Source organism: Salinicola sp. V024, from assembly GCF_052645315.1.
Map to the genome: position 1 here is coordinate 1 of NZ_JBQXYB010000017.1, position 57671 is coordinate 57671.

The 57671-nt window shown below is 62.7% G+C and carries 49 protein-coding genes and 1 other RNA gene (1 of these 50 running past the window's edge); 10 read left to right on the forward strand and 40 right to left on the reverse strand.

Going from position 1 to position 57671, the window contains the following annotated elements; genetic code table 11:
- The coding region (locus ACUN9V_RS18105) for a hypothetical protein (RefSeq protein ID WP_445512387.1) at nt 1-279 on the forward strand (279 nt) is incomplete at its 5' end.
- A gap of 83 nt (nt 280-362) precedes the next feature.
- Here the strand turns inward: ACUN9V_RS18105 and prpD are convergent.
- From prpD to ACUN9V_RS18125, 4 genes are all read right to left on the reverse strand, one after another.
- Complete coding sequence (prpD, locus tag ACUN9V_RS18110) at nt 363-1859, reverse strand: 2-methylcitrate dehydratase (RefSeq protein ID WP_445512388.1); 1497 nt, start codon at nt 1857-1859, stop codon at nt 363-365.
- A gap of 147 nt (nt 1860-2006) precedes the next feature.
- Entirely contained in the window at nt 2007-3128 is a 1122-nt protein-coding gene (prpC, locus tag ACUN9V_RS18115) for a bifunctional 2-methylcitrate synthase/citrate synthase (protein WP_445512389.1), read from the reverse strand.
- A 37-nt stretch (nt 3129-3165) separates the two neighbouring features.
- On the reverse strand, nt 3166-4065 hold the full coding sequence (prpB, locus tag ACUN9V_RS18120) for a methylisocitrate lyase (RefSeq protein ID WP_445512390.1): 900 nt from the start codon (nt 4063-4065) through the stop codon (nt 3166-3168).
- The gene (locus tag ACUN9V_RS18125; RefSeq protein WP_445512391.1) at nt 4062-4802 is read right to left on the reverse strand and encodes a GntR family transcriptional regulator; all 741 of its coding nucleotides are present in this window, start codon (nt 4800-4802) and stop codon (nt 4062-4064) included. Before ACUN9V_RS18125 ends, prpB begins: the two co-directional genes overlap by 4 nt.
- A 335-nt stretch (nt 4803-5137) precedes the next feature.
- On the opposite strand from ACUN9V_RS18125, the gene pabB reads away from it, so the two are divergent.
- The 4 genes from pabB (at nt 5138) to ACUN9V_RS18145 (ending at nt 9248) form a co-directional block, all read left to right on the forward strand.
- Nucleotides 5138-6553 (forward strand): aminodeoxychorismate synthase component I, encoded by a 1416-nt coding sequence (gene pabB, locus ACUN9V_RS18130; protein ID WP_445512392.1) that lies wholly within the window; start codon nt 5138-5140, stop codon nt 6551-6553.
- 52 nt (nt 6554-6605) lie between these two features.
- Entirely contained in the window at nt 6606-7685 is a 1080-nt protein-coding gene (locus ACUN9V_RS18135) for a FecCD family ABC transporter permease (RefSeq protein WP_445512393.1), read from the forward strand.
- Nucleotides 7682-8464: an ABC transporter ATP-binding protein gene (locus tag ACUN9V_RS18140; RefSeq protein WP_445512394.1), complete on the forward strand. Its 783-nt coding sequence runs from the start codon at nt 7682-7684 to the stop codon at nt 8462-8464. Before ACUN9V_RS18135 ends, ACUN9V_RS18140 begins: the two co-directional genes overlap by 4 nt.
- Before the next feature lie 163 nt (nt 8465-8627).
- Nucleotides 8628-9248: a phosphoadenosine phosphosulfate reductase domain-containing protein gene (locus ACUN9V_RS18145; RefSeq protein ID WP_075561734.1), complete on the forward strand. Its 621-nt coding sequence runs from the start codon at nt 8628-8630 to the stop codon at nt 9246-9248.
- A gap of 130 nt (nt 9249-9378) precedes the next feature.
- Here the strand turns inward: ACUN9V_RS18145 and cysB are convergent, their stop codons facing one another.
- Entirely contained in the window at nt 9379-10347 is a 969-nt protein-coding gene (gene cysB, locus ACUN9V_RS18150) for an HTH-type transcriptional regulator CysB (RefSeq protein ID WP_075561733.1), read from the reverse strand.
- Nucleotides 10348-10587: 240 nt separating this feature from the next.
- Here cysB and trxA point away from each other — a divergent pair, with 240 nt between their 5' ends.
- A complete protein-coding gene (gene trxA, locus ACUN9V_RS18155) occupies nt 10588-10911 on the forward strand; it encodes a thioredoxin (RefSeq protein ID WP_075561732.1) in 324 nt (107 codons plus the stop codon).
- Nucleotides 10912-11016: 105 nt separating this feature from the next.
- Here the strand turns inward: trxA and ACUN9V_RS18160 are convergent, their stop codons facing one another.
- The 14 genes from ACUN9V_RS18160 to ACUN9V_RS18225 form a co-directional block, all read right to left on the reverse strand.
- Entirely contained in the window at nt 11017-12126 is a 1110-nt protein-coding gene (locus ACUN9V_RS18160; RefSeq protein WP_439285224.1) for an AI-2E family transporter, read from the reverse strand.
- Between the two features lie 239 nt (nt 12127-12365).
- On the reverse strand, nt 12366-13190 hold the full coding sequence (pstB, locus tag ACUN9V_RS18165) for a phosphate ABC transporter ATP-binding protein PstB (RefSeq protein ID WP_445512395.1): 825 nt from the start codon (nt 13188-13190) through the stop codon (nt 12366-12368).
- A 20-nt stretch (nt 13191-13210) separates the two neighbouring features.
- Nucleotides 13211-14062, reverse strand: coding sequence for a phosphate ABC transporter permease PstA (gene pstA, locus ACUN9V_RS18170; RefSeq protein ID WP_110693717.1), 852 nt, complete (start codon nt 14060-14062; stop codon nt 13211-13213).
- Nucleotides 14063-14078: 16 nt separating this feature from the next.
- Complete coding sequence (gene pstC / locus ACUN9V_RS18175; protein WP_083627727.1) at nt 14079-15017, reverse strand: phosphate ABC transporter permease subunit PstC; 939 nt, start codon at nt 15015-15017, stop codon at nt 14079-14081.
- 106 nt (nt 15018-15123) lie between these two features.
- Nucleotides 15124-16167 (reverse strand): phosphate ABC transporter substrate-binding protein PstS, encoded by a 1044-nt coding sequence (gene pstS, locus ACUN9V_RS18180; protein ID WP_110693719.1) that lies wholly within the window; start codon nt 16165-16167, stop codon nt 15124-15126.
- Between the two features lie 321 nt (nt 16168-16488).
- Nucleotides 16489-17703 carry a Bcr/CflA family multidrug efflux MFS transporter gene (locus ACUN9V_RS18185; protein ID WP_445512396.1) on the reverse strand — a complete coding sequence of 405 codons (1215 nt, stop codon included), beginning with the start codon at nt 17701-17703 and terminating at the stop codon, nt 16489-16491.
- Nucleotides 17704-17876: 173 nt separating this feature from the next.
- Nucleotides 17877-18383, reverse strand: coding sequence for an STAS domain-containing protein (locus ACUN9V_RS18190; protein ID WP_110693721.1), 507 nt, complete (start codon nt 18381-18383; stop codon nt 17877-17879).
- Nucleotides 18376-19518 (reverse strand): PP2C family protein-serine/threonine phosphatase, encoded by a 1143-nt coding sequence (locus tag ACUN9V_RS18195; protein WP_445512429.1) that lies wholly within the window; start codon nt 19516-19518, stop codon nt 18376-18378. Before ACUN9V_RS18195 ends, ACUN9V_RS18190 begins: the two co-directional genes overlap by 8 nt.
- 13 nt (nt 19519-19531) lie before the next feature.
- Entirely contained in the window at nt 19532-20278 is a 747-nt protein-coding gene (locus ACUN9V_RS18200) for an MlaA family lipoprotein (RefSeq protein WP_075561726.1), read from the reverse strand.
- The gene (locus ACUN9V_RS18205; RefSeq protein ID WP_075561725.1) at nt 20278-21408 is read right to left on the reverse strand and encodes a beta-ketoacyl-ACP synthase III; all 1131 of its coding nucleotides are present in this window, start codon (nt 21406-21408) and stop codon (nt 20278-20280) included. Before ACUN9V_RS18205 ends, ACUN9V_RS18200 begins: the two co-directional genes overlap by 1 nt.
- 85 nt (nt 21409-21493) lie before the next feature.
- On the reverse strand, nt 21494-25555 hold the full coding sequence (hrpA, locus tag ACUN9V_RS18210; protein ID WP_445512430.1) for an ATP-dependent RNA helicase HrpA: 4062 nt from the start codon (nt 25553-25555) through the stop codon (nt 21494-21496).
- Nucleotides 25556-25652: 97 nt separating this feature from the next.
- Nucleotides 25653-27449, reverse strand: a complete 1797-nt coding sequence (locus tag ACUN9V_RS18215) for an AMP-binding protein (RefSeq protein WP_445512397.1) — start codon at nt 27447-27449, stop codon at nt 25653-25655.
- 175 nt (nt 27450-27624) lie between these two features.
- Entirely contained in the window at nt 27625-29427 is a 1803-nt protein-coding gene (locus ACUN9V_RS18220; RefSeq protein WP_445512398.1) for a VWA domain-containing protein, read from the reverse strand.
- Nucleotides 29428-29501: 74 nt separating this feature from the next.
- Nucleotides 29502-29903 carry a hypothetical protein gene (locus tag ACUN9V_RS18225; protein ID WP_445512399.1) on the reverse strand — a complete coding sequence of 134 codons (402 nt, stop codon included), beginning with the start codon at nt 29901-29903 and terminating at the stop codon, nt 29502-29504.
- A gap of 291 nt (nt 29904-30194) precedes the next feature.
- Here ACUN9V_RS18225 and ACUN9V_RS18230 point away from each other — a divergent pair, with 291 nt between their 5' ends.
- Nucleotides 30195-32282 (forward strand): S9 family peptidase, encoded by a 2088-nt coding sequence (locus ACUN9V_RS18230; protein ID WP_445512400.1) that lies wholly within the window; start codon nt 30195-30197, stop codon nt 32280-32282.
- A 150-nt stretch (nt 32283-32432) separates the two neighbouring features.
- Here ACUN9V_RS18230 and ACUN9V_RS18235 read toward each other — a convergent pair whose 3' ends face one another.
- The 7 genes from ACUN9V_RS18235 to ffs form a co-directional block, all read right to left on the reverse strand.
- On the reverse strand, nt 32433-32888 hold the full coding sequence (locus ACUN9V_RS18235) for a YcgN family cysteine cluster protein (RefSeq protein ID WP_445512401.1): 456 nt from the start codon (nt 32886-32888) through the stop codon (nt 32433-32435).
- Between the two features lie 77 nt (nt 32889-32965).
- Nucleotides 32966-33298: a YcgL domain-containing protein gene (locus tag ACUN9V_RS18240; protein ID WP_445512402.1), complete on the reverse strand. Its 333-nt coding sequence runs from the start codon at nt 33296-33298 to the stop codon at nt 32966-32968.
- Nucleotides 33295-34419 (reverse strand): ribonuclease D, encoded by a 1125-nt coding sequence (locus ACUN9V_RS18245; protein ID WP_445512403.1) that lies wholly within the window; start codon nt 34417-34419, stop codon nt 33295-33297. The genes ACUN9V_RS18240 and ACUN9V_RS18245 overlap by 4 nt, the downstream gene beginning before the upstream one ends.
- A gap of 86 nt (nt 34420-34505) precedes the next feature.
- Nucleotides 34506-35111 carry a recombination mediator RecR gene (gene recR / locus ACUN9V_RS18250; protein ID WP_075561718.1) on the reverse strand — a complete coding sequence of 202 codons (606 nt, stop codon included), beginning with the start codon at nt 35109-35111 and terminating at the stop codon, nt 34506-34508.
- Nucleotides 35111-35437: a YbaB/EbfC family nucleoid-associated protein gene (locus tag ACUN9V_RS18255; protein WP_075561717.1), complete on the reverse strand. Its 327-nt coding sequence runs from the start codon at nt 35435-35437 to the stop codon at nt 35111-35113. Before ACUN9V_RS18255 ends, recR begins: the two co-directional genes overlap by 1 nt.
- 39 nt (nt 35438-35476) lie before the next feature.
- Nucleotides 35477-37804 (reverse strand): DNA polymerase III subunit gamma/tau, encoded by a 2328-nt coding sequence (gene dnaX, locus ACUN9V_RS18260; protein WP_445512404.1) that lies wholly within the window; start codon nt 37802-37804, stop codon nt 35477-35479.
- Between the two features lie 263 nt (nt 37805-38067).
- Nucleotides 38068-38164, reverse strand: an RNA gene (ffs, locus tag ACUN9V_RS18265) — signal recognition particle sRNA small type.
- A gap of 334 nt (nt 38165-38498) precedes the next feature.
- Between ffs and ACUN9V_RS18270 the strand changes: the two genes are divergently transcribed.
- Together ACUN9V_RS18270 and ACUN9V_RS18275 are read left to right on the forward strand one after the other, a co-directional pair.
- Nucleotides 38499-39527 (forward strand): aldo/keto reductase, encoded by a 1029-nt coding sequence (locus ACUN9V_RS18270; protein WP_445512405.1) that lies wholly within the window; start codon nt 38499-38501, stop codon nt 39525-39527.
- A 182-nt stretch (nt 39528-39709) separates the two neighbouring features.
- Complete coding sequence (locus ACUN9V_RS18275; RefSeq protein WP_445512406.1) at nt 39710-40900, forward strand: amino acid aminotransferase; 1191 nt, start codon at nt 39710-39712, stop codon at nt 40898-40900.
- A 133-nt stretch (nt 40901-41033) separates the two neighbouring features.
- Here the strand turns inward: ACUN9V_RS18275 and ACUN9V_RS18280 are convergent, their stop codons facing one another.
- The gene (locus ACUN9V_RS18280; RefSeq protein WP_445512407.1) at nt 41034-41531 is read right to left on the reverse strand and encodes a hypothetical protein; all 498 of its coding nucleotides are present in this window, start codon (nt 41529-41531) and stop codon (nt 41034-41036) included.
- 61 nt (nt 41532-41592) lie between these two features.
- Nucleotides 41593-42405 (reverse strand): 2,5-didehydrogluconate reductase DkgB, encoded by an 813-nt coding sequence (gene dkgB, locus ACUN9V_RS18285; protein ID WP_445512408.1) that lies wholly within the window; start codon nt 42403-42405, stop codon nt 41593-41595.
- Nucleotides 42406-42537: 132 nt separating this feature from the next.
- Here dkgB and ACUN9V_RS18290 point away from each other — a divergent pair, with 132 nt between their 5' ends.
- Complete coding sequence (locus ACUN9V_RS18290; RefSeq protein WP_445512409.1) at nt 42538-43728, forward strand: NAD(P)/FAD-dependent oxidoreductase; 1191 nt, start codon at nt 42538-42540, stop codon at nt 43726-43728.
- A 502-nt stretch (nt 43729-44230) separates the two neighbouring features.
- On the opposite strand, the gene ACUN9V_RS18295 is transcribed toward ACUN9V_RS18290, so the two are convergent.
- From ACUN9V_RS18295 to asd, 12 genes are all read right to left on the reverse strand, one after another.
- Nucleotides 44231-45448, reverse strand: coding sequence for an O-succinylhomoserine sulfhydrylase (locus ACUN9V_RS18295; RefSeq protein WP_445512410.1), 1218 nt, complete (start codon nt 45446-45448; stop codon nt 44231-44233).
- Nucleotides 45449-45518: 70 nt separating this feature from the next.
- Nucleotides 45519-47033: an amidophosphoribosyltransferase gene (gene purF, locus ACUN9V_RS18300; protein ID WP_445512411.1), complete on the reverse strand. Its 1515-nt coding sequence runs from the start codon at nt 47031-47033 to the stop codon at nt 45519-45521.
- A gap of 30 nt (nt 47034-47063) precedes the next feature.
- A complete protein-coding gene (locus tag ACUN9V_RS18305; RefSeq protein WP_439285187.1) occupies nt 47064-47723 on the reverse strand; it encodes a CvpA family protein in 660 nt (219 codons plus the stop codon).
- The gene (locus ACUN9V_RS18310; protein WP_445512412.1) at nt 47723-48484 is read right to left on the reverse strand and encodes an SPOR domain-containing protein; all 762 of its coding nucleotides are present in this window, start codon (nt 48482-48484) and stop codon (nt 47723-47725) included. Before ACUN9V_RS18310 ends, ACUN9V_RS18305 begins: the two co-directional genes overlap by 1 nt.
- A gap of 66 nt (nt 48485-48550) precedes the next feature.
- Complete coding sequence (locus ACUN9V_RS18315; RefSeq protein ID WP_445512413.1) at nt 48551-49837, reverse strand: bifunctional folylpolyglutamate synthase/dihydrofolate synthase; 1287 nt, start codon at nt 49835-49837, stop codon at nt 48551-48553.
- 13 nt (nt 49838-49850) lie between these two features.
- A complete protein-coding gene (accD, locus tag ACUN9V_RS18320; RefSeq protein WP_445512414.1) occupies nt 49851-50786 on the reverse strand; it encodes an acetyl-CoA carboxylase, carboxyltransferase subunit beta in 936 nt (311 codons plus the stop codon).
- Between the two features lie 112 nt (nt 50787-50898).
- Nucleotides 50899-51729, reverse strand: a complete 831-nt coding sequence (trpA, locus tag ACUN9V_RS18325) for a tryptophan synthase subunit alpha (protein ID WP_110693741.1) — start codon at nt 51727-51729, stop codon at nt 50899-50901.
- Nucleotides 51730-51740: 11 nt separating this feature from the next.
- On the reverse strand, nt 51741-52955 hold the full coding sequence (trpB, locus tag ACUN9V_RS18330) for a tryptophan synthase subunit beta (RefSeq protein ID WP_445512415.1): 1215 nt from the start codon (nt 52953-52955) through the stop codon (nt 51741-51743).
- 10 nt (nt 52956-52965) lie between these two features.
- Nucleotides 52966-53718, reverse strand: a complete 753-nt coding sequence (locus ACUN9V_RS18335; RefSeq protein WP_445512416.1) for a phosphoribosylanthranilate isomerase — start codon at nt 53716-53718, stop codon at nt 52966-52968.
- A complete protein-coding gene (truA, locus tag ACUN9V_RS18340) occupies nt 53715-54680 on the reverse strand; it encodes a tRNA pseudouridine(38-40) synthase TruA (RefSeq protein WP_445512417.1) in 966 nt (321 codons plus the stop codon). The genes ACUN9V_RS18335 and truA overlap by 4 nt, the downstream gene beginning before the upstream one ends.
- A 24-nt stretch (nt 54681-54704) precedes the next feature.
- Nucleotides 54705-57086 (reverse strand): type IV pilus assembly protein FimV, encoded by a 2382-nt coding sequence (locus tag ACUN9V_RS18345; protein WP_445512418.1) that lies wholly within the window; start codon nt 57084-57086, stop codon nt 54705-54707.
- Between the two features lie 207 nt (nt 57087-57293).
- A protein-coding gene (gene asd, locus ACUN9V_RS18350) for an aspartate-semialdehyde dehydrogenase (RefSeq protein WP_439303674.1) crosses the window boundary here: on the reverse strand, nt 57294-57671 show its 3' end. It continues 738 nt past the right edge of the window; 378 of the gene's 1116 nt are visible here — the last part of the coding sequence; its start codon lies off the right edge, out of view; it ends in the stop codon at nt 57294-57296.

Here is a 57671-nt window from a genome sequence, read left to right on the forward strand (position 1 = left end):
CGCCGTAAGGAGTGGCGTATTTTAAGGATCTGGGTGAGGATGTCAACGTCTTTCTTGTCGAATCCTGCCTGGCACCGTTGCTGCTTAGCGGTGCCGATCCTTGAAGAACTGGGAAGCAATCTTACCGGCCTCACCGCCTTGCGTCAACCGATTTCTTCAATCAAATCAAACGCTTGGAGTTCTTCTCACTGTCCCCGAAAACCTCTCTCGGCGGCAGCGGATGCGTACTTTACGTTTCTACTCGGCGGTTGGCAACCCCCGAAAGAACAAAAAAACTAAAGACTAGAGTAGATCGCCACTATACCGCCCTCTCGGGAACCGCCCTCTCGGGAACCGCCCTCTCGGGCGGGATTCGTCTCGGGCTATATAGCCCAGAGCTCCATGAAAGCATCGACCGGCATCGATTCGAGCTGGGCCGTGTCTTCATACAGAGCAAAGATCTGCTCACAGCGCTGCGCAGGAAAGCGCGTTGCCAGGTTGGACCGAAACTTTTCCTTGAGCTGCGGCACGCCTTCCTCCCGGCGGCGCCGATGGCCCAGTGGGTACTCTACGGCCACTTGCTCGGTCTGGGTCCCGTCCTTGAAAAAGATCTGAACCGCATTGGCGATGGAGCGCTTGTCCGCTTGATGATATTCCCGGCTATATCGCTCGTCTTCGACGATCTCCATCTTGTCACGCAGGAAATCGATGACCGGATGCGTCAGGTGGAAATCGTCTTCGTAATGCTCAGCGGTCAGACTACCGAATGCCAACGGCACGGCGATCATGTATTGCAGACAGTGATCCCGGTCGGCCGGGTTAGCGAGCGCACCCACCTTGGAAATGATGCGAATGGCCGATTCATGGGTCGTCACCACGATGCGATCGATCTCTTCCAGACGATCGCGCACCTGGGGGTGTAACGTGACCGCGGCTTCCGCTGCAGTCTGAGCATGGAATTCCGCCGGAAAGCTGATCTTGAACAGCACGTTCTCCATCACGTAAGTGCCGTAGGATTGAGAAATCCGAAACCGGCGATCCGCTTCAGGCTTGATCGCCTGATCCTTGTTGGTCTTGCTGAACGACACATCATAGAATCCCCACTGGGGCGCGGAGAGCACGCCGGGAATTCCCATCTCGCCGCGCATGGCAATGTCGGCCAGCCTCACCGCCCGCGAAGTTGCGTCTCCTGCCGCCCAGCTCTTGCGTGACCCCGCATTGGGTGCATGGCGATAGGTACGTAGACTCTGGCCGTCGACGAAGGCATGCGACAGTGCCGAAAGCATCTGGTCGCGATCGGCGCCCATCAACTTCGCGACTACCGCCGTCGATGCCACCTTGACCAGCATGACGTGATCAAGGCCTACCCGGTTGAACGAATTCTCCAGTGCCAGCACGCCTTGAATCTCGTGCGCCATGATCATGGCTTCGAGCACGTCGCGCATGATCAGCGGCTTCTCACCCTTCGACAGGCGTCGTTGCGAGAGATGATCGGCGATTGCCAGAATGCCGCCGAGATTATCCGAGGGGTGTCCCCACTCCGCTGCCAGCCAGGTGTCGTTGTAGTCCAGCCAACGAACGATGCAGCCGATATCCCAGGCGGCCTTCACCGGGTCCAGGCGCAACTGCGTACCGGGTACTCGAGCACCGTGGGGGACCGTCGTGCCTTCCACCAGCGGCCCCAGATGCTTGGTACATTCCGGAAAGCGCAGCGCGAGCAAACCGCAACCCAGCGTATCCATCAGGCAATGACGCGCCGTTTCCAGCGCCTCCTGACTCTCGATTCGATTCTTGAAGGAAAAGCCGAGCACGTAATCCGCGATGGCCTGAAGTTCCGGGTCGTAATCGGGGCGCTGATTGAGATCGACGTTGGCACTCATGAAATGGCGTCCTTGGCTGTGACGGTAAGGCTCCCTCGCCGCTCCCATCAGCGACGGAAAGACGTGGGACTATCGATTGGTGAATTATCGACTGATGAATTATCGACTGATGAATTGTTGTCGATTGGCGAACTGTCATCGTCATGGCTACCGCTGTTCGATCGGTACCCAGTCGCGCTTTTCCGGTCCGACATAATCCGCACTCGGACGAATGATGCGGTTATTGGCACGCTGCTCGAAGACGTGAGCGCACCACCCGGTCAGCCGAGAGCAGACGAAGATCGGGGTGAACAGTTTCGTCGGTATACCCATGAAGTGATAGGCGCTGGCGTGATAGAAGTCGGCGTTGGGGAACAGCCCCTTTTCGCGCGCCATCACCGCATCGACACGTTCGGAGACGGCATAGAGGTGGGTGTCACCCACATCGTCTGCCAGCTGCTTGGCCCAATGCTGAATGATTGCACTGCGCGGATCCGACTCCCGGTAGATCGCATGGCCGAAGCCCATGATCTTGTCCTTGCGCTCGAGCATTTCGAGCAGTCGACGCTCCGCCTCGTCGGGATTCGACCAGTGACTGATCATTTCCATCGCGGCTTCGTTGGCGCCGCCGTGCAGCGGCCCGCGTAACGAACCGATCGCCCCGGTCACGCAGCTGTGCAGGTCCGACAGCGTCGACCCGCAGACACGGGCGGTAAAAGTGGAGGCGTTGAACTCATGCTCCGCATACAGGATCAGCGAGACATTCATCACCCGCGCGTGAAGGTCGGAGGCGGGCTTGCCATGGAGGAGGTGGAGAAAGTGCCCGCCGATGGAGACATCATCCGTTTCGGTCTCGATGCGCTCACCGTAGCGGGAATGCCGATACCAGTAGTTGAGGATGGACGGCATGACCGCCAACAGCCGATCGGCGTGGCGCTGTTGATCCTCCATGCGCTGCTCGGTTTCCAGGTTGCCCAGCATGGAAGTTCCGGTGCGCAGCACGTCCATGGGATGGGCATCGGAGGGAATCTGTTCCAGCACTTTCTTCAGCGGCGCCGGTAGCGAGCGCGAACGCTGGAGCTGCGCGATGTAGTCGTCCAGCTGCTGTTGATTGGGCAACGCTCCCTTCAGCAGCAGATAGGCGACCTCCTCGAAGCGTGCGTTTTCCGCCAGCGCCTGGATATCGTAACCGCGGTAGGTGAGGCCCGAGCCGCTCTTGCCCACCGTGCACAGCTCCGTGGTGCCCGCGCTCTGCCCCCGCAATCCGGTGCCTTGGGTCATTTCCGCCATGATCGTCTCCTCCGATAATCTCGTTGCTGGCAACGACTCAGCCTCGCCCTTTTTCCAAGGACTCACTCTCGAAAAGCGTATCCAGCTTGCGTTCAAAGGCGTGGTAGTCGAGAAATTCGTAAAGCTCGTCTCGCGTCTGCATCAAATCCACCACATCCCGTTGGTGCCCCTTGGCGTGGATGTCCTGATAGACCTTGAGCGCCGCCGCATTCATTGCCCGAAACGCGGAGAGCGGATACAGCACCATGCGGCAACCGACTTCCGCCAGCTCCTGCTGAGTGAACAACGGTGTCGCCCCGAATTCGGTGATATTGGCAAGGATCGGCGCATCGACGCCCTCACAGAACGCCCGGTAATCATCCAGGGTATGTACTGCTTCAGCGAAGATGGCATCCGCACCGGCCTCGACACAGGCGTTGGCGCGTTCGACGGCGGCAGCAAGTCCTTCCTTCTGGAACGCATCGGTGCGCGCGATCAGATAGAACTCCGGGTCGCGGCGAGCGTCGGATGCCGCCTTGATGCGATCGACCATCTCAGACTGGGACACGATCTCCTTGTTGGGACGATGACCGCAGCGCTTCTGCGCCACCTGGTCCTCGAGATGGACTGCCGCGACGCCCGCCCGCTCCATCTCCTTGACCGTGCGCGCAATATTGAAGGCGCCACCCCAGCCGGTGTCTATATCCACCAGCAACGGCAAATCGCAGGCCGCGGTAATCCGGCGCGCATCTTCCGTCACATCGTTGAGCGTGGTCATGCCCAGATCCGGCAGGCCGTAGGACGCATTGGCCACACCGCCGCCGGAAAGGTAGATAGCCTGATGCCCCACCGACTGGGCCATCATCGCGCTGTAGGCGTTGATGGCACCGACGATGGGCAACGGGCGGTGATTGGCGAGTGCGGCGCGAAAACGCGCACCGGGGCTGGACTGCGTCATGATTCGATCCTCGTGATGTCGGAAGCGGGTTGATCGCCCAGCGTGCGCGCATAGTGGGCGGCGACGTTCTCGCGGGAAGCGCTGACGTGACGACGCATCAGCAGCTCCGCCAGTTCGGCATCGCCGGCCTCGATGGCATCGACAATCCGATGGTGCTCGACGAAGGCTCGCTGCGGTCGAGAACCATTGGCACTGAACTGGGTGCGGTAGAGCCGTACCAGGTAATAGAGGTCATCGCACAGCAGCGTCATCAGCATGCGATTGTGGCTGCCCTGCACGATGCGGTAGTGGAAATCGAGATCGCCCTCCCGCTGGTAATACGCCTCACCGCTGGCCAGATCTTCCTGGCGCTCGTGAAAAGCGAGAACGTCACGTAGCCCGGCAATCTCCTCAGCGGTCATCGATTGGGCAGCGAGACGCGCGGCCATGCTTTCGAGCGCCTCGCGAACATCGAACAGCTCCAGCAGTTCATCCATCGACAGCTTGACCACCCGAGCGCCGACGTGAGGAACACGCTCGATTAGCCGATAGGTCTCCAGACGTCGCATGGCTTCCCGCAACGGGCCTCGAGAGATGCCGTAATGGGCGGAGAGTTCCGGCTCGGTGATACGAGTGCCTGGAGGCAATTCGCCGCGAACGATGGCGCGTTGAAGCTGATGGAATACCCGCTCGGCCAACGTGCGAACCACGGGGAGTTCAGTATCGGCGTGCTGCGTGTCTAGAATTGACTGAGGCATGAAGTTGTTAACAATTGGAGAGCGAAGACCTCATCATAGGCGCCACGTTTTTCTCGGGCAATGGGAAAAACGTCGCGGACATCGCACTTTAGTCGAGAGTTGAAAATGCCGTCGCTCGGCATTGTCGACAACATTGTCGTCAACAATGCTTTTTCTGCCAATCAGACAGACGCCAAGCGGCCACTTTGAGCAGGCCGCAGCCATCCTGTCGGCGCTTCAAAGGCCTCGCTCCTTTCCATGACTCTCGATAAACTCGCCCCGGCGTCGAGCGACGAGATCCAATGATGACGATCGTCGCCGCCGCGTTGCCGTTTCATTGGTCAGGGAAAGCATTCATGGCTGACGCGAGAGCGTGGCTCGAGATAACCGACGTCCCCTATGCTCCCGATCCGGCAGCGTCATTCGAGCGCCTGCGTCATCGACCCGGTGCCGTGTTGCTGGATAGCGGCCGACCGGATGCCCCGGGTGGACGCTTCGACATTCTCACCAGCGACCCCTTGGTCACGTTGACCATCGCCGATGGTCACCCGGTCTGCGACCCCGCCCTGCCATTGCCGTCCGAACCCTTCGCCGCTCAGCAGGCGCTGCTCGATCATGCCCAGGCTGCGCTCCTCCCGTCGTTATCGGCAGCATTGGCGGAACGGGCAACGGAACTTCCTTTCCTCGGCGGGCTGCTTGGTTACTGGGGCTATCCGCAGTCGGCGACCCACGATACTCGTCGACCGGCAGATCGCCGGCCGGGGCCAACGCTACCCGATGCCAGACTGGGGCTCTACGACTGGGCACTGATCCAGGATCACCAATGCCAGCGCGCCTTTCTGGTCGCCACCGCACAGCGGCGCCGCCAGGTTCTAGCGTGGCTGCAGGCCGATCCGCCCCGGCGAGAGATCGATTTCCGGCTGACCCGGCCCTTCACCGCGGATATCGACCGCGATGGCTATGCCCGGCGTTTCCAGCAGGTCATGGATTATCTCCACGCCGGCGACTGTTACCAGATCAATCTCGCGCAGCGTTTTACCGCTCATTTCGAGGGCAGCACCTGGCAAGCCTATCGGCGCCTGAGACGTGCCACCCCGACGCCCTTCGGCGGCTATCTCGCGTGGGATGAAAAGGCCATTCTGTCGCTGTCGCCCGAGCGTTTCATTCGCGTGGTCGACTCGCAGGTCGAGACCCGGCCAATCAAGGGCACCCGCCCTCGCGGCTCGACCACCGATGAAGATCGACGACTGGCCACCGAGCTCGAGCAGAGTGCCAAGGACCGCGCCGAGAACATCATGATCGTCGATCTGCTGCGCAACGACCTGGGCCGTGTCTGCCGTTCGGGCAGTGTCACGGTGCCACAGCTCTGCGGACTGGAGAGCTACGCCAATGTCCATCATCTGGTCAGCATCGTGCGTGGCGAACTGGCGGTAAACGCGAGCCCCCTCGACCTGCTGGCCTCGGCATTTCCCGGCGGCTCGATCACCGGCGCGCCCAAGCACCGGGCCATGCAGATCATCGACGAGCTGGAACCCAGCCGACGTAGCGTCTATTGCGGCAGCCTGGGCTATCTGGATCGACGCGGCCGGCTGGACACGTCAATTGCTATACGCACCGTCGTCGCCGACGACGACACCCTGCACATCTGGGGCGGCGGCGGTCTGGTCGCCGATTCGGAAGAAGCGTCCGAGTATCGGGAAACACTCGCCAAGATCGAGCGCCTGATGCAGGCGCTCGAAGCATCCGACGGCTACGAGAACGATTCCCAGTAACATCTCATTGGTTTACGCTGCGTGACGCCATCGCCAAACAACGACCCATGACTTGAAAGCCACGACTTTTTCGCCCTCTTCGGCCGACTCGACGTCTACCGTCGCCCGCTATCATGCGCGCCAGCGCCGCCAGCGCTGGCTGATCGCTGCGACCGCCCTGGCGACTCTGATGTCGCTGCTGCTCGATATCGCCACCGGACCCGGGGCCTACGCCTTGAGCGACGTCACCAAAGCGTTGCTGGCGCCCTCCGAGGTCTCCCGCGTCCTGCAGGTGGTGGTGTGGGATATCCGGCTACCGGTGGCCTTGATGGCCATCGTGGTCGGGGCCAGCCTCGCCATCGCCGGGGCGCAGATGCAGACCTTGCTCAACAACCCGCTCGCCGATCCGTTCACCCTGGGTATTTCCTCCGCTGCCAGCTTCGGTGCCGCCCTGGCGATCGTACTGGGTTTCGGCGTGCTGCCGGTCGCCGGCACTCTGCTGTTGACCGGCAACGCTTTCGTGCTGGCCATGCTCGCCTCATTGATGATCTGGGGACTGAGCCGACTGCGGGGCGTCAGCGTGCAGACCATGGTGCTGGTGGGCATCGCCATCATGTTTTTCTTCAACGCGTTGCTGGGGATGCTGCAGTACGTGGCCTCCGCCGAATCGCTGCAACAACTGGTGTTCTGGTCGCTGGGAAGCCTGAGCAAGGCGAGCTGGGGCAAAATCGGTCTGGCGGGGATGGCACTGGTGGTGACGATCCCCGTCTTCGTCCGCGCCCGCTGGCAGCTGACGTCACTGCGCCTGGGTGACGTTCAGGCCCAGGCGATGGGTATCGATGTCGGCAGGCTTCGGCTTCGCATGCTGCTGTGCTGTGCGCTGCTTTCGGCGACGGCGGTGGCCTTCGTCGGGACCATCGGTTTCGTCGGACTGGTCGGCCCGCACATCGCCCGGCTGCTGGTTGGCGAGGATCAGCGCGCGTTCCTGCCGATGTCGGCGCTGACCGGAGCGCTGATCCTGTCGCTGACCTCGATTCTGTCGAAGACGCTGATTCCCGGCATTCTGTTGCCGATCGGCATCCTGACCGCGTTGATCGGGCTGCCGTTTTTCGTCTCGCTGATTCTGCGCTCGCGCAAGGAAATCTGGCGATGAGCCTGATAATCGACCAACTCAGCTGCTCGCTGGGAAAGCGTCGGGTCCTGCATGACCTGGCAAGGATGGAAGCCCGACCGGGCGAGATCACCGCGTTGATCGGCCCCAACGGGGCCGGCAAATCGACGCTGCTGAGAGCGATTGCCGGAATCACGATGGCCAGCGGCCATATGACACTCGATGGTCTGTCTCTCGAGACTCAGTCTCTCGGACAACGCACCCGCAAGCTCTATTACCTGCCTCAGGACACCAGTACCCAGGCGGCGCTGAGCGTCTTCGAAGCGGTTCTGCTCGCGCGCCGGACGCAGGTCGCCGAACCCAATCGCCATGCGCTGGCCGCCGTCGCGCAGGCACTTCAATCGCTGGAGCTCGATCCGCTGGCCGAGCGCGAACTCGCCGCGCTGTCCGGCGGGCAGCGCCAGCGTGTCGCCATTGCCCAGGCCATCGTACGGCGGCCGAGGCTGTTGATGCTCGACGAACCCACCAGCGCACTGGATCTGCACCATCAGCTGCAAGTGCTCGATTATCTCCACCGCCTGGCACGCCAGGATGACGTGATCATCGTCATCGCGATTCACGACCTCAATCTGGCCGCGCGGTTCGCCGACCACCTGTGGGTGGTCAAGGAGGGGCGGCACATCGTCAGCGGCCGCCCCGGCGACGTGTTGACACCGCAGCGCCTGCGGGAGATCTATGCCATCGAGGCCGACGTGGAATGGCCGCCGGGCTCTTCCCCCCGGATCACGCCGCGGTCGGCAACACGCCAGCTGGGCAGCTGACAATCGCCGCGTCGGTCTTCCAGGCCAGGTAGAGAGCCGGCTCATATAACCATCTAACCAAAGGGTATTGGTCGACGTTCCGAGAGGATTGCTAGAGTGGCCGTCATTCCAAGCCCCGCCGGTTTCCGCCCCTCGCGGCGTGACCGTTCCGAAGGAGTCCGCCATGGCGTTCGATCTCGACGCTCTCAACCGTGACATCGGCCACGATCCGCTGGCCATTACCGAGTTCGCTCTGAGTCTGGATCAGAAGGCGATCTGCACGACCAACTTTCGTCCGTTCGAGGCGGTGATCCTGCACCTGGTCACCCGGGTGCGCCCGGACATCCCGGTCATCTGGATGGACAGCGGCTATAACACCCCGGAAACCTACCGTTTCGCAGAAGAGCTGACGCAGCGGCTCGATCTGAACCTGACGATCTATCATCCCCGACGTTCGCGCGCCCATCGAGAAGCCGTCGAGGGTCCGACGCCGGAAATCAGTGACCCGCGCCACGCCGCGTTCACCGAAGAGGTCAAGCTCGAGCCCTTCCGCCGCGCGCTATCCGAAACGGCGCCGGACGTCTGGTTCACGGCACTTCGCGCCGAAGACACCCCGGAACGCTCGCGCATGCTACCGCTATCCCGCAACGCCGATGGCCTATTGAAGGTAGCCCCGGTTCTGCACTGGAGCGCCAAGCAAATGTATCAGTACCTTCAACAACACGATCTGCCCAACAATTTCGACTACTTCGATCCCACCAAGGTGGAAGACAAGCGAGAATGCGGCCTACATCTGCAACACTGAGCCAGCGCCGGTATTAACCCGGTAGCCCTAACGCATGAGCCCCGCCAATGGCGGGGCTCATGCGTTTACGGATCATCGACGACTGCCACCAAGCACTCGTTCGTCAGCGCGCGGGGCATGCCAAGGCCCGTTACAGCACCGGCAGCTGGATCCCCTTGAACAGCTCGGCTTCGTGCCGCGGCCCGGCCGCCAGTGCCGCTTCGACGGTATCCCGGTCCAGGTGCGGTGCCAGACGTTTGACGAAATCATACATGTAGGTGCGCATGAAGGTGCCGCGGCGGATCCCGATCTTGGTGGTGGAACTCTCGAACAGATGAGAGGCGTCCACCGCCACGAGATCGCTGTCCGCCACCGGATCGACGGCCATATGCGCAACGATGCCAATACCCAGACCTAGCCGGACATAGGTCTTGATCACATCGGAGTCGGCGGCCGTCAGCACCACATTGGGCGTCAGATCGCGGGATTTAAAGGCATCGTCGAGTTGCGAGCGCCCCGTGAAACCGAAGACGTAGGTGACCAGCGGATGCTCGGCGACACGCTCGAGCGTCAGCTCTCCGCTCGCCAGCGGATGCCCCTTGGGAACCAGCACGCAGCGGTTCCAGCGGTAGCACGGCAGCAGCACCAGATCGTTGAACAGTTCGAGCGACTCCGTGCAGATGGCGAAATCCGCCGTGCCGTCGCTGACCATCTGCGCAATCTGCTTGGGGGTTCCCTGCTGCATGTGCAACGCGACATCCGGATACTTCTGACGGAATTCACCGATTACCCCCGGCAGCACGTAGCGCGCCTGGGTGTGGGTCGTGGCAATGGCCAGACTGCCGCGACGCTCGTCGCTGTGTTCCTGCGCCACGTGCTTGATGTCGTCGACCGTTCGCAGCACCTTGCCGGCCAATTCGACGATCGCCTCTCCAGCGGGTGTCACGCGGGTCAGGTGCTTGCCGCTGCGCGCGAATATCTCGACGCCCAGCTCGTCTTCCAGCAGCCGAATCTGCTTGGAGATCCCGGGCTGCGACGTGAACAGACTCTGTGCCGTCGCGGAAACATTGAGCTGATGCCGCGTCACTTCCCATACGTAGCGCAACTGTTGGAGCTTCATAGGCAACCTCGTGACTTCCGGACTCGACAAAAAAGCATAAAAAACGGCGCGCAGATTACTTTACGCAATATGCGGCGGAGCGTGAAGGCAAAAATGCCAATCAACAGATATGAGGAAACGCTCTTTAATAACCTGGGGCTATCGTTGCGATATGCCACGATATTTGCCAGCGCAAGGTGCAAGGGCTAACATCGCGTCCATAAGCTCGATAAGAGCGCAATATCCCCAGGAGTTAACGTCATGTCCAACAATGTCGATGTCACCACTGCCAACTTCGAGCAGGAAGTGCTGAATGCGGACAAGCCCGTGCTGCTGAAATTCTGGGCACCGTGGTGCGGCCCCTGCAAGATGATGGCGCCGGTGGTTGACGAAGTCGCCGACGAGAAAGCCGACGACATCAAGGTCGTCAGTGTCAACGTCGATGACGCGCCGGAAATCGCTTCCGAGCAAGGTGTCCGTGGTGTTCCTACCGTGATGCTGTTCAAGTCCGGCGCCAAGGTGGCCTCGTTGGTCGGTGCGCAATCCAAGTCCCAGTTGACGCAGTTCCTCGAACAGAACGGCTGATTCGCCATTGGTGGAATCGCCCGGCCGCACTCGATAGAGTGCGGCTTTTTTATATGCAACTTTCGCTATCTTGCTGTGCTCGTTCCTTACCGGCCCCATCGTCTCTTACTGCTCGATCTCTTCCTCGAGTTCGTCGAGGGCCTTCTGTGCCTTACGTTGACGCCGCCGGCGACGCTCCGAGGGGCTCAGCATCTTGGCGATCCAGCGCGTCTCGGGATGACTGTCCAGCGCGATCTTAAGCGTCATGGTCAGCGGCACCGAAAGCAGCATTCCCACCGGCCCCAGAATCCAGCCCCAGACGACCAGTGACAGAAACGCCACCAGAGTCGACAGCCCCATCGTCCGGCCCATGATGCGCGGTTCGATGATGTTACCGAGCACGAAGTTGATGGTGAGATAGGCCCCTGCCAGGGTCATTGCCTTGGCCGCCCCGCCATCCGGCATCGCCAGCGTCAGCAATACGGGGGGAACCGCGGCCAGCACTGAGCCGATGTTGGGGATATAGTTGAGAATGAAAGCCAACGCGCCCCATAGCAATGCAAACTGTACCCCGACGAGCCAGGCCGAAATGGTGACCAGAACACCGGTAATGAGACTGATCGCCGTCTTGACCGCCATGTAGCGCTTGAGGTTGTAGCTGAACTCGGTGAACCGCTCCAGACTCGGACCGGGATTGGTCAGCGCTCGGGCCACTTTCTGACGAAAGTCCAGAGTCTCGAATAGCATGAAGTTGACCATCAACAGTATTACCAGGCTCTGGGACAGCACCAGGCCGAGCCCACTGATGAACCCGGAAATCCAGTTCTGATCGCCGGAATCATCGACCATGTCTGACAACTCCTGCGGCGAGACGGAGAATCCTTGATTCGCCAGCCACTGCAACAGGGTGAGATAGTGACCTTCCAGCTGTTTCTGCATCTCCGGCCAGCTGTCCATGAACATCGTGAAGCTGTTGGCCAGCAGCGTGCCGAACAGGGCCAGCAAACCACCCAGGATCAGCAGCGTGATCAATACCGCTGCCAGGGAGCCCATGCCACGCCGGTAGAGCCAGTGGACCGGCGAGGTGCAGATCACGGCGACGAACAGCGATAGCAGTATCGGAATGATGAGACTTTCGGCAGCACGTATCCCGGCAATGACGATGACCAACGACGCAAGGGTCAGAATCAGATTGACGGGGGTGGTCCGAAACGAGGGTTCCTGCCCGGGCGACATAGTGGTAATCCTAGTGACACATCCTGTGAAGCGAGACAGTAGCACGATCCCCGCGCGGGTTCGTTGCTGTCGTGCAAAGTGTCGAAAATATCGTCGCTGAGGGTTATCGAAGGACAAAAACACGGATGCCCCCGAGCCGTGGCTCGGAGGCATCCGGTTGCGACGAATCGATCGGGTTTCGCGAGGTCAGGCCAGCGGCTCGTATATCCCCGCCTCGCCCTTCCGGCCCGGCGACACGGTTAGCCGTAACGACCGGTAATGTAATCCTCGGTCCGCGATTCGCTCGGCTGGGTAAATATCTTGGTCGTGTTGTCACACTCGATCAGGCTACCCAGATACATGAAGGCGGTGATATCCGAAATACGCGCCGCCTGCTGCATGTTGTGGGTCACGATGACGATCGTGTAATCCTGCTTGAGCTCGTTGATCAGGTCTTCAATATAGCCGGTCGAGATCGGATCCAGCGCCGAAGTCGGCTCGTCGAGCAGGATCACCTCCGGTTTCACCGCAATGGTACGCGCGATACACAGGCGTTGCTGCTGACCGCCGGACAGCGCCTGCCCGCTCTGCTTGAGCTTGTCCTTGACCTCGTTCCAGAGTGCCGCCTTTTTCAGCGCCCACTCGACCCGCTCTTCTAGCTCTCGGGCCGACAGCTTTTCGTACAGGCGAATCCCGAAGGCGACGTTATCGAAGACCGACATCGGGAACGGCGTCGGCTTCTGAAAAACCATGCCGACGCGCGAACGTAGCAGATTGAGATCGACGCCCGACTGATAGATGTCGTAATCGTCGAGCAATATCTGTCCTTCCGTGCGGATCCCCTCGTAGAGGTCGTGAATTCGATTGAAGCAGCGGATCAACGTCGACTTGCCGCAACCCGATGGCCCGATGAACGCCGTCACCTGACGCTCGGGAATTTCCATGGAGACGTTCTTGATCGCCTGGAATTTGCCATAGTAGAGATTCAGATCGTCGACGCGCAATTTGGTGGCGATCTGCGGCGCTGGCACCTCACCGGGACCGCCGGCGTCGCGTTTCTGCTTGAGTTGAAGTTCGGCTGTCATGGCAGTCTCGCAGCTGGAAATCAGGAACGCTGGCGCGAGAAATAGCGCGCCGCAATGTTCAGAATCAGAATGGCAGCGGTCAGGATCAACGCCCCGCCCCAAGCCAGCGCCACCAGGTCGGGAATGAAGGCGTTGATCGTCATGTTCTGGTAGATGGTCATTGGCAGGTTGGCCATCTCGCTACCCAGGTCGAAGAAGTTCCACTGGTTGGAGTTCAGCGAGGTGAACAACAGCGGTGCCGTCTCGCCACTGATCCGCGCGAAACCCAGCAGAATCCCGGTCAGGATGCCCGCGCGCGCCCCGCTGTAGCACACTCGTACGATGATCCAATAGCGGTGGGCGCCGAGCGCCGCCGCGGCTTCACGCAACGAATTGGGAATCAGGCGCAGCATGTCCTCGGTGGAACGGATCACCACCGGCACGATGATCACCGTCAGTGCCAGTACGCCGGCCCAACCGGAGAAATTGCCCATCGGCACCACCACCATGGCATAGATGAAAAGGCCGATGATGATCGACGGCGCCGACAGCAGAATGTCGTTAATGAAGCGGATCACCTTGGCCATCATCCCCTTGCCACTGTACTCCGCCAGCCAGGTACCCGCCGCCACGCCGATGACCGTCCCGATCACCGTCGCCGCGCAGGTCATGATGAATGTCCCCCAGATCGCGTTGCCCAGGCCACCACCGGTCATCCGCGTACGCTCGACGAAGGTCGCAGGCGAGATCGCCCCCAACCCTTTGGTCACCAGGGTAAACAGAATCGCGAACAGAAAGGCGAACCCGATCAGGGTCGCCACCTGACACAGCACCATCACTAACTGACTGAGCCGTTTGCGGCGGCGATAAAGCGGCGTTTGACTGATATTCATGTTTCTCTCCTGCCGCTCAGGCATGTCGACCGGTGCTGTTGCGCAGCAGATAGCGCGCGAAAGCCAGTACCGCGAAGGTGATCAGGAACAGAATCAGACCCAATGCCAGCAGCGCCGAGCGCTGAGAGCCGTCAGATTCGGAAAACTGATTGGCGATCAGGGCCGCGATCGAGGTGCCCTGCCCGGTCAAGGTGGTGTTGAGGAACAGGTTATTACCGATGACGAACGTCACGGCCATGGTTTCGCCCAGCGCACGCCCGAGTCCCAGCACGACCCCACCTACCAGGCCAGTCTTCACTGACGGCAGGATAACGCTGCGGGTGACTTCCCAGGTAGTGCAGCCCAGACCATAGGCGGACTCCCGCATGACCGCGGGCACGGTATTGATCACGTCCCGGCTCACGGCGGTAATGAACGGAATGATCATCACCGCCAGAATGATACCCGCCGTCGTCAGACCGGTGCCGGCAGGAAAGACCGTGGGGAACCAGGTGCGCAGCAGTGGCGCCAGCACCTCCATGCCCCACATGCCATAGATGATCGAAGGTATACCCGCCAGCAGCTCGATCAAGGTACTCAGCGGCTGGCGCAGAAATCCGGGGCATTGCTCGGTCAGAAAGATGGCAATGCCAAAAGAGATGGGTACCGCTATGACGATCGCGATGAACGACGTCAGCAGCGTACCGTAGATTGCCGGCAGCGCGCCGAAGACTTCGACGTTGGCCGCCCAGCGATTTTCCGTAAAGAAGTCCAGGCCATAACGTTGGATCGCCGGCCAGCTGGACACCATCAGTGACGCGATAATTGCCCCGAGCAACAGCAGCACCGCAAAAGCGAAGGCGAACAACATGCGCTCGAACCACACATCGATGCGGGCCTTGCGCTGAAGCCGCTTCTGGGTGGCATCGCTGAGATGGCCCAGGCCGCTGGCTTGAATCGCGTTGGAGGTGGACATCTTCATTCCTCATCGACTAGCCATCATGCCGCCAACCGGCGGCATTCGATACAGCGCCGCGACGGGGGCGGTTGCCCGCCCGCCGTCGCGGCATGTCATTCAGAGATTACTTGGTCCAGACAGCGTTGCCATCCGAATCCTTGATCTCGCTCCAGCTGTCACGAACCATGTCGGCAACATTCTCCGGCATCGGCACGTAGTCCAGCTTTTTGGCCATGTCGCCGCCATTGCTGTAGGCCCAGTCGAAGAACTCGAGTGCCTGACGAGCAGCGTCGGCGTCCTGGACTTCCTTGTGCATCAGGATGAACGAGGCACCGGTGATCGGCCAGCTCTTGTCGCCCGGCTGATTGGTCAGCACCAGGTACATGCCCGGCGCCTTTTTCCAGTCGGCATTGGCGGCAGCGGCCATGAACGAATCCATGTCCGGCGCGACGACCTTGCCGGCCTGGTTCTTCAGGTGCACCAGGCTCAGATCATTCTGTTCCGCGTAGGCATACTCGACATAGCCAATTGCGCCGTTGGTGTTGGAAACTTGGCTAGCCACACCGGCGTTCGCCTTGGCGCCTACACCGGCAGGCCAGGCAACGGATTTACCTTCACCCACGGTGTTGGCGAAATCTTCGCTGACCTGCGCCAGATAATGGGTAAACAGGAAGTTGGTGCCAGAGCCGTCAGCACGGTAGACCGGCGTGATCTGGGTATCCGGCAGATCCATATCCGGGTTCAACTTGGCGATGGCCTCGTCGTCCCAGTTGGTGATCTTGCCCTGATAGATATCGGCCAGTGTCGGGCCATCCAGATTGAGCGAGTCGCCCTCGATGCCCTCGACATGGAACGCGGCGACCACGCCACCCATGACCATCGGCCACTGCATCAGGCCATTCTTGTCGAGCTCTTCCTTGGTCATCGGCGCGTCACTGGCGCCGAAGGTGACGGTCTTGGCAACGATCTGCTGGATGCCGCCGCCGGAACCGATCGCCTGGTAGTTGAGACCGATGCCGGACTCGTCCTGGTAGGCGTCTGCCCACTGCGAATAGACCGGATACGGGAAGGTTGCACCGGCACCGGTAATGGAGTCCTGGGCCTGGACACCGGCGGCGCCGAGAACCATGGAGCCGGAGATGAGCGCTGCGAAGACATGTTTAAGCATAGCGATATCCTGTTTCCACCTTGAATGCGTGAGCGATAACGACGTTGCGAAGGTTGCCAACACTCTCAGCGCACACCGTACTTCAGTGTCGTGACAGTTTTATGACACCCATGCAACTACGTTAGCGAAGGTCTCGAGATCGTGCTCGTCTCTAGCGAAAAAGCCACCGCGATCGCCTGAAGCTTCAGGCTCGCCAATGAGCATCAATATGGCTTGAGGCTTGAGTACTGCAACCTTCGCGCAGCCACGATGACAAGATTTGATGACAACAGGATGACAATCGTCAGGCCGGGTAACGGTGATGCGGGTTCAGGTAACGGCTCAGGCAGTGCTTTCGTCCTGCCCCACTCGCTGTTTGAGTGCGCGACCCGCCAGGACCCTGACCCCGACATTGGCCAGCAACGTGGCTCCCAGCATCGTCAGCACCGTTGGCCAGGCGCTGGCCAGCTCGAATGCCCCGACCAACGCGCCGGAAACGGCGCCGCAGGTGAACTGGAGACATCCCTGCAGAGCGGTGGCGGTGGCGCTCATGTGAGGGAAATGATCGAGCATCGAGGACATGGCATTGGGGCTGATCAGCCCCTGCATGCCGACGAAGACCACCATCAGTGGCGCCACCGTATAGATGGAATCCAGCCCGGTTGCGACCATGGTGACCAGCAGTAGACCGGCGGTGAGCTGGACGCCCAAGCCCAACAGCAGGTTCTGCTGGGGCGTACGGATCTTCAGCAAGCGGATGTTGAGCCGGCTGGAGGAGGCCATGATCAGAATATTGGCGCCGAAGACGAACGGATACAGCCTGGTCGAGAGACCGTAGTGCTCCATATAGAGATACGGCGAGCCGGTAATGAAGGCGAACATGCCGGCGAACGACATTGATACCGCACCGATATACCCCATCGCTTCGCGATGGCGCAGTACGCTCCTGTAATTACCCAGAATCTGGCGTACCGACGGCGCCTGCGGGTCGCGGCCATGAGTTTCGGGAAGATGCCGACCGAGCAGCCAAAGTACGAACGCGGCGTAGACCGCCAGAAACAGAAAGATTAGCCACCAATTCGCCAGATGCAGCAGCGCGCTGCCAATGGCTGGCGCGATCAGCGGCGCCATCATCAGAATCATCATCATGGTGGACATGACCTTGGCGGCCTCGCGCCCACTGAAGCGGTCACGCACGATCGCCGCAGAATTGACCACGCAAGCGCCGCCCCCCAGGGCCTGAACGAAGCGCCAGCTCCATAGCGAGGCCAAAGAGCCTACCTGCGTCAGCGCTAAGCTTGCGATCAGAAACACCACCAGGCCGGTCATCAGCACCGGCTTGCGTCCGTAACGATCGGACAGTGGCCCACAGACCAGCTGTCCGAACGCGAACCCGAGCAGAAACACGCTGAGCGATAGTTCCGTGTGATGCACGCTGGCACCGATCGAAGCCGCCAGCGATGGCATCGCCGGCAGGTAGGCATCGATCGCCAATGGCGCCAGTGCCGTGTTGGCAGCAACCAGCAGAGCCAGACGGCGGGCGGTCAAGGTCGTCACACTATCTCCTTCAGAACGAACCGGACATCATCGATAACGCGCCGGCAAACCAACGAAAGCCATGCAACCAGCGCAAAAAACGCCTCACCGGGGCGGCAAGGCGTGACGGGGATCAAGGGATCGCTGGCAACGTGGCAGTAATGACACCGCCCAGGCATGAACGCCTAGCGCCCTCAGCTGTGCGAAGAAGCCTTGGTCCGCTGTGATTCGAGCAGCTCGACGAACGGCTGAAATTCATGTCGATTGTGCTCGCTCATGTGCATGAGGATCCGGTGGGCTTCGAGAATCCGCCGCTGTATGGCGCTCTCATCGGCTTCGACGTGCGGCAACACATCCAGCTCCGAGGGCTCGGTCAGCGGCGCCTCGAGCAGAGTGAAATAGCGGGCAAACCCCATCACATCCAGCATGCGGCGCACATCGGGATGTTCGGCGATGATCGTCGGCGGATCGTCGAGCCGCCCCTGCACCGCCATCGCCACCTTGGCCAGAAACCCCAACGCGGTCGAGTCGACGTTGGTCGCCTGGCGCAAATCCACCATCACTGCCCGCAAGCCGGGCAGCTCGGCCAGACGTTGCGCCTCCGCATCCAGCGTGGCGCACAGTGTCAGCCGCACGTCACCGCACAGCTTGAGCACGAATACGCCCGACTCGAATGCCGCCTTGATCCGCCCTTCATTCATGGTCGAAACCGCTCAGTGTCATCATACTGAGATCATCCGGCAGTTGATCTCCCAGCGCCAACCCGTCCCTCAGGTCATCGACGCCGGTACAATGTGTCGTGCGGTGCTCGAGTTCCTTGAGCCGCGCGCTTAATGAATTCTCCGGCAGACATTCCAGTACGCCGTCGGAGCAGAACCAGAGCCGAAAGGACTCGGGCAGTGGACAGCCATAGATGGGGTATTCGACATCCGGAAACAAGCCCACCGGCGGGCCTTTTCCACCCAGATAGGCACTCCCTCCCTCGGCCTGAAGAATCGGCATCGGCAACTGTGCGCCGAGCGCATAGTGCAGAAAACGGCGCTCATGGTCCAGCACGCCGGCAAAGACCGTGGCGTGCTTGCCGATGCCGGTTTCCAGCAGCTCTCGATTGAGCTCGCCCAGCCACCGTGACGGGAAGGCTTCCGGCAGCAACGTGCGCCACTGGGCCAGCCAGCGATTGCACAGATATTTCAACAGCACGGTGACGAATGCCGACGACGCTCCGTGCCCGGCGACGTCGGCGAAATAGAAGAAGCTGTAACGCTCGTCGCAGCGTTGAAAATCTAGAAAATCACCCGACAGATAGAGCGAGGGGGCAAACCAGTAATCGCAGCGGACGCCGAGATGGCGGATGCCGGACGGCGGCAGCAGCTTGCGCTGCACGTGCCCGCCCGCGCGCTGATCCTCGCGAAGCATCTCGAGATGTTTCTCGAGCCGGTCGTTCAGAGCCTCGAGCTCTTTCCGACTCTGGCTATGTTCTCGCGACAGACGATCCTGCTCCAACGCCCGTTCCACCAGCCGTCGCAGAATATCCGCATGTTTCAGCGGCTCGACCAGATAATCGATCAAACCGGCATCGATCGCCTTGTGCAGATCGCCGTCGCGCTGACTTTCGCTGATGACAATGGTGGGTTGCCCCATCGCCAGCTGCTGCCAACCGTCGTGAGACACCGCGCGCACATGCGCCACGACCAGATCGCAGTGTACCGGCAAGGCCGCGATCGACGCCGCGGCGTTCAATACCACGTCGAGACGCGACAGCGCCTCGATCAGCCGCTCGCGATCCGGCCCGGGCAGGTCGATCAAACCGATCACGGGCAACTCATCCAGCGGCATATTGGACACGGGGCTACTCGGCGAAGTCGTCTTCACTGTATTCGAAATCGTCACCGAAACCGCCGCTGGCGAACGGATCTTTGCCCGCGGCTCCGTTGGTGACCTCGAACTGACGACGCTGCAGATAGGCATCGCGAATGAAGCTGTAGCGGTCTCCCTGGATCAGCTTCTCCTGCTCGAGCAGGCCGGCTCGCAGATCCACGAAGCGCAGGAACGTGAGACCGTAGCGCCACTTGTCGTCCTCGACATAAGTGACCGGGTACGTGTAGGCGTCGACCGGCAAGCCGCTGGTGTCGCGAACCGTACTGGGCCCCAGCAGCGGCAGTACCAGATAGGGGCCTGAATCGAAGCCCCAGACACCCAGAGTCTGACCGAAATCTTCCGTGTTCTCATTCAGGCCCATTCTCGTTGCCGGGTCGAGCACGCCGCCCACGCCCAGCACGGTATTGACCAGGAAACGGCCGGATGCGACGCCGGCATTGCCCCACTGCCACTGCAGGACGCTGTTGAACACCGTGCGAATCTCGCCCAGGTTGGAGAAGAAGTTACCCACGCCGTCCTGCACCGGATCGGGCGTGACGGTGTCGTAGCCCTGCGCGACCGGCTTCAGCGCATAGCGATCAAGGGTATCGTTGAACTGATAGACGCCCCGGTTGAAGCCTTCCCATGGATCTTGAGGATTGGAATCTTCCCCGGTCGAGGCGCAGCCGCTCAGCGCCGCTGCCATGCAGACGCCGCCCAGCCAATGGATCGATTTCATTAACACGCATTCCCTTTACGCAGTATCACACTGCCCGCACTGTAGCCCGCACCGAAGGAACACACCACCCCTACATCGCCCTCCTGCAGATCGTCGCGATGGAGGTGGAACGCGATGATCGATCCAGCGGAACTGGTATTGGCATAGCGGTCCAGAATTATCGGCGCCTCAGCCAGTGAAGGCTCGCGCCCCAGCACGCGCTGGGCGATCATGTCATTCATGTGACGATTGGCCTGATGCAGCCACAATTTCTTGACGGAATCTCCCGTCAGTGACTGACTTTCCAGATGTTCGAGAATCAACGCCGCCACCAGCGGGCAGACCTCCTTGAACACTTTGCGCCCTTCCTGGACGAAAAGCTTGTCCAGCGCCCCCTCATCTTGATCCGCCAGACGATTCAGAAAGCCGAAATTATTGCGAATGGCATTGGAGAACCGAGTGGTCAGACGCGTGCCGAGCACCGTGAAATGTTCCCGATCCTGAGCGAGATGATCGGCTTCCAGCACGATGGCGGTGCAAGCGTCACCGAAGATGAAATGGCTATCCCGATCACGAAAGTTGAGATGCGCGGAACAGATCTCGGGATTGACCACCAGCACCCGCTCCAGGCTGCCGGCGCGAATGGCATTGGTCGCCATGTCGATGGCAAACGTCGCGCTGGAACAGGCCACGTTCATGTCAAAGGCGTAGCCGCCGGCACCGAGCGCCGCCTGCAGCTCGACGGCCACGGCCGGGTAAGGACGCTGCAGGTTGGAACAGGCGACGATGATCAGGTCGAGCTGATCGGCACGGACTCCGGCCTCGTCCAGCGCCTGCCGGGCCGCTTCCATGCCCATTTCGGCCTGCACCGACAGCGTATCGTTGGCCCGTTCGGGAATCCGCGGGCGCATGCGTTCGGGGTCCAGAATGCCGCTGGCTTCCATCACGTAGCGACTTTCGATACCCGACGCCTTGACGATGAAGGCTTCACTGGAGTGCGCCAACGATTCGCGCTCGCCGCGTGCGATGGCTTCCGCCTGACGGGTATTTTCCGCATCGACCCAGGCATTGAAGCTGGCGACCAGCTCGGCGTTGCCAATCGAATCCGGCGGCGTGAACAGGCCAGTCGCGGTAATCACGGCTTGCGTCATTGACTCTCATCTCCCGCGGCCTCTGCCGCTATTACGGTTTACGTGTTCCCACTTGCGGTGGATGCACTGAAGCGAATCCGGCCGCTCACACGGTCTGCCCGGTGATCTCCTGCCAGCGGCGTGCCAGACGTTTTTCCGATACGGTTTCGAGCGTGCCCAACTGCTGCGCGAATAGCGAGACGCGCCACTCCTGCAGCCACCAGCCGAATTCGACCAGCTCGGCATCGACGATACCGTCGCGGTGCGTACTCTGGCGGCGGGCGTCGACCCGGGCTTCCCAGGCCTGGACCTGCTGCATCGACAACTGATCGCGACGCAGATCGCGGGGCGCCTTCTCGAGCCGGAGCTCCGCCGCCTCCAGATAGCGCGGATAGTGCGACAACCACGCACCGGCATCACGTACGAAACCGGGATAGACGAGACGCTGCATCTGCGCCTTGAGGTCACTGTAGGTGAGGGCGAGCGATAGCGTGACATTGCCTTTCAACGCCTTGGTCACCGCCAGATGCGCCTTGAGCGCCTTGTCGATATCGCCCAACAGCGCTTCGGCGTAGGCCACCAGCTCACCGCGCCAGGCCTCGAGACGAATCTCGAAAGCCTCGCGGGAGCGTGGCAGCGGATCGGCGGCCACCGTCTGCGCCAGACACGCATCGATCAGGTCACGGGCAAGCTGTTCCCGAGTCCCGACCTTGGCGAACAGCAGCGCGCACTGCTTGATCGCGGGCAATTCACGCTGGATGTAGCGCAGGGTATCGGGGAGCCGACGACGCGCCAGCTGAACGATACCATCGCGATGGGCGGCCTCGGCGCGTTGCGCATGATCGAACCAGGCGATCTGCAGCCCATCCCCTTCTGCCACCATGGCCGGATAGACCTCGACCTGAATGCCGGCCTGGCTGGTGGTGCGTGATGCCGGCAGCGCCTTCTCGGGAAAGTCTTCGAGGCGTTCAGCGGTCTCTTTCGGGGTTTCCGCCATCGCCCTGGCCCCTTCCGCAGCTGCCTCGCCAAAACGCGTCTGCAGCGCGCGCAGGTCGCGCCCCTCGCCCAGCACCTTGCCATTGTGATCGACCACGCGCAGGTTCATCACCAGATGCGGATCGAGCTGATCGTGGCGCCAGGACGATGCCTCCAGGCGTGTGCCGGTCTTGATTCGCAGAAACTCCCCCAGCGCCTCCTCGACCGGACGCTGATCCGGCACCAGGGTCGCCAGCGCGGCATCGACCCAGTCCGGAATCGGCACCACCTGCCGGCGCATCGCCTTGGGCAGTGCCTTGAGCAGTGCAATGCACTTTTCCCGCAACAGGCCTGGCACCAGCCAGGACAAGCGGCCTTCCGGTAATTGGGCGAGCATCACCGCGGGCACGGTCAGGGTGACGCCGTCATCGCTGGCCCCGGGCGCGAAGTGGTAACTCAACGGGTAACGGACGCCGTTGAACGTCAGCTCATCGGGATACTGCTCGACGCTGACGTCGTCGGCCTCTCGCGCCATCAGCGCGGCCTTGTCCAGCTTCAGAATGTCCGGCGACTCGCGCTCGGCGAGCTTGCGCCAGTTCTCGAAGCTGCGCCCGCCAGCGATCTCCGCCTGCACCCGCTCGTCGTAAAACGCGAAGAGCGTTTCCTCGTCGATCAGGATGTCGCGCTTGCGGGCCCGGTCCTCGAGATTCTCGACCTCGGCGACCATCGCCCGGTTGTGCTCAAAAAACGCGGCCTGGGTCTGGTAGTCCCCTTCCACCAGCGCGCGGCGCAGGAATATCTCGCGCGCTTCCTGTGGATTCACCTTGGCATAGTCGACCCGGCGACCGGTGACGATCGGCAGTCCGAACAGCGTGACCTGCTCCAGCGCCACGACCTGGGCGCGCTTGCGCTCCCAATGCGGTTCGCTGTAGGTACGCTTGATCAGATGCGCCGCCTGCGGCTCGATCCACTCCGGCTTGATTCTCGCCGCATCGCGAGCGTAAAGGCGGCTGGTTTCCACCATCTCCCCGGCCATGACCCATTTGGGCGGCTTGCGTGACAGCCCGGATGCCGGATGAATCAGAAAGCGTCGATTCTGCGCGCCCAGAAACTCGCGACTCTCCGGCTGCAACTGCCCCAGGTTGGAGAGCAGACCGGCGAGCAGCGCCTGGTGCAGGCGCTGGGTATCGACCTTGGGCAGGCCCTCGGGCTCGCCGTTCGCGGTGGCGCCAGCAGTCTCCGCGACACCGTCCGACGTCGTCGGATCGCCCTCGGGCGGGGACGCCGGTGCGGCCTCGCGAGGTTGCATGGCGGATGACAGCTCGAGTTTCATCTCGCGGGTCAGTTGACGCAGCTGGCGGTAGGTATCGTGCCACTCGCGCAGACGCAGATAGTTGAGATACTGGTCGCGACACCAGCGTCGCAGCTGGCTGCCGGAGAGCGTCTCGCGCATGGCATCGAAGCCGTGCCACAGATTGAGCCAGGCTACGAAATCGGAGTTGGGATCCTCCCACTGCTTGTGGCGCTGATCGGCGGCCTGGCGCTTGTCCGCCGGCCGCTCGCGAGGATCCTGGGCCGCCAGCGCGCTGACCACGATCAGTACCTCGCGCAGACAGCCGAACTGTTCTCCCGCCAGCACCATCCGCGCCAGACGCGGGTCGATCGGCAGCCGCGCCAGCTGTCGCCCCAGGTCGGTGATACGTTCACCACCATCGACCGCCCCCAGCTCGAACAGCAGCCGATAGCCATCCTTGACGAAACGCGCATCCGGCGCATCGACGAACGGGAAGTCGAATACATCGCCGAGCCTGAGCGACAGCATCGACAGGATCACCGAGGCCAGATTGGTGCGCTGAATCTCGGGTTCGGTGAACTCGGGGCGCGAGAGAAAGTCCTCTTCGCTGTAGAGTCGCAGGCAGACGCCCTCGGCCACGCGCCCGCAGCGACCCTTGCGCTGATTGGCACTAGCCTGGCTGACCGGCTCGATCGGCAGCCGCTGGACCTTGGCGCGCGCACTGTAACGGCTCATGCGGACCAGGCCCGGGTCGATGACGTAGCGTATCCCCGGTACCGTCAGCGACGTCTCGGCGACGTTGGTGGACAGTACGATGCGCCGCCCCGCGTGGGACTGGAACACCCGGTTCTGCTCGGCGTTGGAGAGCCGCGCGTACAGCGGCAGAATTTCGGTGCTCTTGAGCTCGGCTCGGCGCAAAAGGTCCGCGGTCTCGCGGATGTCCCTCTCGCCGGGCAGGAAGATCAGAATGTCGCGCGGCCCGCTGTACCAGCGTTTCTCGCGCTCGATGCGTTCGATCTCGTCGACCGCCGCCAGAATCCCTTCCTGTAGCGTCAGATCCTCTTCTTCCCGCGATTCGCGCACCAGCGGGCGGTAGTGCACCTCCACAGGAAAGGCGCGGCCGGATACTTCCACCACCGGTGCCGGCCGGGTCTCGCCGTCGCGCTCGATGGCGAAATGACGGGACAGCCGGTCGACGTCGATGGTCGCCGAGGTGATGATCACCTTGAGATCGGGCCGCCGCGCCGTCAGGCGTTTGAGATAGCCGAGCAGGAAATCGATGTTGAGGCTGCGCTCGTGGGCCTCATCGATGATGATCGCCTCGTAGCGCATGAGATCCGGGTCGTGCTGCGTCTCGGCCAGCAGAATGCCGTCGGTCATCAGTTTGACCAGCGTGTCGTCGCTACTCTGGTCGGTGAAGCGCACCTGATAGCCGACCTGTTCGCCGAGCGGCACCCGAAGCTCCTCAGCCAGGCGCGAAGCCACCGAGCGCGCCGCCAGCCGGCGTGGCTGCGTGTGGCCGATCATCCCGCGCCGACCCAGCCCCAGCTCCAGGCAAAGCTTGGGTAGCTGGGTGGTCTTGCCGGAGCCGGTCTCGCCTGCCACGACCACGACCTGATGCTCGCGCAGCGCTTCGAGAATGGTCTCGCGCCTGGCGGCGACCGGCAGCGATTCAGGATATTCGAGCGTCACCGGTTGGCGCCGACGCCGCTCGACGGCCTCACTGGAGGCTGCCAGGCGTGCTTCGATCTCCTTCAGCGATCGATCGATCGGCTTGCCGTCACGGGCACGCCGAGCCAAGCGCTCGAGCCGCTGGCGCTGTTCATGGGCGTCGCGAAGCAGGCAGGCGTCCAGGCGAGTTTGCAGATCATTCAGGGCTTGCAGAGACGGGGAAGCGATAGCGCTCAAGAGATCCTCTACGTCGGCGAGACAACGGCGAAAACGGGGTCGTCACCAAAGGCGGTGACGAACCCGTCATTGTAGCGCCGTCAGCGGATCAACTCACGTCCGAAGAGGAATGACCCGTTTTCGCCGGCTTTTCATCGGGTGTTTCACCGGGCTTTTTATCGACCTTTGCACCGCTGTTTTCACCGGCCCTGTCATCAAGCTTCCCGGATCGCGGAGAGGCGCCGTTCGATGACGCGTCACGCAACTCCCGCCGCAGCACCTTGCCGACGTTGCTCTTGGGCAGTTCATCGCGCAGTTCCACGAACTTGGGCACCTTGTAGCCGGTCATCTCCTTCTTGCACCACTGACGAAGCGCTTGAGGATCGAGGCTGTCATTGCGGGCGACCACGAACAGCTTGACCGCCTCGCCGGTCTCCTCGTCGGGCACCCCGACCGCGGCGACTTCGACGACATCGGGATGGCTCGCGACGACCTCCTCGATCTCGTTGGGGTAGACGTTGAAGCCGGAGACCAGAATCATGTCTTTCTTGCGGTCGACGATCTTGACGTAGCCATCGTCGAGAATCTGGGCCATATCCCCGGTGCGCAGCCAGCCATCGGCGTCCAACGTCTTGGCGGTATCCTCCGGGCGGTTCCAGTAGCCCTTCATGACCTGCGGGCCCTTGACGCAAAGCTCGCCCTTCTCGCCACGCGGCAACGCGCGACCCTCGTCATCAATGACCTGAATCGCGGTGCCGGGCACCGGTTTGCCGATGGTGCCGATCTGCGGGGCTTCCGGCGGGTTGACCAACGCGATCGGCGAGGTTTCGGTCAAGCCGTAGCCTTCGACGATGCCCAGGCCGGTAGCCTGCTCCCAGCGCTGCGCCACCGTGGGCGTCAGGGCCATGCCTCCAGAAATCGTCAGCTTGAGGCGGGAAAAGTCGAGCGCCTTGAAGTCATCACGCTGACACAGCGCATTGAACAGGGTGTTGAGTCCGACGAACACGGTGAATGGCGTCTTGGACAGCGTCTTGACGAAGCCCTCGATATCGCGCGGATTGGGAATCAGAATGTTGTGATGCCCGGAAACCATCGCGAACAGGCAGTTCACCGTGAAGGTGTAGATGTGATAGCACGGCAGCGGCGCAATGATCGTCTCCTCTCCTTCGACCAGCGTCTTGCCCACTACCTGCTGGGTCTGCAGCATGTTGGCGATCAGATTGCGATGGGTCAGCATCGCGCCCTTGGCGACGCCGGTGGTCCCGCCGGTGTACTGCAGCGCCGCCACATCATCGCCGCGGCTGGCCACGACCTCGGCCGAATGTCGGCTGCCGGCAGAGAGCGCATCTCGAAAGCTCACCGCGGCGGGCAGCGAATAGGCCGGCACCAGTTTCTTGACATGGCGTACCACACCGTTGACCACCAATCGCTTGGGCCACGGATGGAGATCCGCCATTTCGGTCACGTAGACATGGCGAATGTCGGTCTGATCGAGCACCTTTTCCAGCTTGTGCGCCATGTTGGCCAGCACCAGCACGGCCTTGACGCCCGCGTCACGAAACTGGTGGCGCATCTCGCGCTCGGTGTAGAGCGGGTTGGTGTTGACTACCACGAGACCCGCGCGCAGGGCGCCGAATACCGCGACGGGGAACTGCAGGACGTTGGGCAGCTGTATCGCGATTCGATCGCCGGGCTCCAGGTCGGTCTCCCGTTGCAGCCAGGCGGCAAAGTGGCCCGAGAGCCGATCGATGTCACGATAGCGCAAGGTATGACCCAGACAGCTGAAGGCAGGCTTGTCCGCAAAGCGGCGGCACGCTTCGGCGATGATATCGTTGATCGACTCGAACGCCTCCATGCCCTCCAGCGGCGCTCCCGTTTCGATGCACGGGCTGACGCTATCGCTCATAGGATCTCCTTGATTCGTGACGGTTATCGTCCTTATAACAGGATCACGACGGCAAGGCGCTGCCACCAAGGTGGTAGGCGAGCGGCAGCGCTGCCTAGCGGAGCCCGATTCACATCGATCTTGCCATCAGGTCCGAGCTTCGATCGAGCTGGCGATGGGCGCTCGAGCCCGACGCTCAGATCGATGGCTCCGAGCGTCGAGCCAGCCGGCGGCGCTTGACCGCGCCTCGCCAGCGTAGCAGCACCCACAGCAGCAGGATGAGCGCGATGACGATCCACGTTACCGGACGCTGCGCGTAGGTCTCCAGGTAGGGTTTGGCGATCCGCCACCCCTGGCGCGTCTTGTCGACCGCGATGTCGGCCATCTGCGAGGCGGTCAGGCCATCGAGAAAAGCGTCACTCTCCTCGTCGCCGCTGCCCACGCTATCGTCCTGCTGGCGAGATTCGCTGACGATACCGCGATCGAGGTCCGCACCGCTAAGACCGACGGCGGCGTCGGGATTGAGCCGCACCACCGGCAGATCGAAGTGCAGCGTGCGACCCTCGACCTGCGCCTCCGCGACGATCTTGACAGGCAGTGACTCGTTGGGATCTGTCTTAGGCACGTCGATCGTCCACTCACGATCCCCGGTCTGGCGCACGTCGAGCGACCGGCCGGTGAGACTCGCGCTGAGCTGGGTGTTGTCGACGTTGAGATCCGGGTGATTGGCGCGAACCACGATTTGGGTGCCATCCGAACTCAGCACGGCACTCAGCGCCGCCACCACGTTGACCGTCTGCACCTGCTGGCGAATCATCTGGTCGCTGCGGGCGGTAATGGTCAGGCGCGCGTTGCCGAGCTGCTCGACGCCCGGCAGCTCTCCACGGAAATGATCATCGGACGCCGACAGCGGCGTCTCGGCGAGCGAGGCGCCATCGAGATCACGTAGCTCGGCGTTAACGCTCAGCCCCTCGGGACGCGCGTCGGCGTCGAGCGTCTTGCCGTCGGCTTCCAGCCATACCTCCAGCGGCGTCGAGAAACCGCGATACAGCGTTGCCGGGAGCTGGTCGCCACGCAGCACGGTGTCGGCCTGAATGCCGATACGGCTATCGGCACCGATATCGCCCTCGATCTGCCATTGGCCCGGCGTCGGGTCGGGTACGGTGATCAGGTCGTAGCGGTCGCTACTCTGCCACTCCACGGAACCCGGGTGATCATCGCGCGAGTAACGTCGACCGTCGGGACCGACCAACACCGGCGAATCCACGCCCGGCGCGTGAAACAGCAAGGCGTTGAACTCATCGATATCGTCATCGACGCTGAAGCGCTGCTGCTCGTCGAGGGGTATCTGATCACCGGGCAGAATCCGATCGAGGACATCGAGGAACGCCCGCAACAGCTCCTCGGGCGTATTGGCGACGGCTGCCAGCCCGCCGGTGGTCTGGGCGACCTGCTCGAGCAGCGGCAAGTCGACATTGTCGGAGAGCGCGATGGGATGAACGACGACGCCGCGCGACGCCAGCTCCGGCGCCAGCTCGCGGATGATTCGCTGGCGCGACGCGTTGTCGTGGCCGGCCTTGTCGCTACCGGAAGCCGGCAGATCGACCATGCCGTCGGTCAACAGGATCAGATGGCGATTGGCGCTATCCGGGCCGGCATTCGCTACCTGACGCAGCGCGCGTTCGATATCGGTGAACTGCTGATAGTCGGTCAGTTGCGGCGCCATGTCGCTGGCACGCTGACGCCAGGTATCGGCCACGTCGCCGCTGGGCAGCGGATTGGAGACCGTCGTGCCGAACGTCCAGATCGACCCCCGGGCGCTCGGCGGCAGCAGCGTCGCGGCGAGCCCCAGGGCTTCGGCACGAAGATTGTGGGGGTCGTTGTGCTTCATGCTGCCGGATACGTCGACGACCATTCGCACGTCCGGCGCGGACTGCGCCGACGCCCAGGTGGGAAGAAGCCCTGCCATCAGAGTCACGATCAACAGCAACGCCCGCATTTCTCGCATCCTTGTCGAAACCCGTATCAGAACGCGACGAGAATCGCCCCGTCCGCTCATTCATCGTCTTGCGATCAGTTGACGACCGGCTCGCGCCGACCGCCCGGACCGGCGTCGCTATCGTCGTCATCGCGGCGGCGTAGCAGGCGCCACGCCAACAGCCCCAGCGCGCCGCCGATAACCGCGCCCGCCAGCAGCAGAGGAGAGGCGCCGGCAACCTGCCCGCCGTCGTGCTGAACCACCCCTACCGCCATTACCACGATCGCCGGCGCCAGACCGGAGTAGGTTTGGCCCGGCTCGAGTAGCGGCAGCGAAAACGGTGCCACCATCCACAAGCTACCGGCGACGACGCCTACCAGCACCAGTCGCGGCAGCAGCGGCAACAGCCGTACGCCCAGATAACCGGTGACCAGAACGATCAGAGACAGTACGCCGTAACTCAGCCAGAGTTGCGGCAGGGAATCGGAAAACAGCATGGTAGTGACTCTCGATTCATACGATTTGTGCCATGGTACACTTCAGGCCGAAAAAGCACAGCTCAAGCCAGGAAGCACGGTCGCACAAGCGCCCCGCCCGGTCCTCGCGTCGACGCGCCGCGTCCCTGACCGGCGGTAAACTCCTGGTTGTCGTGAGGCAAAGCTTTCTTTCCGATCGATGCTTCGAACGTCATCGCGGCACGGGCTTGTCATCGCCCGAACTCATCGCCGTCCGAACTCTTTACACACGCCGGGTTCGCCGCACCCCGCTCGCAAGGATTCTGCCCGATCATGACCCGCTCGCAGACGACATCGACGCCTCCCGCGATTCACTTTCGTCGCAGTGACGACCCCGATTGGCACTGGCTGGAGTCGCGCGACGATCCTCAGGTCAAGGCTTTCCTGCGGGCTGCCAACCGTGAAAGCGATGTCTTTTTCGCGCCTCTGAAGGCCCTCGAAGAGGCGCTCTATGAAGGCCATCTGGCACGGCGCGAGCTTCAGGTCACCGGCTTGCCGACGGCGCTGGAACGCTTTCGCTACTGGAGCGAGACCGCCAGCGATGCCGATTATCCGCTGTGGTGGCGCCAGGCGCTGGACAGCACCACCGCTCCCGAGCTGCTGCTCGATCTCGAGGCCCGCTCGCAGGCCCACGATTTTCTCGAGCTCGGCGACATGGCGATCTCCTCGGACGAGGAGTGGCTGGCCTGGACCGAAGACGCCAGCGGCAACGAATATTTCGATCTCTACCTGAAGCGCTTGCCGGACGGCGAACCGCAACGACTGCGCCGACGCATCGGGCCGGACCTGGTATGGGCGGAAGACAATCGCACCCTGTTCTTCACGCGTTACGACGCCACCCAGCGCCCGGCCAGCGTGTGGCTGTTGCGCCCCGAGGACGATCACAGCGTGAAGATCTTCGAAGAGACCGACGTCGAATTCTGGGTCGGGCTGGGCAAAACCCGCTCGCGTCAGTGGCTGATGCTGGAGACCGCCTCGAAGGACACCGCCGAATGTCATCTGATACCGGCCCATGCCCCGCTGACGCCGCCGGCATGTGTACGGCCGCGAGAGACCGGGGTCGAATATGCCCTCGAGCATCGTGACGATACCTTCTATGTGCTGCACAACCGCGACGGCTCTCATTTCCGGCTGGACAGCGCGCCGGTCGCGCGCCCGGATGCCTGGACGCCGCTGATCCCGCACCGCGATGACGTCACGCTCGAAGGGGTCGACGCCTTCGGCTGGGGCCTGGTCGTCACCGAGCGCGACCATCACGAGGCACAGGTCTATCTGCGCGTGATCGAGCTGGCGCACGATGCCGAACCCTCCAGTGAAGAGCTTGCCAGTATCGCGCTGACGGCGAACGAAACGCCCGGTAAGCGACTCCCTTTATTCGATGCACCCTGCAGCCTTGCGCTCGGCGACACCCCGGATTTCCATACCCGCAAGCTGCTTCTGCGCGAGGAGTCCTTCACTCTGCCGGGGCGCTGGATCGAGCACGATCTCGACAGCGGCGAGCAGCGCCTGCTCAAGGCTCAGCCTCTGCATGGCGACCTACGGCCAGAGGATCTGGCCTGTCGCCGGCTCTGGGCAGAGGGCCACGACGGCGAACGGATACCCGTTTCGGTGGTTGCAAGAGCCGACAGGCTCGGCCAGTCGCCGATGCCGACGCTACTCTACGGCTATGGCGCCTATGGCGAAGTGCTGGATCCCTGGTTCTCGATTGCGCGCCTTGAGCTGCTCTCACGCGGCGTCGCGTTCGCCGTCGCCCATGTTCGCGGTGGCGGTGATCGTGGCGAGCCGTGGTATCTGGCGGGCAAACTCGAGCATAAGGAAAACAGCTTCAAGGACTTTCTGGCGGCACGCCATGCGCTGGTGGGAGAAGGACTTTCCGACCCTGGCCGAATCGCGGCCTACGGCGCCAGTGCCGGCGGCCTGCTGGTGGGGGCGAGTCTCAATATCGAGCCGGAGGCATTCTGCGCGGCCGTACTCGACGTGCCGTTCGTCGATGTACTGCGCACCATGGAAAACCCCGATCTACCGCTGACCACCGCTGAATACACCGAATGGGGCAACCCGGACGAGCCCGCCGCGCGGCGACGCATTCGCGACTATTCACCGCTCGACAATCTCACCGCCCAGCCCTACCCCAGCGTACTGCTGCAGGGGAGCTGGCACGATTCGCGCGTTCCGTACTGGGAGCCCGCCAAGCTCTACGCGCGCATGACCGAGCTCGGCAGCGCCCGGGGGCCGATCGTTCTACGAACCGACATGGCGGCCGGACACGGCGGCGCCTCGGGTCGATTCAAGGCGTGGCGGGATAACGCGCGGCAGGATGCTTTCGTGCTGTGGGCCCTGGGATTAGGGATTAGGGATTAGGGATTAGGGATTAGGGATTAGGGATTAGGGCAGAGACTGGATGCGGCATTGCCTGACTCGCCCGAAAAGCCGACCGCGATCGCCTAGCGGAACGATCGCTAACCCCATCATGGCCAGCGTGGCCGAGCGCAGGCAGTTTTCAGACAAAACCTAGGGCAGTTCGTCGAGCGGAATGATGTCGATGATATGCGCCTCGTAGTCGGCCTCATCGACCTCGGCCTCGCTGACGCCAAAGTGGCGCACGCTCATCTGACGTTCGTGCATGCGGCGATCATTGCCGCTGCGCAACGGATGCCAGCTCGCCAGCTTGCGCCCCTCGGCAAGACGTCGATAAGCGCAGCTGTGCGGTAGCCAGTGGAATTCATCGATATTATCGAGACTGAGCTGAGTGCACTCCGGAACCTTTTCAAACCGGTTGTCGTAGTCGCTGCAGCGGCAGCTACCGATGTCCAGCAGTCGGCAAGCCACATTGAGCGTGGCGACATCGCCGGTATCCGCGTCTTCCATCTTGACCAGGCAGCACTTGCCGCAACCGTCGCAAAGCGCCTCCCATTCGGGTTGCGTCAGTTCCTCGAGAGAAAAGCGCTCCCAGAATCGTTCGCGCATATCGATTTCCTCACAGGGCTTGTGAACGGACCTTTGGCACCAGGCCTTGCAGTGAACCTGGGCCAGATCCCTCAGGATCACCCATCTCGCGGAGTGAACAGGTCCAGCATTTCCGGATCCTTGGCCGGCGGCATCTGCAGATAGAAGCCCCGCTCGCGGATCGCCGCCAGGACGTGGGCCACATCGACGCGAACCAGCGGACGCTCGGGCCGCAACAACATCGTCATTACGGCAATCGGCGGACCAAACTGCTCGCGCAACGCCGGAGGCACCGGCGTCATGCCCTGGGCCTTGTCGAGATAGAGATACATCTCGTCGCGTCTCGGGCTCTTGACCACCTCGCAGATCAATCGATCCGCGACGCTTGGGTCGACACTGGGATCGTTGACGCCCCGGCGCGAGTCGCTCACGCCGTGGCCTGCTCGGCGAGCGCCTGCTGCCAGTCCGCCGAAAGCTGCCCACCGCGCCAGCCACTCGGCAACGGCAACGGTGCCTGGCTGAGATGAGCGCTGACCAGCGCTTCCATTTCCGCCCGGTTGGCGAGACGCTCCGGCGCCACACCGAGCGTCTCGGCGCGCGCCTGAACCACCTGTTTCAATGCCTTCAGTCGGCGCTTGAACGCAGAGGTGGTCGGCACCGGCAGCGGTTCGCCAAGATCGGATTCGTCACGATGATGAGCCGTCTTCACCAGCGCCAGCAGCGCGTCGCCCTCGCGCTTGATCAGACCAGGTGTCATGCCGTCGATGGCCGCCAGCTCATAACGATTCTGGGGCATCGCTTCGGCGATCGCGAACAGCAGATTGTCCTTGACCAGCCACCCGCGCGGCACGTCGCGACGCCGCACCTCGGCCTCGCGCCAGAGCGTGAGTTCACGGTACGCTTCGATCTGGCGCGGCGTCAGGCGCCATAGCTGACGATGCCGGGTGTACCACTGCTCGTGGGCAGCCTCATCGCGACCCAGACTCAGCGCCGCGCACTCCTCTGCGAGCCAATCTTCGCGCCCCAGCTGAATCAGCGCCTGACGCTGCTGTTCCCAGATCGCCGGGAGAAACACCACATCGAGCGCGGCGTAATCGAGCTGGGCCGGCGTCAATGGCCTGTCGAGCCAGTTGGAACGCGTCTCTTCCTTGGGCAGATCGACATTGCAGCGCTGCGCGACCAGCCGTCGATAGCCCATTGCCGCATCGGTGCCCAGGAAAGATTCGGCAACCTGGGTATCCACCATCGGTGCCAGCGTGACGCCCGCCCACAGCGACAGCACGTCGAGATCCTCGCTACACGCGTGAATCAGCTTCAGCGGCCCTCCGCTCAGCAGCTGCTGGAACGCCTCGCTGACCGCCACCGCCTGCGGATCGATCAGGTAGACCACGTCTCCCGCCGTCAGCTGAAGCAGCGCCGGCACTGGAAAGAAACTGGATTCACGGAAGAACTCGGTATCCAGCGCCACGACATCCGCCGTGATCAGTGCATCGTGAGCAGCCTGCAACCCTTCCGGGGTATCGACCCAATGTAGCGAATACTCAAAACTCATTCAGGTTCCTTGCGGCCACGCGCGCGACCCGTGGCAGGCCACGAGGTGGCCGGTCTCGGCAAAAGCGCGGGCATCGCGGCAATGTCTCATTCGTGGGAAAACGGCTGCCGACCCTGGAACGCTCGGCTCAAGGTGCCACCGTCGACGTACTCGAGCTCGCCACCCATGGGCACACCATAGGCCAGACGTGAAACGGTCGCTTCGCGACCCACCAGATGCTCGGAGATGTAGTGCGCGGTCGCTTCGCCCTCGATGGTCGGGTTGGTCGCCAGGATGATCTCGCTGACGGTTTCGTGGGAGAGGCGCAGCTCCAGCTGGTCCAGGCCGATATCGTCGGGCCCGATGCCGTCGAGCGGCGACAGGTGACCGTGCAGCACGAAGTACTGGCCGCGATACCCTCCGGCCTGCTCGATCGCCAGCATGTCGGCCGGCGACTCGACGACGCAGAGCAGCGCCGAATCGCGACGCGGGTCCTGGCAGACGCCACACAGCGTCTCTTCGGTCAACGTGCGACATCGTTCGCAATAGCCGACCCGTTCGATCGCCTGGGTCAGCGCCTCGGAAAGCCGCCGCCCACCGTCGCGATCGCGCTCCAGCAGATGCAGTGCCATGCGCTGAGCGGTCTTCGGTCCGACACCGGGCAGAACTCGCAGACTCTCCAGCAATTGCTCGACCAGCGGAGAAAAGCTCATCAGAACGGCAGCTTCATCCCGGCGGGCAAGTCGAGCCCGGACGAGACCTCTTCCATCCGCGCCTTGGACTGGGTCTCGACCTTGCGTGAGGCGTCGTTGACCGCCGCCGCCAGCAGATCCTCGAGCAGCTCCTTGTCTTCCTGCATCAGCGACGGATCGATCTCGACCCGGCTGACATCATGACGGCCGTTCATGGTGACCTTGATCATGCCGGCTCCGGCCTCGCCAGAGACTTCCATCTGGGCGATCTCTTCCTGAACCTGCTGCATCTTTTCCTGCATTTCCTGAGCCTGCTTCATCAGGTTGCCCATGCCACCCTTGAACATGACGAACTCCTTCGAGATTGAATCCATGGCTTGCGAGCGTCACACACGCGCGGTGGTGACGCTCTCTTCGATCAAACGGGCGCCGAAACGCGCCTCCAGTTCCTGAATATGCGGGTCACCCCGGAGCGCTTCAACGGCTCGGAGATGGCGTTCGCGGGACTCGCGGTCGCGCTTGGCCTTGGCGGTTTCGCGAGCGCCATCCAGCTCGGCGACGTCGATCTCTAGGCGGCGGACATAGCCGAGCCCCGCCAGGGCCTTGCGGATACGTTCGACATGAAGCTCCGAGAGCATCGCCGACTGCCCCGGATCCAGCGTGATCCTGAGCACGCTGCCATCGTCGCTGTCGACGACGCAGTGCGCAGCGAGATTGCGGGTCAGGCCGCCGATGTCGAGCTGGTCGAACTGCGCCAGCCACCGCGCGTGATCGAGCGGCTCCGTCGCGGCAGCCGCAGCCGCAGCCGTCTGGACGATCGGTTCGCGCTCGTCGACCGCCGATGCGAGTTGCGGCGTCGCTTCGACCTCACCATTCGACGTTGGCGGAGAGGGCGCCAATTCGGTCTGTGGCGCAGGCGCAGCGTGCGACAGCGAATCCGCCTGCTCTGCCCAGGCGTAAGCATCGCTATCGACACTGGCGCCGTTATCGAAATTATCGCCGTCGTCGAAATTGGCATTGCTGTCGAATTCGGTTTCGGTAGCGAAATCGCTCTCGGTCTTGATATTGCCAGCGCCATCATCGTCGTGATCGTCATCGACGCGATCCGCGGCATCGACGGAGTCACCGGATGGCGCGTCTGCCGACGTGGATTCCGGCCCCCGAGCCGCCGGGGAGACCGGCGTTTCCGGCGCTGCTCCCCCTTCTCGCCGCGCCTCGACGGGCTCGGCATCGGTCGCCCATGGCGGCCGGTCATCCATCGCCGGCGGGCTGTCATTCGTCACCGACTGGGCCGGGGCGACACTCTGCTCGACCTGATCCTCCGCTTGAACGGGTTCTTCGCCCTGGCCGGTCGCTGTCTCGATCTCTTCTCGTTGACCAGCCCGTGACTGGCCCGTTTCTGACGGACCGCCTTCTGACCTAGCACCTTCTGACTGATCTACCGCTGACAGAGCACCTTCTGAGCTAGCACCTTCTGACTGATCTACCGCTGACGGAGCAACCTCAGGCCGATTCATCTCCTGATGGCCGGGCGCCGGCTGGCTCGCGGTTTGGCGCGCCACTTCGGGCTGCCCGCCGGCGTGCTGGCTGCCCCGCAGCGGCAGGTCGGTCTGCGGCGGTGTCGGCACGCCCTGAGGCCGGAACGCCAGCATGCGCAGCAGCATCATTTCCAGCGCCGAGCGGGTATCCGGGGCGTTGTCGATGTCTCCTCGCCCCTGCAGCGCGATCTGGTAATAGAGCTGAACGTCTTCCGCCGTGAAACGCCCGGCCAGTGCCAGCAGTTCGTCCCGATCGCCGTGGCCATTGTCCAGGGCGCCGGGGACCATCTGCGCGATGGCCAGACGATGCATCAGCCCGGACAGTTCATCGAGCACCCCGGCAAAATCGGGCCCCTGTTCTGCAAGCGCCGCGACCTCGGCCAGCAGCCGTTCGGCGTCGACATCCGCCAGCGCCTGGGCCAGCGCGATGAGATGCGCGTGGTCCAGCGTGCCGAGCATGGCGGCCACGTCTTCGCGCCGCACCTCGCCGTCACCAAAGGCGATGGCCTGATCGGTCAGGCTCATGGCATCGCGCATCGAGCCGTCGGCCGCCTTGCCGAGCAGCCACAGCGCCTGGGGATCGAAAGCGACCTGCTCGGCTTCGAGAACGCGAGTCAGATGCTCGACGACGCGTTCCGGCGGCATGTTCTTGAGCGTGAACTGCAGGCAGCGCGAAAGCACCGTCACCGGCAGCTTCTGCGGATCGGTGGTCGCCAGCAGAAACTTGACGTGAGGCGGCGGCTCTTCCAGCGTCTTGAGCAGCGCGTTGAAACTGTGCGTCGACAGCATGTGCACCTCATCGATGAGGTACACCTTGTAACGCCCCTGGGTCGGCGCGTACTGCACGTTGTCCAGCAGTTCGCGGGTATCTTCCACCTTGGTGCGCGAGGCGGCGTCGACCTCGATCAGATCGACGAAACGGCCGCTGTCGATATCGCGGCAGGTCTGGCACTGGCCACACGGCTTCGACGTCACGCCTTGCTCGCAGTTGAGACACTTGGCCAGAATGCGCGCCAGCGTCGTCTTGCCGACACCGCGGGTACCGGTGAACAGATAGGCGTGATGCAATCTTCCCTGATCGAGCGCGTTGACCAGCGCACGGCTGACATGCTCCTGACCGACCAGTTCGTGAAAGGTACGCGGGCGCCATTTACGGGCCAGAACCTGATAACTCATGCGGCGCGATACTCCTCGCTGATAGGCTCGCGGCTAGGCGTGATCGAAAGGAGTCGGCGCGGGCACGATCAAAGCTCATATCGAAACCACGGTCGAAACGTGGGTGCCCAGCGTCGATGATCCGGAAGATCCGACAGTGATCGGGCCATTCTAGCAGGGTCGGGAGAAAACTGACGAGGCGGGAGGCGGCGACTTGGTCGCCTGAATCCATAGCGGGCCAAATCGGATAGAACCTAGAAATAGAGCCCTGAAATGGAGGCGGCCCCGACCAGCCACATCCCGGCACACGCGACCACCACTACCGTTGCTCCCTTCCGGGCCTGGCGGGGTTTGCGGTTTTGCGTTGCGGGAGGACCGGTAAGGGCCACCATAGCTCGATTCATCTATGACCGATCTAGCAATGACATGGATGAGATCGAAAGCCGACAAAGCCTGTCTCTTCAAGACGTTGCCGAGCGGGGCGTACTATACCAGCGCGATTGCCGGCCGGCAACCGGTGACCTGGATAGCGCTAGCCGATTCGCGCGGATTTTGCCGACTCGATCCACACCCGGGCCGATCCCAGGCCGAGCCCGGGCTGACGATGCCCGGGCTGACGATGCCCGGGCTGACGATGCCCGGGCTGACGATGCCCGGCCTGACGATGCCCAGCTCATCGGGTCGATGGCTTCACCCGCGGCAAAGGAGTGCTATGGTGAATGACGCCCAACATCCCTATTTCACCGGGAGCTTCAGCATGGAATATCGTCGTCTCGGCCGCACCGGCCTCAAGGTTTCTCCTTTATGTCTCGGCACCATGACCTACGGCACGCCCCAGTGGCGCGACTGGGTTCTGGACGACAGTCAGAGCCGCCCTTTCATCCAGCAGGCACTGGATGCCGGGATCAATTTCTTCGACACCGCCGACATGTATTCCGACGGCGAGTCGGAACGCGTCGTCGGCAAGGCACTGAAGGATTTCGCGCGGCGGGAAGAGGTCGTGCTGGCGACCAAGGTCTACAACCCGACCGGCAACAAATCTCCCAACGAGCGCGGGCTGTCGCGCAAGCACATCCACCACGCCATCGATGCCTCGCTCGAGCGCCTGGGCATGGATTACGTCGATCTCTACCAGACCCATCGCTGGGATTACGACACGCCCATCGAAGAAACCATGGAAGCGCTCCATGAAGTCGTCAAGGCGGGTAAGGCACGCTACATCGGCGCATCCAGCATGCATGCCTGGCAGTTCGCCAAGGCTCAGCACGTCGCCGAGCGCAATGGCTGGACGAAGTTCGCGACGATGCAGCCGATGGTCAACCTGATCTACCGCGAGGAAGAGCGCGAGATGATTCCGCAGTGCCTCGACCAGGGCGTGGGTGTCATTCCCTGGAGCCCGCTGGCTCGCGGCATTCTCGCCGGCAGCAAGCCGGTGGGAAGCGAAGGCAGCACTACCCGCGCCAAGAGCGACGAGCAGATGCGCAATTGGAAGCTGGGCCTCGATCGCGATGCCCCGGTGATCGAGGCGCTGCAGAAGGTCGCCGAGTCCCGCAGCGTTTCGCCTGCGCAGATCGCGTTGGCCTGGGTGCTGCAAAAGCCCGGCATTACCGCACCGATCGTCGGCGCCAGCAAATCGCATCATCTGGATCAGGCGCTGGCCGCACTGGAGATCACGCTGACGGCGGACGAGGTCTGGCAGCTCGAGGCGCCCTACGTGCCGCACGAGGTCGTCGGATTCGAGTAGTCGTTGGATCCGAGTAGTCGTGGTAATCGAATAGCTGCGGGCTTCGAACAGCCGCGGCTTCGACCAGGTGTTCGCAGGCGCCGGCCCGGCCCGAGTGGCGGATCGCCATGGGCAGTGGCATCATGCCATGAGTTGTCAAAAGATCGTCATGGTCCCCAGAAACAGCGAGGTAGTGCACGCTAATGTTTGAGAAGATCGAGCGGGTCCCCGGAGACGCCATCCTTGGACTGATCGAAGCTTACAATCAGGATTCCAATCCGCAGAAGGTCGATCTCGGGGTCGGCGTCTATCGGGATCCCGATGGTCACACCCCGATCATGCGCGCGGTGAAACAGGCTGAGGCGCGCCTGCTGAAGAGCGAGACGACCAAGAGCTATATCGGCTCTCACGGTGATCCGCGCTACGGCAAGGCGATTCTGCCCCTGGTGCTGGGTGCCGGCTCACCGGTGCTGGCCGCCAACCGCGCCAGTGCCACCCAGTCACCGGGCGGCACTGGCGCGCTGCGTCTGGCGGCGGATTTCATCCGTACCCAGCTGCCGGGCAAGAGCGTGTGGCTCTCCAACCCGACCTGGCCCAATCACATCGGCATCTTCGAAGGCGCCGAGATTCCGATCCAGCGCTATCCCTACGTCGATGAAGATAACCGTCTCGACTTCGACGGCATGCTGACGGCGCTCAAGCAGATTCCGCAGGGCGATGTCGTGCTGCTCCACGCTTGTTGCCACAACCCGTCCGGCTTCGATCTGAATCAGGATCAATGGCGTCAGGTGCTGGCCGTTGTTCAGGAGCGAAAGCTGCTGCCGCTGGTCGACTTCGCCTACCAGGGTTTCGGTGACGGTCTGGATGTCGACGCTTTCGGCGCCCGCCTGCTGGCCGAAAATCTCGACGAAATGCTGATCACCAGCTCCTGCTCGAAGAATTTCGGTCTTTACCGCGAGCGCACTGGCTGCCTGATCGTGATTGCCAAGACCGCCGAGCAGATGGAAAACGTTCGTTCCCAGATGGCGATCGTCGCGCGCGAAAACTACTCCACGCCACCGTCTCACGGCGCTGCCATCGTGGTCGACATCCTCGAGTCAGAGGAACTGACCCAGCTCTGGAAAAGCGAACTGACCGAGATGTGCGATCGCATCAATACGCTGCGTCGCGATCTGGTCGATTCGCTCAAACCCTACGGGCTCGATCAGCGCTTCGCTCACGTGGCCGAGCAGCGCGGCATGTTCTCCTACACCGGCCTCTCCACCGAGCAGGTCAAGCGTCTGCGCGACGAGTTCAGCATCTATATGGTTGGCTCGGGCCGGGCTAACGTTGCCGGCTTCACTGGCGAGAACCTGCCCTACGTGGCCAAGGCGATCGCAGCGGTGGTCGACTGAACCTGATCCGACGCGGAAATAACGTGGCAGATCGAAAAAATCCCGGCCTAGGCCGGGATTTTTTTGCGTCATACCGCCATCGATGTCTCGTACGTTAATGGCATGACGTCGTGAGCGTGATGGCTGGCGAGCATCAGTCGGTCAGCGTATCGGCGCCCATCGCCTGCTCGAACCGCTCTCGCGTGACACCGCCCGCTTTGGAATCACCGAGCTGCTGAAACATCGTCTGCTGATTGGCGCTGACGGCTTCTTCCTCGTCGATCACGCCATCACCATCGACATCGAGCTGGTCGAAGCTCAGCGCGTTGGGTCGCTGATCGACCGGCGTCTGGGCGCCGCCATCGGTGAAGCCGGCGTTCTCTCGCCCCACGCCCCCGGACTTCTCGATCGAGTCGTGATCGACCTGCGACGCATTGGCCGGTGCTTGAGGCTCGTCGCTATCCTGCTGAACGGCGAGGCTGGAATCATTGGCACCGCCTCCACTTTCCTGCTCCTGCTCCTGCTCCTGCTCCTGCTCCTGCTCCTGCTTCTGGCTCTGGGCCTGAGCCCAGACCGGCAATGTCAGGCCGCCGGCCAGCAAACCCACACACAGGCAAGACGCCAGTCGCCTACCCATCGTTCGCGTACGCATCGCGTTTCCTCTTGAGACGGTAACGCTCCTGAGACCCACGGAAGTGGCAAAAATTCAGGCGTCACTCATCCCATTTCGGTGCGAACGAAGGATTGGCCTGGCGGTCGCCCCGATCGAGACGGTCGATCTGCTCGATCTCGTCGTCGCTGAGACGAATGTCGATCGCCTCGAGGTTCGACTTCTGATTGGCCGGTTTGGTCGAGGACGGAATCACGATGATATCCCGCGCCGCGATCCAGGCCAGGGCGATTTGCGCCGGAGAGGCGTCATGGGCCTCGGCGATGCGCTTGAGCACGGGATCGTCCATCACCTTGCCCACCGCCAGCGGCATGTAGGCGGTCACGTCCAGGCCTTTCGCCTGACAGTGTTCGACCAGCTTTCGATTGGCCAGAAACGGATGCACCTCGATCTGATTGGTAACGATGTTCTCGCCGCCCGGCAGGCTGAGAGCTTCATCGATCTGGGCAACGGTGAAGTTGGAAACTCCGATATATCGCGTGAGGCCGCGGGCTCGAACGGCATCGAGCGCGGCGACGGTATTGGCCATCGGCACCTCGTCGTCGGGTGACGGCCAGTGAATCAGAACCAGATCGAGCTGCTTGAGACCGAAGTTCTCCAGACTCTCCTCGACGGCAGCGGTCAACGCCTTCGGCTCGAGCTTGTCCCACCAGATCTTGGTCGTGATGAACAGCTCGTCCCGAGCAATGCTGCTTTGCCGAATCGCCTTGCCCACGGCGACTTCGTTTTCGTACATCTGAGCGCTGTCGAGGTGGCGATAGCCGAGCTCGAGCGCCGAGGTCACCGAATCGATCACCGCCTGTTCCTTGAGGCGATAGGTTCCCAGGCCGGGTTGCGGCAGAATATGACGTGCCATGAACATTCTCCTTGGATTCAAGATCGATGGAACCGAACGACGACTGAAGAAGTGCAGACGAAAAACGACGTCTTCAAGCCCCACCCGCTCTCCATGCTAGACTGAAGTTCGACTTCCTGCCCGGATCGAGGCATGCCAGAAACTCAGCCGTCATCTACCGATCGCCACCGCTCGGCGCTTCCCGATAAAGATCGCTCCGCTCCGGGTCAACCCGGTACTCGGCAAGTCAACGTCGTACTCGTCGGCAACGGTGATTGCCATCTTCACATTGCCGCCCATGTCCAACGTCTCGCTCGGCAAGGCGCCAACGTGACACTGGTGACGCGGCAGGACTTCGCCTTCCCCGATTGGCTCGGTGGCATGCTCGGCGGCGAGTGGCAGCTCGATGATGTCCGCCTGCCCGCGGCTCGTATCGCCGTCCACGGTGGCATCCATCTCGTGGCGGAAGTGCTGGAAGTCGATCGGCAGCATCGCCGGATCACGCTCGATGATGGTCGTCAGCTCGACTATGACTGGCTATCGGTCGATCTTCCCCCGGTCGTCGACGAACATGCCATTCCCGGCTTCTACACCGCCAAGGGTGTGTTCACCGCCTCGGCCGACGATCTGTGGTCGTTACGCCAGCGACTGGAAACGCAACTTGCCGATGCGGCAGCCGATCTGCCCAGCGTTGCCGTCATCGGTGACGGCCCGGCCGGTGTCGAACTCGCGGCCAACCTGCTGGCGCTGGGCGAGCGCTACGGCCGCCGGCTGCCGGTCACGCTGATCGACAACGACCGTCGCCCGATCCCCGGCGCCTGCCGACGCGCCAACCGCTGGCTGATGCAACGGCTCCTTCGTCGAGGGCTGCGTCTGGAATTGGTAGCAACGGCGACCCGCTATGATCGCAATCAGTTGATTCTGGACGACGGCAGCGCGGTCGATGCCGACCTGCTGCTGGTGACCGATCATCTACGACCGTCGCCGGCGCTGGCATTGTTCAACCTGACCCGCGATGAGAGCGGCGGGTTTGCCGTCGATACGAGGCTGCGCAGCCAACAGGACCCATGCCTGTTTCTGGCGAGAGAGAATCCCGCCGGACTCGCCGAGATGCCGACGGCGCGAGAGCGTGCCGCCCTGCTGCTGGAATCCCTGAGTCAAGCGATCAGCGGGGAAGCCCGCACGCTTCACTATGATCAGTTCGAACGCTGGAAAGCGCTTAATCTGGGTGACCTGCGAGATATCGCCTGGCGCGGTTCGCTGTGGTGTCGCGGTCGCTGGGTTCGGCGCTGGAAGCATCGCCGCGACCGCCGGGAAGTGATGCGCTATCTGGGGAACGCGTGAAGGCAGCGCTCGAAATGGGTATGGATATTCAGAATAAAGCCATCGAAGAATCGATGGCTAAGGCAGCGCTAGTTACCCAACACATTGGTTGTCGCTTTCTTTGACGCTTTTGCAGCCTTCTTCTCTTTCGCTGTCAGTAGAGGTTTCTTCTTGGCGTTTTTCTTGCTGTCCTGTCCTTTACTCATGACCTATTCCTCACAAACCTACAGCCAATGTTGCCAGCCCGACTGCTGGGCTACGAACTGATTCATCAGACGGTCAAGCTGACGCGACAACCAGTATGGCCCTATGCACGATCAATAGACAGAGATGGTAATACAGAGAAATAGCCCGCCGGCTGTCGACGTCCAGAAATGACAAAGCCCAGAAACGACAAAGCCCCAGCGAAAACGCCAGAGCTTCGTCTGCAATCTGAACCCCGCCTTTACGGGCTTTGCCCAGGTCAGTAACGGCTTGCCGAAGGCCACGGGTCGAAGACGCCGGGTCGAACCCGAGCCGACAGCTACAGCAGCTTCAGACCCCGTTCGAGATCGGCCTTGAGATCATCCAGCGTTTCCAGCCCGACCGCGATGCGGATCAAGCCGTCACGGATACCGGCGGAGGCGCGCTGTTCGTCGGTGAGACGGCCATGGGTGGTCGTGCCGGGATGAGTGATCGTCGTCTTGACATCGCCCAGATTGCCGGTAATCGACATCACGCGCGTATTGTCGATGACCTTCCATGCGGCCTCCTGGCCGCCCTTCACCTCGATGCCCATGACGGCGCCGAATCCCTTCTGCTGACGCTTGGCCAATGCGTGCTGGGGATGGCTCTCGAGGCCGCTGTAATAGACACGCTCGATGGCAGGTTGGGATTCGAGCCATTGGGCAAATGCCAGCGCATTGCGACTATGGGCATCCATGCGCAGGCTGAGCGTTTCCAGGCCCTTGAGAAATATCCAGGCGTTGAACGGACTCATGCACGGACCACAGGTGCGCACCACGCCGTAAAGCTGCTCGAGCTCGGCGTTGCGACCCACCACGGCGCCGCCGATCGCCCGCCCCTGACCATCGAGATACTTGGTGGCGGAGTGAATGACCAAATCGGCCCCCAGATCCAGCGGCCGCTGCAACACGGGGGTCAGGAAGCAATTGTCGATCGCAAGCCAAGCGTCGTGTCGATGCGCCAGCTCGGCCAGCGCCGCGACATCGACCAGCTCGTTGAGCGGATTGGAAGGCGTCTCGGCGAACAGCAGCCGGGTATTGGGCGTGATCGCGGCTTCCCATTGCGCCAGATCGTTCAACTCGACATAGCGCGGCACGACGCCGAACTTGGCCAGATACTTGTCGAAAAGGGCAATGGTCGAACCGAACACCGAACGCGAGACGATCACCTCGTCGCCGGCTTTCAGCAGTGCCAGCACCGTGGAGAGAATCGCCGCCATCCCCGAGCTGGTGGCAACGCAACGTTCGCCGCCCTCGAGGGCAGCCAGACGCTGCTCGAAGTTGCGCACCGTCGGGTTGGTGAAGCGCGAGTAGACGTTGCCGGGCTCCTCGCCCCTGAACTTGCGCGCCGCTTCCGCCGCGCTGCCGTAGACGAAGCTGGAAGTCGGGAAGATAGGCTCGCCGTGCTCCTGCTCGTGGGTACGCTCATGCCCCGCGCGAATGGCCAGCGTCTCAAGGCCTAATGTTTCCGAGCCCGGCGTTTCCAACCCCGGCGTGAGATCGTCGTCAAAACTCATCCAGCAGCTCCCGAAAAGACAGGACCCGGTGAAGGTATCACCGGGCCGAAAGGTTCAATCGTCTGGGCTATCAGTCGTCTTCACTATCATTGTGCAAATCGACGACGGCGTTGAGGCTCTCGCGACCGGACTTGGCGGCGTCGTTTCGTGCCGTTTCCAGCGCCGCCAGATAGGCATCGTCGACATCGCCGGTGACGTAGTTGCCGTCGAACACCGAACAGTCGAAATCGTCGAGCGCCGGATTGACCTCGCGGCAGGCCGCCTTGAGATCCTCCAGATCCTGATAGATCAACCGATCGGCGCCGATCAGCTCACCGACTTCGGCATCGGTGCGCCCGTGAGCGACCAGTTCGGTGGCCACCGGCATGTCGATACCATAGACGTTGGGATAGCGCACCGCCGGTGCCGCCGAGGCGAAATAGACCTTGTTGGCGCCGGCATCGCGCGCCATCTGGATGATCTGCTTGCAGGTCGTCCCGCGCACGATCGAGTCGTCCACCAGCATCACGTTCTTGCCGGCGAACTCGCTGGCAATGGCGTTGAGCTTCTGGCGGACCGACTTCTTGCGCTGGGTCTGGCCCGGCATAATGAACGTCCGGCCGATATAGCGATTCTTCATGAAGCCTTCGCGGAAGGTCACGCCGATATGCTGGGCCAGCTCCAGTGCCGTGGTCCGCGAGGTATCGGGGATCGGGATCACCACGTCGATGTCGTGATCCGGCCATTCGCGCTGGATGCGATCGCCCAGCTTGCGGCCCATCTGCATCCGGGTGCCGTAAACATAGGCACCGTCGAGCATGGAATCGGGCCGCGCCAGATAGACGTGCTCGAAGATACACGGCGTCAGACGTGACTTCTCGGCACACAGCTGGGTATGGATATTGTTATCCATGTCGACGAAGATCGCCTCGCCCGGCGCCAGATCCCGCACCAGTTCGAAGCCGGCCACGTCGAGCGCCACCGATTCGGAGGCGATCATCACGTCCTGGCCCTCCGCGGTCTCACGGGTGCCGTAGACCACCGGGCGGATACCATGCGGATCACGGAACGCCACCAGGCCGAAGCCGTTGATGATCGACACGGCAGCGTAGCCGCCACTGCAACGACGGTGGACACGCCGAACGGCATCGAAGATGTCTTCCGGCGTCAATGTCACGCCCTGCTTGCCCAACTCATGGGCAAACACGTTGAGCAGCACCTCGGAATCGGAGCTGGTGTTGATATGACGCAGGTCCGAGGAGAACAGCTCCTGCTTGAGCTGGTCGGAGTTGGTCAGATTGCCGTTGTGGGCCAACGTGATGCCGTAGGGGGAATTGACGTAGAACGGCTGGGATTCGGCCTCGCTCGCCGTTCCGGCGGTCGGGTAGCGCACATGGCCGATACCCAAATGGCCCTGCAGACGCTTCATGTGACGCGTATGAAACACGTCACGCACCAGCCCGTTGTTCTTGCGCAGCAAAAAGCGACCCTCATCCCAGGTCATCATGCCGGCGGCATCCTGTCCGCGGTGCTGCAAAACCGTCAACGCGTCATAGATCAACTGATTGACCGCTTCATTGGCCATGAGGCCTACGATACCGCACATGCCGCCTTACCTCGCTTGGTCGCGCCCCTTTCAGGGAGCCGGTTTCTCGGCCGGAACAGGAACGTCAATCGTCACGCCTTTCCCGTCCCGACTGTATGAAGAGCTGGATGAAGAGTTGTATGAAGAGCTGTGTGAAGGTCTGGGTAAAGCGCTGTCGCTTCCCGGCAGCGTCATCGGCAACTGCCGCATGGCGTCCTCGGCGGCCGTGGCATCGACATCCCAACTCTGCAACTGCACGACCGCCCATTCGCGTAGCGATTCGAACGACGGTCGCAACTGCGCCTGTTGCCACGCCCCCAGCTGCGTCAGCGGTGTCAGCCCGATGACCACCGTGACGATAATCAGAATCGCCGCACCGCGAGCCAGACCGAAGATCGCCCCGGCCACGCGGTTGAAAAAGCCCATGCCGACCCATTCGATCGCCGCATTGAGCAGCCGGATGATGAAACCGCAGATCATCACCACGATGAAGATGACCAGCACGAACCCCAGTACCAGTCGCGCATCGGGATGCGAGATGTAGGGTTCCAGCAGATCGGCGATCGGTTTGGCGAAGACCCGTGCCGCGAGCAGCGCCACGATCCAGGCACCAAGTCCCAACGCCTCCCTCACCAAGCCGCGCATGAAACCTGCCAGCATCGATACCGTCAATACCAGCAGGAAGGCATAATCGAGCCAGGTCAATGTCATCAGCTACCCGGTTTGCGGATCAGCAGCCCTTGGATGTTGGCCGCCTGCTTGAGCTCGGCGCGAGCTTTCTCGCCCGCGTCCGACGACTCGAAAGGCCCGACGTACACCGTGGTCAGATTATTGTCCCGGGGCTGCGAATAGGCCGTAAAGCCCTGATCCTTGAGCTTCGCCGCCAGTCGTGTGGCGTTGCCGGACTGGCCGAAACTGCCGACCTGTACCACCCAGCCGCCGTCGCTGCTCGCCGAAGTACGTTCCGGCGTAGATGCCTGCTGCGTCGAAGGCTGCTGCGTCGAGGCCGGTTTGCTCGGTTCCGGTTCGGGCTGCGCCTGCTCGGCCTGCGCGATATCAGCGATCGGGTCGTCCGAACTACCGCTGCCGGTGGCAGCATTGCCCTGGCCGAACGAATCTTCGCTACCGGCATTCAACTGGCTGCGAGTATCCGGCTCGGGCACCGGGTTGCTGCCGATACGGTCATCGCTGGAATTCCTGCTGGCGCTGTCCGGATTACCAGAACCCTGGCTACCCGAGCTCTGGCTACCCGAGCCTTGGCTACCACCGTCGGCGACCGAGGTCGGAGGCTGTGGCGACTCGATGATGCGCTGACGCGTTTCTCCGCCACCGACCGGCTGCTCGATGACCATGACGGGCCCGGGCTCCTGCTGACGCGGCTCGGGGTCATCGAACAGCATCGGCAGAAAAATGGCCCCCAATGCGACGAGTATGACCGCGCCGCTGATACGTTCACGCCATCCATATTTCATAGGACCTGGACCTCCTTGATAGCACCTGGAACTCCTTAGACAGGCTTCGACAGCCAGTGATCGACTTCAACGCCATTCGTCATCCCGTGGCGTCTGGAACGCTTCGAGCGCGCCAGCGACGGTCAGAAACGAACCGCATACTAACACTTCTTCATCGGGGGCAAGCCGAGATACCAACCAGTCGACGGCCGCTGCCGGGGACGAGGCCGGTGACAACGCCTGCGCGCCCCCGCAAGCGATGATTTCAGCCAGCTCCTCGCCTGAACGACCCCGCGGTCCCGGCAGTCCCACCGGCAGCCACACATCGATCACGGGTTGCAGTGCTTCGATCAGCGCTTCGGCGTCCTTGTCCTTGAGCACACCTAGCAGGCCGATACGCCGCGTCGGCTGCGGACGCCGCGCGAGGCGCGAGGCCACATATCGAGCTGCGTGAGGATTATGGGCCACGTCGAAGCACCAAGTCCCTTGCCACTGCAGCCTGCCAGCCAGCCCAACACCGGACATCGCCATTCGGGACTCGGCAGTCCGCGGCGTCACACCGCAGAGGTCCAGGGCCTGAAGCGCGACTGCGGCATTGTCGAGCGGCAGGCCGGGATCGGGCAAGCTATCGAGGTGATAGCGATCGCCCGAACCCGCTCGGCCCTGCCAGCGCCACGTCCCATCGCCGCCCTCGACATGATCGAAATCCCGGCCGAGCCAGTAATCGTTCACGGTCAGCACATCGATCCGCTGCGAAATACTGGCGGGCAAGTCACGGCTACCGAGCACCGCCGGCTTCGACTGCCGCAGAATGCCGGCTTTCTCGAAGCCGATTCCGTCAAGATCGGTGCCGAGGAAATCCGCATGATCCTGAGCAATGGTAGTGATGACGGCGACATCGCTATCGATGACGTTGACCGCATCCAGGCGCCCGCCAAGTCCGACTTCGAGAATGGCGAGATCGGGACGGGCCTTACTGATCGCCACCAGCGCTGCCAGCGTGCCCGCTTCGAAATAGGTCAGACTGATGGGCTCGCCGGCCAGGCGTGCCGTCTCGACACGTTCGAAGCCGTCGATCAGGGTGGCGTCATCGGCCGCCACGCCGTCGAAACAGAGACGCTCGTTGTAGCGCAGCAGATGAGGCGAGGTATAGCTGGCCGTGGTCAGGCCGTGCGCCCGCGCCAGCCGTTCGAGCATGGCCACGGTGGAACCCTTGCCGTTGGTTCCGGCAACGGCCACCACGCGCTGTGCGATCGGCCGGTCGCTCAAACCCAGCCGGGCGGCGACGACCGCCACCCGCTCGAGCCCCATATCGATGGCGACGGGATGCTGACGCTCAAGACGCGTCAGCCAGTCGTTGAGGGTGGCGCTCATTAATGAAGAGCCCTTAACGCGGTGCCTGGGAAGTTTTCGGTTCTTCGCTCAGCGGCGAGAAGTCCGGCGATTCTTCTGCCGCCTGACCGATCGCGGGCTGATGCGTCAGCTTGCGCAGAATGCTGCCCAGCCGCTCACGCAGCTCGGTCCGCGAAACGATCATGTCGACGGTGCCGTGCTCGAGCAGAAATTCACTGCGCTGGAAGCCTTCCGGCAACGTTTCGCGTACGGTCTGCTCGATGACGCGTGGACCGGCAAAACCGATCAGCGCGTTGGGTTCCGCCACGTTGAGATCGCCCAGCATCGCCAGCGAGGCCGAGACACCGCCGAAGACCGGATCCGTCAGCACGGAGATGTAGGGCACACCCGCCAGCTTGAGCTTCTCCAGCGCCGCGGAGGTCTTGGCCATCTGCATCAGCGAGAACAGCGCTTCCTGCATGCGCGCGCCACCGGAGGCGGCAAAGCAGACCAGCGGGATCTCGTTCTCGAGCGCCAGCGTGGCGGCGCGCACGAACTTCTCGCCGACAACGGCGCCCATGGAACCGCCCATGAACGAGAACTCGAACGCCACCGCGACGACAGGCAGGCCATCGAGCGTGCCGCGCATGGCGATCAGTGCATCGTTTTCGTCGGTCGCTTTCTGGGCCGAGGTCAGGCGATCCTTGTACTTCTTGGAATCGCGGAACTTGAGTCGATCGTTCGGCTGAAGATCGCCCGCGATCTCTTCACGCCCTTCGGCATCAAGGAACCAGTTGAGGCGCTTGCGCGCTGTCAGCCGCAGATGATGCTGACACTTGGGGCAAACGTTTTGGTGCTTTTCCAGCTCGGGGAGATAGAGCACCGCTTCACAGTTCGGGCACTTGCGCCACAGGCCGTCCGGCACGCTGGCGCGGCGGTCGTTGCGCTGGGTGCGGCTCATCGACGGGACGATCTTGTCTAGCCAGCTCATGTCAGGAACGATTCCCTATTTGCCAAAAGAGAAAGTGGTAACCAAAGCCATCACGAAAACGGCTGTCACGCAGACTTCGAATACCGAATGATATCAAATCGACGGCGTCGGCTCAGTGGGCCGCCTCACGGTCGAGCGCTTCGCGCATTTCGCCGAGAATCGACTTCAGCGCGGCGGGTATCGACGCCGGGTCATCGGCGCGCTCGGCGATGCGGCCAACCAGCGCGCTACCCACGATCACACCGTCGGCAACCCGGCCGATGGCCGCCGCGGTGGCGCCGTCGCGAATGCCGAAACCGACGCATAGCGGCAGCTCGGTGACGCGACGAAGCTTTGCCAGCTGCTCGCCGACGGCGTCGGCATCCAGCGTGGCGGCTCCGGTCACACCCTTGAGCGATACGTAGTAGAGATAGCCTTCGCCATGCTCGCAGATCGCCTTGGCTCGCGCGTCGGAGGTCGTCGGCGCCAGCAGGAAAATCGACTGCAGCCCGTGTTCGGCGAACAGCGCGGCGTTGTCGCCAGCCTCTTCAGGCGGCATGTCGACAACCAGTACGCCGTCGACGCCGGAAGCCTGAGCCTGACGCGTGAAGACGTCGTAGCCCATTCGCTCGATGGGATTGAGATACCCCATCAGCACCACCGGCGTGTCATCGTCGCGCTGGCGAAACTCGGCGACCATCTCCAGCACGTGCTGCAGTCGCGTACCGTGCTTGAGCGCTCTCTCGCAGGCCTTCTGGATCACCGGGCCGTCGGCCATCGGATCGGAGAACGGTACGCCGAGCTCGATCACATCGGCACCGGCTTCCACGCAGGCGTGCATGAAATCGACCGTGTGCGCGGGCGCCGGGTCGCCAGCGGTGATATAGGGAATGAGCGCCGTGCGACCCTGGGCCTTGAGCGCCGCGAAACGCCGGTCGATGCGGTTGGATACGGTTCGATTCATGTCGACCCCAGTCAAAATTCGATGCCGTCGAGCTTGGCGACGGTGTGAATATCCTTGTCGCCACGGCCGGAAAGGTTGACGACGATATGCTGGTCCGGCGACATCTCCCCCGCCAGCTTCTTGGCGTGTGCCAGGGCATGCGCGGATTCCAGAGCCGGCATGATGCCCTCGACCAGCGTCAACTCGCGGAACGCCGCCAGCACCTCGTTGTCGTCCGCCGCCACGTAACGGACGCGGCCGACATCCTTCCACAGCGCGTGCTCGGGGCCGACGCCGGGGTAATCCAGGCCGGCGGAGATCGACTGCGTATCGGCGACCTGGCCACCTTCGTCGGACATCAGGTAGGTCCGGTTGCCGTGCAGCACGCCGCGCGGCGCATTGGCGGTCAACGGCGCGGCGTGGCGTCCGGTGGCAACGCCTTCACCGCCGGCCTCGACGCCGTACATGGTGACATCGTCATCCTCGACGAACGGGTAAAACAGCCCCATGGCATTGGAACCGCCACCGACGCAGGCCACCAGCGCGTCCGGCAGCCGGCCGATCTGTTCCAGCGATTGCTGGCGCGCTTCGCGGCCGACGATTGCGCTGAAGTCACGCACCAGCATCGGATACGGATGCGGCCCCGCCACCGTGCCGATGATATAGAAGGTATCGTCGACGTTGGTCACCCAATCCCGCAGCGCCTCGTTCATCGCATCCTTGAGCGTGCGCGAGCCGGACTCCACCGGCTCCACCTTGGCGCCCAGCAGATGCATGCGGTAGACGTTGAGCTTCTGACGCTCGACGTCTTCGGCGCCCATGTAGATTTCGCACTTCAGCCCCAGCCGCGCGGCGACCGTGGCCGTGGCGACGCCATGCTGGCCGGCGCCGGTCTCGGCGATCACTCGGGGCTTGCCGGACTTCTTGGCCAGCAGGGCCTGACCGATGGTGTTGTTCACCTTGTGCGCGCCGGTGTGATTCAGATCTTCGCGCTTGAGCCAGATCTGGGCGCCGCCGATCTCGCGAGACCAGCGCTCGGCGTGATAGAGCGGCGACGGCCGGCCGACGTAATGCTTCAGATCACGGTCGAACTCGGCCTGGAATTCGGGATCGTCCTTGAGGCTCGCGTAGATGGTCTCGAGCTCTTCGAGGGCGAAACTCAGGGTCTCGGAAACGAAGCGGCCACCGTAAGGGCCGAAGTGGCCGCGAGCGTCCGGAAGTTGCGTCAAGTCGTGGAATCGGCTCACGAAGGGACCCTCATGATGTGGCGGATGAATGGGGAGCAAGGGAGTCGGCCGCGGACGGCGGCCCCGCGAGTGAGGCATTGACTGCCTGCACCCGTTCGCAGAAGGCGCGGACCCGCAGCGGATCCTTGATGCCTTTCTGGGTTGTCGCGGCGTGAACGGCATCGTTGGCGTGGGCCGCAGCGGTCACGTCATGGGGCTCTGCGGCACCCAACGCCTCGACCCCGCCGGAAACATCGACCGCATAGGGTCGTACCTGCGCCACCGCGTCGGCAACGTTGTCCGGCGTCAACCCCCCAGCGAGGATAACAGGTTTTGCCAGATCGCCGGGGATGCGGCGCCAGTCGAACGTCTCGCCTGTGCCACCCGGAACGCCGGGGCGATAGGCATCGAGCAACAGGGCGCCGGCGCCGGCATAGGTTGCCGCCGCGGCGTGGAGATCGAGCTCGTCACGCATGCGTAGCGCCTTGATCCAGGGCTTGCCGAAGCGCGCGCAGAAGTCTGGCGATTCGTCGCCATGAAACTGCAGCAGATCGAGATATGGCAGGCAGACCTCGACATCCGCAACGCTCGGGTCGACGAACAGACCTACACGCGTCACGAATGGCGACACCGTAGCACTCAGTGTCGCCAGCGTATCGGTACCGATCGCCCGCGCGCTGCCGTCCCACATCACGAAACCCAGCGCATCGGCCCCGGCGGCGACGGCCACGGCGATGTCTTCGCGGCGGGTCATGCCGCATATCTTGATTCTGACCGGGTTCATGAAGAAACCTCCAGATCCGCCTGGGGATGGTGGTCGACGACCCGCCCCTGGTCATCGATCCACTTCGGCCACACCCGCCGGCGGCGCATCAGCGGGGTGTCGGGTATCTCGCCACGTTCGCCGGTCCACTCACCCAGGAAGGCCAGCAGATTCGGCCCCACCGGTTCTTCCGGCAGCTCGAAGCGCCCATCGTAGCGTACATCGACGAAATGCAGCCCGCAGGCCGGCGCGGTGACATCGCCACGCCTGCGATCCCGCAGCGCCAACAGGCGTGCCGGATAGTCCTCGTCCTGGTCGCCACGGCCGACCGCCACCAGCACGCCGGCAAGGTTGCGAATCATGTGGTGAAGAAATGCGTTGGCCTGGACGTCGATCATCACCAGCGGCCCGAAACGACGGACGTCAATGAAATGTAGATGACGAATGGGAACGTTCGACTGACAGCTGGCCGCCCGGTAGCTCGAGAAATCGTGCTCGCCGATCAGCGCCTGGGCGGCTCGATGCATGCGATCGGCATCCAGCGGCTCGCGACACCAGGTGACGTTGTGACGCTCCATGACCGGTCGCGTCGGCTGGTTGAGAATGACGTAGCGGTAACGCCTGGCCAGTGCCGAGAACCGCGAATGAAAGTCGTCGGCAACCGGGGTCAACCAGCGCACTGCGATATCCCGCGGCAACTTGGCATTGGCACCGTAGAGCCACGCTTTTTGGGACCGCAGCACCGGCGCATCGAAGTGAACGATCTGACGCGTGGCATGGACGCCGCTATCGGTTCGCCCGCTGCAGAGAACACGCACCGGCGCGTCGGCGATCTTGCTCAATGCGGTCTCGAGCGCGCCCTGCACCGATGCGGCGTGGCGCAAGCGCTGCCAGCCGCAGTAATGCGTGCCATCGTACTCGACGCCAAGGGCCATGCGGCCGCTCAGTGGCTGGTTGTCGTCCTGCCGGGAGAAAAACGCCATCGAAACCTGCGCAGCCCAAAGTCGTTAGGGGCGCTCATTATCCCGATGCGACGACTGGAATTCCAGCGCCTCGACGTCCCACTCTGCGGGAACGTCGCGCAGTTCACCCGAAGGTTTGTCGGTCGGAGGCCTCGAAACCGCCCCGTGCGCGCCGTGTGCACCGCCGTCGCGACCCGCGTTCCAGGACGCGTGACCGTCGAGCGGTGCGGCATGCGGGCCGTCGTCAACGCTCTCCATTTCAACGGGCTCGAGAGAGAGCGCCGAAAAATCGAGGGTCGACCGTGGCGACGCCTCGTCCGCCACTGCGGATGCCCCCTCCCGGGCGGTAGATGAACCGGAAGTAGATGGCAGTACTCCGTCGTCGTCGGTGACGTCCAACTCCAGCGTCGGCGCTTGGTAATCGATACTCGGAGCCGTCAACGACGTTTCCGCCATCTCCGGCGCGCGTGACCAATCATCGTCGAACAGCCCTGACATCGACTTCTGCCGATCATCGCGGGCCGGAAGTCGAAAATCGGCGGCGTGCATCTCGGGTGACGCGGCCTGGGACTCGAACAGCGCATCGACATCTCGCGCGTTGCCGCTCCAGACATGACGGTTGCCGAACTCGTTCCTGTTCGCGTTCTTGCCCTCGCCCGAGTTCTCGCCAGCGTGCCTCTCCTCGGCCTCACCTTCGGCCTCACCTTCGGCGTCGACTGCCGTCGCTTCCTGCCAGCTCTCCTCGACGTATCGCGCGCGGTAATCGTCGACCAACGCCTGCCCTTCGCGACGCTGCTCCAGCGAAGCGTTATCGCCGAAGCCGGCTAGCGTCTCATCCAACGCCTCCATCTCCCGCAGTTCGCCCAGCGCTCTCAACAGCCCCAGACGGAGATTCGCATCTTCGGACTGCGCCAGCTGCCGCTGGAGCCAGTCGCGCGCTTCCGCATGACGGCCGTAGGCCATGTAGATATCGGCCTGACTGATCGAGGCGGAATCGGCATCGCCGGCGACGGGACGGCGCGACGCAGCTGCCGGCTTCGACACCGTCTCGGCCGCTGACGTCTTGGACGCTGGCGTCGCCGATGACAAGGATGATGATGACAAGGACGATGATGTTTCGACGTGGCTGGCGCGTTGACGGCGGCGTTGCCAGGCCCATAACCCCAGCAACAGGATCAATATTGCACCGCCGATCCAGTCGAGATTTTCCAGCAGACGCCGCGACCATGATGATGACGGCGGCGCCCCCGGGGTCGCCGCCGCGGCATCGGCAACGACTGCCGATGTCGCCACCTTGACCATCGTGTCCTTGACGCTTTGTCGATCAGAGGGCGACTCATCAGAGCCAGATCCACCGACGCCCGATTGGTCAGATCTTGCCACGTCGGCCGCCGCCGGTGGCGTACCAACGTCGGCCAGTGCGCCCTGCAGCGCGTCGCGCTCGGCCTGTAAGCTGGCGATCGTCGCGCGCTGACGCTCGGTTTCGGCGTCAAGGTCGGATACATGCTGCTGCAGCATCGCGAGCCGCGCCGAGAGCTGCGAGCCGGATGAGTCACTGGCCGCGGACGAGATCGCCGTGTCGGATGTCGCCGAAGTCGCCCCCTGACCCACGATGTCGATGAGCGGCCTGCTGTCTTCGGTTCTCGACAGCCCGGCGAGGGTCGCGGCGGCGTCGCGCCGAGACATTGCGGCGACGTCGTCGGACGCCGGCACGTCGAGACTGACCCCCGCTCGCAATCGATCGATGTCACCCTGAACGAAAGCCGAAGGGTTGGACTGGAACAGCGCCACCATCAGCGACTGACGGCTCACGCCGGGCTTCGGCAGCAGCGAGGCCGCCAACGTCGACAGTGAGTCTCCGGGGCGAACGGTCACCTGCCCGGGCCAAGCCGACGATCCGCGCCGGGCCTCCCCTGGAGACCTATTCCCGGTAACGGCGACCGATACCGGCATGACATCGGTCGCCAACGATGCAACCGCCTGGCGGCGTGGCGAGTGGCTGCGATCGCCCTCGATCAAGGGCGGAGTACTGGCGTAATCGACCGGGTCGAACAGCAGTGAAATCTCCCGCTGCCACTCTCCCGCCGGCCAGGTGACGACCAACAGCAGATCGAGAAAGGGTTCCTTGACGCGGCGCGGGCTCTCCAGCACCACGCTGAGCGCCCTGCCTTCTCGCACGACCTTGGCCGACACCGTATCCGTCAACGCACTTCGGGTCAGCCCGGCCTGGCGATAGGCGGCATCGTCGGCGATCGTCACCGATATCTGCGACGCTTCGATGCCGCTGCCATCGGTCAGCGGCAGCACGACATGCAATGGCCGATTGAGCGGCGAAAGCTGTTGCGGTTCACCGACGCCGAGCGCCTGAACCGACGACGCCAGCGTCAAACAGAGCCAGCCAACCACGAATGTGAGCCATTGCCGCATGTCGTTTCCCGCCCTCGCAGTGGAGTCCGTATCGACTCCCTCATCGGCAAGCGCTCAGTAAACTTTAACATTGCGTAACAATATGGTGCAGTCGGCCGTCCCGAACGCCAAGGGCCGGCATAAAGCGCAAAAAGCCCTGCCAGCTTGGCTGGCAGGGCTTTGCTGACAGGGCTTGGCTGGCAGGGCTTGGCGAAACTCGAATGATGCTCAGGCGCGTTCGCGCAGAATCTTGAGCATCCGCTTGAGCGGCTCGGCAGCGCCCCACAACAGCTGGTCGCCAACGCTGAACGCGGTCAGGTACTCACCGCCCATGGCGAGCTTGCGCAGACGCCCCACCGGGATGGTCAAGGTGCCGCTGACCGCCGCCGGGGTCAGCTGCTCGAGGGTCGCGTCCTTCTCGTTGGGCACGACCTGGACCCAGTCATTGTGCTTGGCCAGCCGGTCCTCGATCTCGTCGATTGGCACATCCTGCCTGAGCTTGATGGTGAAGGCCTGACTGTGCGAGCGCATCGCGCCGATTCGCACGCAAAGCCCGTCGATGGGGATCGGGTTGGCACCGGTGGCGAGAATCTTGTTGGTCTCGAC

Coding starts and splice junctions, on each gene's coding strand:
- prpD (WP_445512388.1), bottom strand. CDS start 1,859: ATGAGTGCCAACGTCGATCTCAATCAGCGCCCCGATTACGACCCGGAA.
- prpC (WP_445512389.1), bottom strand. CDS start 3,128: ATGGCGGAAATGACCCAAGGCACCGGATTGCGGGGGCAGAGCGCGGGC.
- prpB (WP_445512390.1), bottom strand. CDS start 4,065: ATGACGCAGTCCAGCCCCGGTGCGCGTTTTCGCGCCGCACTCGCCAAT.
- ACUN9V_RS18125 (WP_445512391.1), bottom strand. CDS start 4,802: ATGCCTCAGTCAATTCTAGACACGCAGCACGCCGATACTGAACTCCCC.
- pabB (WP_445512392.1), top strand. CDS start 5,138: ATGGCTGACGCGAGAGCGTGGCTCGAGATAACCGACGTCCCCTATGCT.
- ACUN9V_RS18140 (WP_445512394.1), top strand. CDS start 7,682: ATGAGCCTGATAATCGACCAACTCAGCTGCTCGCTGGGAAAGCGTCGG.
- ACUN9V_RS18145 (WP_075561734.1), top strand. CDS start 8,628: ATGGCGTTCGATCTCGACGCTCTCAACCGTGACATCGGCCACGATCCG.
- cysB (WP_075561733.1), bottom strand. CDS start 10,347: ATGAAGCTCCAACAGTTGCGCTACGTATGGGAAGTGACGCGGCATCAG.
- trxA (WP_075561732.1), top strand. CDS start 10,588: ATGTCCAACAATGTCGATGTCACCACTGCCAACTTCGAGCAGGAAGTG.
- ACUN9V_RS18160 (WP_439285224.1), bottom strand. CDS start 12,126: ATGTCGCCCGGGCAGGAACCCTCGTTTCGGACCACCCCCGTCAATCTG.
- pstB (WP_445512395.1), bottom strand. CDS start 13,190: ATGACAGCCGAACTTCAACTCAAGCAGAAACGCGACGCCGGCGGTCCC.
- pstA (WP_110693717.1), bottom strand. CDS start 14,062: ATGAATATCAGTCAAACGCCGCTTTATCGCCGCCGCAAACGGCTCAGT.
- pstC (WP_083627727.1), bottom strand. CDS start 15,017: ATGTCCACCTCCAACGCGATTCAAGCCAGCGGCCTGGGCCATCTCAGC.
- pstS (WP_110693719.1), bottom strand. CDS start 16,167: ATGCTTAAACATGTCTTCGCAGCGCTCATCTCCGGCTCCATGGTTCTC.
- ACUN9V_RS18190 (WP_110693721.1), bottom strand. CDS start 18,383: ATGAATGAAGGGCGGATCAAGGCGGCATTCGAGTCGGGCGTATTCGTG.
- ACUN9V_RS18195 (WP_445512429.1), bottom strand. CDS start 19,518: ATGCCGCTGGATGAGTTGCCCGTGATCGGTTTGATCGACCTGCCCGGG.
- ACUN9V_RS18200 (WP_075561726.1), bottom strand. CDS start 20,278: ATGAAATCGATCCATTGGCTGGGCGGCGTCTGCATGGCAGCGGCGCTG.
- ACUN9V_RS18205 (WP_075561725.1), bottom strand. CDS start 21,408: ATGACGCAAGCCGTGATTACCGCGACTGGCCTGTTCACGCCGCCGGAT.
- ACUN9V_RS18215 (WP_445512397.1), bottom strand. CDS start 27,449: ATGAGCGATAGCGTCAGCCCGTGCATCGAAACGGGAGCGCCGCTGGAG.
- ACUN9V_RS18220 (WP_445512398.1), bottom strand. CDS start 29,427: ATGCGGGCGTTGCTGTTGATCGTGACTCTGATGGCAGGGCTTCTTCCC.
- ACUN9V_RS18225 (WP_445512399.1), bottom strand. CDS start 29,903: ATGCTGTTTTCCGATTCCCTGCCGCAACTCTGGCTGAGTTACGGCGTA.
- ACUN9V_RS18230 (WP_445512400.1), top strand. CDS start 30,195: ATGACCCGCTCGCAGACGACATCGACGCCTCCCGCGATTCACTTTCGT.
- ACUN9V_RS18235 (WP_445512401.1), bottom strand. CDS start 32,888: ATGCGCGAACGATTCTGGGAGCGCTTTTCTCTCGAGGAACTGACGCAA.
- ACUN9V_RS18245 (WP_445512403.1), bottom strand. CDS start 34,419: ATGAGTTTTGAGTATTCGCTACATTGGGTCGATACCCCGGAAGGGTTG.
- recR (WP_075561718.1), bottom strand. CDS start 35,111: ATGAGCTTTTCTCCGCTGGTCGAGCAATTGCTGGAGAGTCTGCGAGTT.
- ACUN9V_RS18255 (WP_075561717.1), bottom strand. CDS start 35,437: ATGTTCAAGGGTGGCATGGGCAACCTGATGAAGCAGGCTCAGGAAATG.
- dnaX (WP_445512404.1), bottom strand. CDS start 37,804: ATGAGTTATCAGGTTCTGGCCCGTAAATGGCGCCCGCGTACCTTTCAC.
- ACUN9V_RS18275 (WP_445512406.1), top strand. CDS start 39,710: ATGTTTGAGAAGATCGAGCGGGTCCCCGGAGACGCCATCCTTGGACTG.
- ACUN9V_RS18280 (WP_445512407.1), bottom strand. CDS start 41,531: ATGCGTACGCGAACGATGGGTAGGCGACTGGCGTCTTGCCTGTGTGTG.
- dkgB (WP_445512408.1), bottom strand. CDS start 42,405: ATGGCACGTCATATTCTGCCGCAACCCGGCCTGGGAACCTATCGCCTC.
- ACUN9V_RS18290 (WP_445512409.1), top strand. CDS start 42,538: ATGCCAGAAACTCAGCCGTCATCTACCGATCGCCACCGCTCGGCGCTT.
- ACUN9V_RS18295 (WP_445512410.1), bottom strand. CDS start 45,448: ATGAGTTTTGACGACGATCTCACGCCGGGGTTGGAAACGCCGGGCTCG.
- purF (WP_445512411.1), bottom strand. CDS start 47,033: ATGTGCGGTATCGTAGGCCTCATGGCCAATGAAGCGGTCAATCAGTTG.
- ACUN9V_RS18305 (WP_439285187.1), bottom strand. CDS start 47,723: ATGACATTGACCTGGCTCGATTATGCCTTCCTGCTGGTATTGACGGTA.
- ACUN9V_RS18310 (WP_445512412.1), bottom strand. CDS start 48,484: ATGAAATATGGATGGCGTGAACGTATCAGCGGCGCGGTCATACTCGTC.
- ACUN9V_RS18315 (WP_445512413.1), bottom strand. CDS start 49,837: ATGAGCGCCACCCTCAACGACTGGCTGACGCGTCTTGAGCGTCAGCAT.
- accD (WP_445512414.1), bottom strand. CDS start 50,786: ATGAGCTGGCTAGACAAGATCGTCCCGTCGATGAGCCGCACCCAGCGC.
- trpA (WP_110693741.1), bottom strand. CDS start 51,729: ATGAATCGAACCGTATCCAACCGCATCGACCGGCGTTTCGCGGCGCTC.
- ACUN9V_RS18335 (WP_445512416.1), bottom strand. CDS start 53,718: ATGAACCCGGTCAGAATCAAGATATGCGGCATGACCCGCCGCGAAGAC.
- truA (WP_445512417.1), bottom strand. CDS start 54,680: ATGGCGTTTTTCTCCCGGCAGGACGACAACCAGCCACTGAGCGGCCGC.
- ACUN9V_RS18345 (WP_445512418.1), bottom strand. CDS start 57,086: ATGCGGCAATGGCTCACATTCGTGGTTGGCTGGCTCTGTTTGACGCTG.